This window comes from Erwinia sp. MYb375 (assembly GCF_037479175.1).
GTDB lineage: Bacteria > Pseudomonadota > Gammaproteobacteria > Enterobacterales > Enterobacteriaceae > Erwinia > Erwinia rhapontici.
On sequence record NZ_JBBGZS010000022.1, the window covers coordinates 1 to 56336 of the forward strand.

A 56336-nucleotide genomic window follows, 5' to 3' on the forward strand; every position below is an offset into this window, starting at 1 on the left:
CCCCCTACGTGTAGGGGGCGGGCACGCCCGACCCGATACTCAGAGCAAAGACGTTACGACGCTTCAGCCAGCTCACGCAGATACTGGAAGATCTGGCGGTAAGCTTTCGGCGGTTTGTTGGTCGCTTTCTCTTTCTGCGCGTTACGGATCATCGCACGCAGCTGCTGGCGGTCGGCATGAGGATAGAGGTTCAGCACCTCTGGCACCGCATCATCACCTTGCTCCACCAGACGGTCTCGCAGTACTTCCAGTTTATGGAACAGTGCGACCTGCTGGTTGTGGCGATTCTTCAGCTTATCCAGTGCAGTACGGATCGGCTCTTCATCACGTGAACGCAGCATTTTACCGATCAGCTGCATCTGGCGGCGGCGGCCTTCTTTCTTAATCTTATGTGCCAGTTCAATAGCGGCACGCAGATCTTCATCCAGTGGGATTTTGTCCAGGGAGTTTTTCCCCAGTTCCACCAGTTCAGCGCCAAGGCGTTTTAGCTCCTCGGCATCACGTTTAATCTCACTTTTACTGACCCAGATAATCTCATCATCTTCTTCTTCTTCGTTATCTGGTACATCATCGAGCCAGTCGTCGGGCTGCTTGGTCATTGGTACGGCTCCTGAAAAAGAGGCTAATGCTATCAGGTTACGAGGCTACTGCGAAATTGTTCTCTGAGTCTGTTAGACTCAAATGAAGCCTTATCACCCTGGTGTGGTTATGCCAGCGCGGTAAGCCACCGAAAAATCGCACTATTAATTATATGGCAGGTCGATGAAATTACTCTCCCAAGTTGCAGAACAGCGTAAAACCCTGGAACAGGCGATAGCGACAGCACTCGAACTGGCAAAGGCCAGCAGCGACGGAGCAGAAGTCGCGGTAACCAAAACCACCGGCATCAGCGTGAGTACGCGCTATGGCGAAGTGGAAAATGTTGAATTCAACAGCGATGGTGCCCTGGGCATCACTGTTTATCATCAGAACCGTAAAGGCAGCGCCTCTTCAACCGACCTCAGCCCGGACGCGATAAAGCGCACCGTGCAGGCCGCGCTGGACATTGCCCGCTACACCTCTCCCGATCCTTACGCGGGTGTGGCCGACCGTGAGTTACTGGCGTTTGATGCGCCGGATCTCGATCTGTTTCACCCTGCTGAGATCGATGCCGATCGCGCTATCGAACTGGCGGCTCGCGCCGAGCAGGCCTCACTGAAAGCGGATAAGCGTATTACCAACACCGAAGGCGGCAGCTTTAACAGCCACGTCGGGATTAAAGTGTTCGGTAACAGCCACGGGATGCTGCAAGGTTATTGCTCCAGCCGCCATTCGCTTTCCAGCTGTGTGATCGCGGAAGAAAACGGGGATATGGAGCGCGATTACGCTTACACCATTGGTCGTGCCATTGAAGACCTGAAGTCACCGGAAGCCGTGGGCGAAGAGTGTGCACGTCGCACCCTGTCACGCCTTTCTCCGCGCAAGCTGTCGACGATGAAAGCGCCGGTGATGTTTGCTGCCGAAGTTGCGACAGGCTTGTTCGGCCACCTGGTCGGTGCGATCAGCGGTGGCAGTGTGTACCGTAAATCGACATTCCTTCTGGATTCACTGGGCCAGCAAATCCTGCCGGAGTGGCTGACCATTGAAGAACATCCGCATCTGCTGAAAGGGCTGGCCTCCACGCCGTTCGATAGCGAAGGTATCCGTACCCAGCGCCGCGACATCATCAAAGAGGGCGTGTTGCAGAACTGGCTGCTGACCAGTTACTCCGCGCGCAAACTGGGGCTGCAAAGCACCGGACATGCCGGAGGTATTCATAACTGGCGCATCGCCGGACAGGGCCACAGCTTTGAGGCGATGTTAAAACAGCTTGGCACGGGGCTGCTGGTGACCGAGCTGATGGGGCAGGGCGTGAGTGGTATCACGGGCGATTACTCTCGTGGAGCATCGGGTTTCTGGGTGGAAAATGGCGTGATCCAGTATCCGGTCAGTGAAATTACCATTGCCAGTAACCTGAAAGACATGTGGCGCAATATGGTCAGCATCGGTAGCGACATTGAAACGCGTAGCAATATCCAGTGCGGATCCGTTCTGTTACCAGAAATGAAGATTGCCGGGCAGTAATTTACTGATTTACGCGTATGCTGAAAAGGCGACTGTGAAAACAGCCGCCTTTTTTAAGGCCCGAATGATACCCATTTATAAAAATAGGATCTGAGATGCGTAAGTTATTGATTGCAATGTTGAGTACGACCCTGATGTTAAGTGCCTCAGTGATGGCACAGGACCTGGAAGGCGATATGGATATCCTCAAAGGTGCTTATCGCACGGTGCAAAAGACCGACGATAAGGCGGAAATGGTCAGAGCATTAACCGATATGCGTGCTGCCGCTGAGAACGCGAAAACGCAGACGCCGGATAAGTTAAAAGGCCAGGCGGCCGACAGTGCCGGAATGAAAGATTATCACGCACAACTGGACACACTGATTGGCCAGATTGATAACAGTCTGAAACTGGCAAACGGCGGTGATCTGGCAGGCGCAAAGGAAGAGGCGAAGACATTCTCCGCTACCCGAGATGCCGGTCATAAGAAGTTTCGCTAATGACCCAATCCTGAGCAAAAACGTTTAGATTCAACCTGAGAGGCGATGAATAAAATCATCGCCTTTTTTCGTAAAATAGCTGAGTGAAAAGAGTGTGGTTAATGAGAATATCTCGCGGTTTTTTATTGTTCAGAATCTTTATCTGGCTTTTCCTGTCAGGGAGATAAACGCGAGAGTTTTCACCACAAAAAGTGATCTATAATATTTCCGATTATTAATACCCCTGATAATTGAGCTGCAAAAATTGGTCAGCCCGCTCCTCCTGGAAACATAACATTTATGTGACCGGAAGGAGTGGGTGCCTCTTTTTAATTCTCTGTCTGGCTTTTCGTCATAAGTTTTACTTCTGCATCTGTGATTGTTGGCATGCTTTTCCCCGCATATTTCCCTTGGCCTGCGCTTATTAAGCAAGTAACGCTGTTTTTTTGTGATTTATCTCTCGATTTAAAGGTGTTTGTGCACGCTTCAACGTTTTTGCGACATCAGTCCAGCGTCATCTGTTTATTTCCGTTTCGATGTGGAAAAAGTCGTTCTACACAGAAGGGTAGCGTAGAGGTAATTTATTCCCATCGTTAATTAAGAGGGGACGAACGTGAGTAATGGAATAGCACCAATGGGCGCGGTAACCGAACAGGATAATGAGATTCAGTCGCTGGCTGCACGGGTGATGACACAAATTACCGAACTGTTTGCCGCCCGAAATATTCAACCTAATCCTGTTCAGCAGCAGATGCTCACCTCCCATGTGCGTGCGATGGCGCTGCGTTCTCTGACCGGAGAAGCGCTGCCAGAAGTAGAAGAAGAGCTGTTTGAAGATATTTCGCCAGAGTCAATGACGCTGGCACAGCAGGTCGTTGACTTGTTCGGTAACCTGCCGAAAGAAGAGGCCTGGTTGCTCTCCGTTCATTTCGAAGTAGCCAAAGAAAACGAATAAACCTGGGTCGGGCATGCCCGACCCCTACGACAATCCGTAGGGGCGGGGCATGCCCCGCCCGTTGCAACCAATAAGGAACACAACATGTCTCAAATTATCGTCGTGATTGGCGACCGTTTAGGTAAAGGTCAGAAAGTCGCTGCCGGAATCGAAAAAGCCGGTGGCAAAGCGATTGTTGTTCCGGGCGTAGCGGCAGACATGAAACTGGGCGATGTCATGAAGGCGGAAAATGCCAACTTCGGTATTTCCTTCTGTGGCAGCGGCGGTGCAGGTGCCATCACTGCGCAGAATAAATATGGCTACAAAGCCAAACACGGAATGCGCTCCATTGACGAAGGTGTGACCGCCATCAACGAAGGTGCCACGGTACTCGGCTTCGGCTTTATGGATAAAGAAGAGTTGGGTGAGCGTCTGGTGCTGGCATGGCAGAAGAAGTACGGCTGATGAAAGAGCAATTCACCACCACAGTAAGCGTTAGCGGTAAAGGTGACAGCAAAGGCAAAGCCTTTGCCGATGCCCTGAGTCGGGTACAAAACACGGTACTGAAATCCACCAGCAAAATTCTTCTGCGTATTGAGCCGGTGGATGTGAAGGTGCTGCGGGCCGGAGTCCGCATTAAAACAGAAAAGTTTCTGTTCTTCTTCCTGGCGCGTGAACGGCGGCTCTACAGCGTCGACCTGGAAATCACCGTTAACGTGGTGGTGGTTGATACAGACACCGTGGATTTCATCGTTTCCCACTAAAAAACATCAGGGCGCATACCTCCACGTGTTCAGATGCGGTAGTCCATCTACCGCCTGAGGCGCAGGGGTTATAACAAAAGGAAAGACCGATGTTCCTCATTATCTTATTTAAATCATTGATTATCGGCGGCCTTGTCGGTGTTGGTGTGGGCGCAGGAGCGGCACGCATGTTTCATGCACCCACCACACAGGGCATGGGTGCTTTTCGTACATTGGGTGAACTGAACTCCTGTGAAGGCGATCCGGCCTCTCACTTCTCTTTCGGCCTGGGCTTCTTCTTTAACGCCTGGGCATCGTCTGTGGCGGCGGGTTCTTTTACCCAGGACGTTGACCACCGCATTATCCCTAACTGGGGTGCGGCGGCGCTGATGGTCAAAAACCGCAACGTGGCAGACACCCTGCACAACCCGAAGAAAATGGCGATCGCCTGCGGCATCATCGGCATGATCGTGGTGGCGTTCCTGAACTCAACGGCGTCAGCAGTACCGGCAGCCTTGCAGGTGACGGCAGTGAAAGTGCTGGTGCCTGCGGCCAACCTGCTGGTCAATACGGTCATGCCCGTGATCTTCTGGCTGGCCGCCATTGATGCCGGTAAAAAGTCCGGTTTCTGGGCCACCATTTTTGGCGGACTGGCGCAGCTGATCATGGGAAATGCGGTACCGGGCCTGGTACTGGGCATCCTGATTGGCAAAGGGGTTGAAGAGGCAGGCTGGAACCGTGTGACCAGGGTGATGATGATGGCCATCGTCCTGCTGTTCGTTCTTAGCGGCTTCTTCCGTGGCTTTGATATGAAGCTGCTGGAGTCCTTCCATCTGGGTGTACCTGGTTGGCTGGATATGATCCACAACTCCCTGAGCGGCAAATAAGAGGACGAGAGTAATGGAAAATACAAAAAGTGGTTTTTGGTATGCCGACTGGTCGTTTCCGATCTTTGTCGGGCTGCTCTCTTCCGGTGTGTTCGCCGGTACGCATATGTACTACGTCTACGGGTTGGGAGCTTTCAACGAAGTGGCCTTCGTCTCCATGCTGCGTGCGGGAATGGAAACGGGTGTTTACGGCGCGGTAGCGGCCTTCGGTGCCAGCTTCCTGTTTGCGCGGATTATTGAAGGATCGCTGGTGGGGATCCTCGATATTGGTGGGGCGATCCAGACCGGGATCGGCCTGGGCGTGCCTGCGCTGCTACTGGGGGCTGGGTTTATCTTCCCGGTAGCGAACTTCGCCGCCTCGCTGGTGACCGGCCTGGCGCTGGGCCTGGCGGTGGGATACCTGATTATTCTCGCGCGTAAATTCACCATCAATAACAGCGACTCGACCTACGGCGCCGACGTGATGATGGGGGCGGGGAACACCTCTGGCCGCTTCCTCGGTCCGTTAATTATCTTGTCTGCGATGGCCGCATCGATTCCGATCGGGCTGGGCGCGCTGGTGGGGTCGTTGCTGTTCTACCTGTGGAACAAACCGATTACCGGTGGCGCGATCCTGGGAGCGATGGCGCTGGGTGCGATCTTCCCGGTTGCGCTGTAACTAACCCGCGTGGCGGCCGGATGTCGCCACGCTGAGGAGTCTGCAATGTTTGATCTGATTATTCGGCGGGGCCGTCTCAGCGATGGCACCCTCAGCGATGTCGCCATCAACGACGGCAAAATTGCAGCAGTTGGCCTGGTCGCAGGTCCGGCAAAACGTGAGTGGGACCTGGCCGGGCGTTACTGGCTGAGTGCGGGCTGGATTGACTCGCACGTTCACTGCTACCCGAAATCGCCGATTTACCATGATGAAGCTGACCGCATTGGTGTGGACACGGGCGTCACGACGGTGGTGGATGCGGGCAGTACCGGTGCCGATGATATCGATGATTTTTATCAACTCACCCGTAGCGCCAGTACCCGCGTCTATGCGCTGCTCAACATCGCTCGTAGTGGCATTCTGACGCAGAATGAACTGGCGGATATGGCACAGATTGACGGGCCTGCGGTACGCTCAGCGGTACAGCGTCTGCCTGGCTTTATCCTGGGTTTGAAAGCCCGTATCAGCAGCAGTGTGGTGGAACAAAACGGTATCAAACCGTTGGAACGCGCTAAAGCAATGCAGCAGGAGAATGGCCAACTGCCGCTCATGGTGCATATCGGTAACAACCCGCCGAATCTTGATGATATTGCTGATTTGCTGACCTCCGGCGACATGATTACCCACTGCTACAACGGCAAACCGAATCGTATTCTCACGGCGGAAGGGCAGCTTCGCGCGTCGATTACCCGCGCGTTGCAGCGCGGTGTTCGGCTGGATGTTGGGCATGGCTCTGCCAGCTTCAGTTTTGAGGTGGCACAGGTCGCCATCGGTCTGGGGATTTTACCACACACCATCAGTTCGGATATTTACTGCCGCAACCGCCTCAATGGTCCGGTGTATACCCTGGCACATGTGATGTCCAAATTCTTAAACATCGGGATGACGCTGCCACAGGTGATTGATTGCGTCACCTGCCATGCTGCCGATGGGCTGCGGCTTGAGGGTAAAGGACGGCTGGTGCCGGGACAGGATGCCGATCTGACCATTTTTGACGTGAAACAGGAAACCTGCCTGTTCAGTGATTCTGACGGACAAACGCTGTCTGGCGAAACACACCTGATGCCGCTGGCTGCTGTGGTGGGCGGGCAGGCATTCGTGACTAACGAAGGGAAAAAACGTGATGACTTCAGTGTATGAAAAATATGGCTTAAAGCAGGTGATTAATGCCTCCGGCCGCATGACCATTCTCGGTGTGTCGACCCCGAGCGCGGATGTGGTGGAGACAGTAAATTATGGTCTGAATCACTACTTCGAAATGAAAGATCTGGTCAACAAAACCGGTGCTTACATTGCCGGCCTGCTGGGTTGTGAGGCCGCGGTCGTGGTCTCCTGTGCGTCAGCGGGTATCGCGCAATCTGTGGCGGCGGTGATCGTGAAAGATAACGACTGGCTGCTGGAAAACCTCCATGCCGCGCCGCTGACCGTGCCGCACGACATCGTGTTGCCAAAGGGCCACAACGTGAACTTCGGCGCGCCCGTGGGCACGATGGTCACACTGGGAGGCGGCCGCATTGTGGAAGCAGGCTACGCTAACGAATGTTCGCCTGAACAGCTCTCGGCGGCCATCACGCCGCAAACAGCCGCCATTCTCTACATCAAATCGCACCACAGCGTGCAGAAAAGCCATCTCAACGTCGAACAGGCGGCGGGGGTGGCACGCAAACATGGCGTTCCACTGATCGTGGATGCTGCCGCCGAAGAAGACTTACAAGCGTATTACGCACTGGGGGCTGACCTGGTGATCTACAGCGGCGCAAAAGCCATTGAAGGGCCTACCAGTGGGCTGGTAACCGGAAAAACGCAGTACGTCGAATGGGTAAAACGTCAGTCGCAGGGCATTGGTCGCGCGATGAAAGTCGGCAAAGAGGGCATCCTTGGGCTGACTCAGGCGATTGAAAATTTCCAGCGTCTGGAGAAGGTAACCGGGGCGCAGATGGTGGAAAAAATGACGCCATTTATCGACAACCTGAATCAGCTGTCCGGGATTCAGGCCCGCGTGGTGTGGGATGCGGCCGGGCGTGATATTGCCCGTGCGGAGATTCATTTTGACGAAGCGACTCTCGGGCGTACGACGGGGGAAGTGGTACAGGCACTTAAAACCGGCGATATCGCCATCTATTTCCGTGGCTACAAAGCCAACGAAGGGATTGTTGAAGTAGACGTGCGCAGCGTGTCTGCGGAGCAGCTGCACACTATTTTTGTCTGTATTCAGACGCTGTTAAACAAGGAGAAACGCGCATGACGCTGACACCAAAATTTTATCGTGACCGTGTATGCCTGAATGTACTGGCCGGCTCAAAACAGAACGCCCGTGATATCTGGCTGGCGGCCGAAGGCTACGTACTGGTAGGCGTGCTGTCGAAAAACTATCTCGATGTCGCGACCGCCGTGGCGGACATGCGTGAGTATGCCGCACTGATCGATAATGCGCTGTCCGTCGGGCTGGGCGCGGGCGATCCGAATCAGTCGCTGATGGTGAGTGCCATCTCCGCTGAGGTGCAGCCACAGCATGTTAATCAAGTCTTTACCGGCGTTGGCACTACCCGCGCGCTGCTGGGACAGTCGCAGACCGTGGTGAACGCTGTAGTGTCGCCAACCGGCCAACCCGGAAAAGTGAAAATCTCTACCGGACCACTGAGTTCACAGAGGGTAGACGGAATCATCCCGGTCGCCTCCGCGATTGCTATGCTGAAGGATATGGGCGGAAGCTCAGTGAAGTTTTTCCCGATGGGCGGACTGAAAGCTATCGACGAGTTTAAAGCAGTGGCAGAAGCCTGTGCAGACCAGGATTTCTGGCTGGAACCGACAGGCGGTATTGATCTGGACAACTATGAGACGATTTTGCGCGTCGCGCTGGATGCAGGCGTCAGCAAAATTATTCCGCATATCTACAGCTCCATTATTGATAGCACCTCCGGGCTGACCCGCCCGGAAGATGTGGCAACACTGCTGGCACTAACCAAAAAGTTAGTGGATTAATCTCGTCCTGACACCCCGGACTGTTCCGGGGTGTACTATTTTTTCGTCGAAAAATAAGTTAATTTTCCTTTTGGTGATCAGCTTAAAAGTGGTGCCCCCGTGAGATTCCCTAACCAACGACTGGCTCAGTTGTTTGATTTGCTGCAAAACGAAACGCTGCCGCAGGATGAGCTGGCGCGACGTTTCGCTGTCTCGACACGCACGGTGCGTACCGATATTCATGTCCTCAATGAACTGCTGGCCGATCACGGTGCCAGCCTGGTGCTGAATCGTGGTGCGGGTTATCGGCTGAAAATTGAGGATCTGCCGCGTTATACTGCGTTGCTAAAGCAGTCACCTTCCCATCTGCGCGTCCCACGCACGTCGTCGGAACGCGTGCACTACCTGCTTACCCGCTTTCTCACGTCGGCATTTTCCCTGAAACTGGAAGACCTGGCAGACGAGTGGTTTGTCAGCCGCACCACGTTGCAAAGTGATATGGCTGAAGTCAGGGAGTGGCTGGCGCGCTATCAGTTGGCGATTGAAACCAAGCCACGCTACGGCATGAAGCTGTTCGGGACAGAGGTAGCGATGCGCACCTGCCTCACGGACCTGCTGTATCAGATTGCACAGGAAGACATCGACAGCCCGCTGTTAAGGCTGGAGGCGTTGAACCGCGGTATGCTTGATACACTGCAACCGCTGCTGCAACAGTGCCTGTCGCGCTTTACGATCCGTCTGACCGATGAGGGGGAGTTTTATCTGCGCCTTTACTGTGCCGTGGCGGTGCGTCGCATTGGCGAAGGCTATCCGCTGACCGATTTCACGGCGGAGGATGTTGATGATGACGTGCGTGACGCGGCGCGCCATATCGTGAACCTGATGAGGCCGATGACGGGTAAAGCAATCTCTCCGGCGGAAGAGGCTTACCTGCGGGTAAATATCGCTGCCCGCCGGGTAGAGGACAGCGTGGCCAGCGTGATCAGCCCGGATGACGGCGACTCGCTGGTGGACTACATCCTCAGCTACATCAACACGCATTACAATTTTAACCTGCAAAACGATCCGCAGCTCCATGCCGACCTGCTGACGCACATTAAAACGATGATCACCCGCGTGCGTTACCAGATCCAGATCCCTAACCCGTTGCTATCAAATATCAAACAGCACTATCCGATGGCTTGGGATGTGACGCTGGCGGCGGTCTCCAGCTGGGGTAAATACTCGCCTTACACCATCAGTGAAAATGAGATCGGTTTCCTGGTGCTGCATATTGGTGTCGGGCTGGAGCGCCACTACAACGTGGGCTATCAGCGCCATCCGCAGATCCTGCTGGTGTGCGATACCGGCAACTCCACCGTGCGCATGATCGAAGCCATGCTGCTGCGTAAATATCCACAAATTGTTGTGAGTAACATCCTCTCTCTGCGTGAATACGAACTGAAAGAGAACGTGGAGGAAGACTTTGTGATCTCCACGGTGCGTCTCAGTGATAAAGATAAGCCGGTGGTAGTGATGTCACCGTTTCCTACCGATTATCAGCTTGAGCAGATCGGCAAGCTGGTGCTGCTCGATCGCACCCGGCCTTACATGCTGGAGCGTTTCTTTGATGCCAGCCACTTCCTGATTCTCGATCGCCCGATGGATCGTTCTGCACTGTTCCGCCAGCTATGCGATCGGCTGGAAGAAGAAGGGAGGGTAGATGAAGCGTTTTACCCTTCGGTGGAGGAACGTGAGGCGATTGTCAGCACCATGCTGGGTGAGGGGATTGCGTTGCCGCACTCGCTCGGATTGTTGGCGAAGAAAACCTGCGTCTACACGGTGCTTGCACCTGAGGGCATTGCCTGGGGTGATGAAACCGCCTATGTGATTTTCCTGCTGGCAATCAGCAAAACAGAGTATGAAGAGGCGATGGCCATTTACGACCTGTTTGTGACCTTTATGCGCGAGCGGGCGATGACGCGACTACGAGAGAGCAAAGACTTTGCCAGTTTTAAAGCGGTAGCGATGGACTGCTTAAGCAGGTTGTAATGCGGTGGTGGCGGGTCGGGCATGCCCGACCCCTACGAATATCAGCGCGGATGGTGCTGGTTTTGTGGCGACTATTGCGAATATCAACGCGGATTACTGTTTAGTAGGGGTCAGGCATGCCTGACCCTTTCCAGCATGCTTATTTCAGAATGGTAAACGCGGTGGTGACGTGGGTCACGCCGCTTACCCGGCTGGCAATATCTGCCGCCGCTTTCGCTTCCGAATCGGTCACCAGGCCCAGCAGGAACACTTCGCCATTCTCAGTGGTGACTTTCACGTTCGACGATTTCACCTGATCGCTACCCAGTAGCTGGGAGCGCACTTTGGTAGTGATCCAGGTATCTGAAGATGCCGTGCCGAAGCTCACTTTGCTCCCGGTGCGGATCTCGTTATACACCTCGGTTGCACCATCAACACCGACGGCGATCTGTTTCGCGCGTGATGCGAGGTCGCTGCTCGGTGCCTGACCCGTCAGCAGCACTTTGCCCTGATAGGCGGTGGCAACGATGTGGGTGTTTTGTTTAATCTGTTCGTCTTTGGATAACGCGTTTGTTACACGAAGTTCTAAGGTCCCATCATCCACCTGAGTTCCTACGGAACGGGGATCGGTGGCACCTTTCGTGGCGACCGCCGCTGTGCCGACAACTGCGGCCACACAACCCTGTAACATCAATGCGGTAAGGATAACTGCACATGCAGATAATGCCTTCATTTAAGCTCCTTTAAACATCCTGGTGGGGAAACAAAGTGTTATCTATTAAATCGCACAGACAATTCACGGTTAACATATGCATTTCCTGAATTCTCGCGCTGCGATGCGAGGGGATACGAATCTCCACATCCTGTGGTCCCAGCAGGCCGGCGAGTTCACCGCCGTCGTAGCCGGTCAGCGCAATAATCGTCATATCACGTGTGACCGCTGCCTCTACGGCTTTGACAATATCACGGCTGTTGCCGCGGGTTGATATGGCCAACAAAATATCACCAGCGTGGCCCAATGCGCGCACCTGCTTCGCATAAATTTCTTCGTGCAGGCGATCATTACCAATCGCCGTCAGCAGCACATTGTCAGCGCTAAGGGCGATGGCAGGCAGGCTCGGACGCTCGGTTTCAAAACGGTTGATCATGCTGGCAGCAAAATGCTGGGCATTGGCGCTGGAGGTTCCGTTGCCACAGCTCAGGATTTTGTTGCCATTCAGCAGCGACTGCACCATGGTCATCGCCGCACGTGCTATGGCATCCGGCAGCGCTTCTGCCGCTGCGATTTGCGTTTGAATACTTTCGGTAAAACAGACTTTAATTCTTTCCAGCACGTCATTCACCTGGTTAGTTTAGCCTTTTAAAACAGGCTCTTATTCTGCTGTAAATGCATCAGGTAACCATTCTACCTGTTCGCCGGTGATCGCGACCACATCAAAACGACAGTCCGTCGTGTCGAAGCTCTGTCCACGACTGTTGAGCCACAGTGACGCGGCGCGCAACAGCTTTTGCTGCTTACTGCGCGTAATACTGGCTGCTGCGCCACCAAAGCGGTCATTGCGCCGGTAGCGCACCTCAACAAAAACCCATACCTGCTTATCGCGCATAATCAGGTCGATTTCGCCTGCACGGTAACGCACATTTGCAGCGACAAAACGCAAACCTGATGTTTGCAGCAGGTGGCGGGCCTGACGTTCACAGGCTGCCCCCTGCTGTTGTCGACTCAGTTGGCCGGGACGATCTGGCCCTGACGATACTGGCTCCACACTAACTTCCTGTTAATGACGCAGTCCTGATTTGCACTCAGATTGCCAGTATCACCTTTAATCTGGAAACCTGGCAGTGAGCGCATCTCATTGAAATGATTCGCCAACGTCCAGGCATCAATGCCCATCGCATACAGACGAACCAGTGAATAATCATTATTAAACGACTTCGCCGCCTGCTGCATCAGTGCTGGATTCGCACCAGACAGAAGCGGGATATCGCTAAACTGTAAACCGTCCAGCTCCAGACGATAGTCCGGGCCTGCACCTGCCTGATAGCTGCGCGAACTGGCATACAGGCCCACATTATCACGGCTGCTCACACGCATGGAGATCATCGGCTTAATCAGCGTCAGCTCGTCCTGAGTGGCGACAATATACACTGAATCCACACTGCCGTTGCTGCTGCTGACCTGGGCATCGGTCATCGGTGCCGGGATGTTCAGGCCGCCAATGGTTACACCCGTTGCTGCCGCAGGCTGTACGGTGATCGGTGTGCCGCTCAAGCGGATACCTGCGCCACTGTTAATACCCTGTTTCAGTTCTGTTTTTGAACCAAACTGCTGTTGCAATACCGTGCCACCGCCCAGTTTCTGCCACTCGGCAGCAAAGGATTTGTTCACGCGGTCCCCTAACGAGCTGCGTGGTACCAGCAGCAGCGGGGTACGTTTGCCCTGGTCCCACATATGATGCGCGGCATCACGGGCTTCGTCTTCAGGAGAAAGCGCAAAATAGCAAAGATTCGGACGGTTCTGGACGGACTCTGGCTCATTCAGGGCCAGAACGTTAAGCGATGTCTGGCTGTTAGCCAGCTGTTCGACGTGATTTTTCAGCAGCGGGCCGACCACCAGCGTTGCGCCATCATTCTTCGCCTGGGTGAGGACCTGTTCGATGGGCTGGGTGCTGGTGTCATACACCTGAATCTGAGTGCCGCTTGACGGTGCGGCTGTTTCTACGCTGTTGGCCGGGGCCGATTGCGGCTGAACGTCAGCAGGCTGGGCCGCGGTTGCGTCGGCAGACGGGCTGACCACCGCATCCGGTGTGGCCTGTACTGCTTCAGGAGCCTGCACCGGCGTGGCAGCTGCCGGGGCACTGCCCTGAGCCAGCACGCCATTTTTCGCGTCGTTAAACCCTTTCTGAATGGCGTTAGCAAACACTTGTGCCTGGCCACTTAGCGGCAGAAGCAGGGCGATTTTACCGGTGGACGCTGGCTGGAAGTTCTGTACCTGCATCAGCGCCGTTGGCAGCATTTTGGCCGCAGGATTATAAGGATAACGCGTTTGCCAGTCACTGATACCTGCTTTCAGCATATCCGGGTCGCTGGCGTTTGCACGGTACACACCGAGCAGATCTAGCCATCCCTGCAACACGTTTTCATTGGCGTTGATGGCCAGACTGTTCATCTGATCCGGCGTCATTTGCGTCAGCGTTTGCCAGGTGGCATCGATATTTTTCTGCTTGTCTGCTGGATTTGTCAGAAGCGGTTCCTGAGCAATCCAGGCGCGCAGCACATCCAGCGAAGGGCGACCCTGACTGGTGGCAATCTGCAACTGGAAGTAACGCACCTGCTGATCCTGCGACAGGGCACTGGTATCAATCTGCTTCAGTTTCTCAGTCGCATCCGGCAGGTTTTGCTGTGCCACACTCAGCTGTGCCTGAAGCAGCAATAGCTCCTGACGCTGGGTCGCGTTCAGATTCTGAGGGATTTGCGTCAGCTGATCGTTGGCCTGAGGAACCTTCCCTTCGTTCAACAACGCTCTGATTGCAAGTAATTGCCAGTCAACCTTGTTATCATCTGAGCTTTGCTGCACCTGCTGCAGATAATAGTCAGAGGTGCCCGTGGCGGTCCCCTGTACATTCGCCTGAGGCGTTTGCGGAGCCTGGCCGGTACAACCGGCAAAAATCAGGGCAGCCAGCAGCAGTGGCATGGTGCGTACTGCTTTGCAGTGAACTACTTTCGAAGGAAGCATACTGTATCCAGTGATGTTTTTTTCAAGATGCTCAATATTAAATCGGCAATTCGGATCAAACAATGAAACAACACGATCGGGCAGATATTTCTGCCAGCACGCTCTATATCGTTCCAACACCCATCGGTAATCTGGGCGATATCACCCAGCGGGCACTAAAGGTGCTTGCGAGCGTCGATCTGATCGCTGCGGAAGATACACGTCATACCGGGCTGTTGCTACAACATTTCGCCATCAATGCGCGGCTCTTCGCATTGCATGATCATAATGAACAGCAGAAGGCCGAGGTGTTGCTGGAGAAGCTGCGCGAAGGTCAAAGCATAGCGTTAGTTTCCGATGCTGGCACGCCGTTAATTAATGATCCCGGCTATCACCTGGTGCGTTTGTGCCGTGAGTCGGGCATACGCGTGGTGCCGTTACCCGGTGCCTGTGCAGCGATCACCGCATTAAGCGCTGCGGGATTACCGTCTGACCGTTTTTGCTACGAAGGGTTTCTGCCAGCGAAAAGTAAAGGGCGCTGTGACACGTTACGTGCGCTCGAGCAGGAACCACGTACCATTATTTTCTACGAGTCCACGCATCGCCTGTTGGACAGCCTGCAAGATATGGTCACCGTGCTGGGCCCGGATCGCTATGTGGTGCTGGCCCGTGAAATTACCAAAACCTGGGAGTCGATCTTTGGCGCGCCAGTGGGTGAACTGCTGGCGTGGGTGCTGGAAGACGAAAACCGCCGTAAAGGTGAGATGGTGCTGATTGTTGAAGGTTATCACGCGGTTGAAGAGGCATTGCCAGTGGAAGCGCTGCGTACCCTGGCGCTGCTCCAGGCCGAATTACCGCTGAAGAAAGCCGCTGCGCTTACCGCCGAAATCCACGGTGTGAAGAAAAATGCACTTTATAAGCATGCGCTGGAGCAGCAGGGTGAGTGACAAGCCGTAGAAAACCCTATACACTGCGCGCCGAAGCTGACCAGACAGTCGCCGCTTTGTTGCCGTCCTCCTTCGGGGGAGACAGACAGAGGGGAGGAAAGTCCGGGCTCCATAGGGCAGGGTGCCAGGTAACGCCTGGGGGGCGCAAGCCCACGACCAGTGCAACAGAGAGCAAACCGCCGATGGCCCACGCAAGTGGGATCAGGTAAGGGTGAAAGGGTGCGGTAAGAGCGCACCGCGCGGCTGGCAACAGTTCGTGGCACGGTAAACTCCACCCGGAGCAAGGCCAAATAGGGGTTCACCAGGTACGGCCCGTACTGAACCCGGGTAGGCTGCTTGAGCCAGTGAGCGATTGCTGGCCTAGATGAATGACTGTCCACGACAGAACCCGGCTTACCGGTCAGCTTCGAACCATTCAGGAAAAACCCCGCTTAGGCGGGGTTTTTGCTTTTAGAGAGCTCAACGGCGAGATGAATGACTGTCCACGACACTCTCTATGACAGGAAAGCGGCTTACCGGTCAGCGTCGAGCCCTTCAGGAAAAACCCCGCTTAGGCGGGGTTTTTGCTTTTAGAGAGCTCAACGGCGAGATGAATGACTGTCCACGACACTCTCTATGACAGGAAAGCGGCTTACCGGTCAGCGTCGAGCCCTTCAGGAAAAACCCCGCTTAGGCGGGGTTTTTGCTTTTAGAGAGCTCAACGGCGAGATGAATGACTGTCCACGACACTCTCTATGACAGGAAAGCGGCTTACCGGTCAGCGTCGAGCCCTTCAGGAAAAACCCCGCTTAGGCGGGGTTTTTGCTTTTAGAGAGCTCAACGGCGAGATGAATGACTGTCCACGACACTCTCTATGACAGGAAAGCGGCTTACCGGTCAGCGTCGAGCCCTTCAGGAAAAACCCCGCTTAGGCGGGGTTTTTGCTTTTAGAGCGCTCAACGGCGAGATGAATGACTGTCCACGACACTCTCTATGACAGGAAAGCGGCTTACCGGTCAGCTTCGAACCAGTCAGGAAAACCCCGCTTCGGCGGGGTTTTTGCTTTTACGCCCCCTGTGATGTCACGCCCGGAGCCTATTACTCTGCCGGCCCTTGACGCATGACAAGGCAGCCTGACTGTCTGCCTCTTTATAATCAGTGCCGTTTTGTCTCTCACTGGTGTGACCTATGGCTTATCAGCTCAATCTTAACTGGCCCGAGTTTTTAGAGAAATACTGGCAAAAACAGCCTGTTGTTTTAAAAAATGCGTTCCCACACTTTGTCGATCCGATTACGCCAGATGAACTGGCCGGCCTGGCGATGGAGGCGGAAGTCGACAGCCGCCTTGTCAGTTATACCGATGGTCAGTGGCAGGCCAGCAATGGGCCTTTTGAACACTTTGATGACTTGGGTGAAAGCGGGTGGTCGCTGCTGGCGCAGGCGGTTAACCACTGGCACGCACCGGCAGCCGAGTTGGTGCGTCCGTTCCGCGTATTGCCGGACTGGCGTTTAGACGATCTGATGATCTCTTATTCTGTACCGGGGGGCGGTGTCGGGCCACATATCGATCAGTACGATGTCTTTATCATCCAGGGAATGGGCCGCCGCCGCTGGCGTGTTGGGGATAAACTGCCGCTGAAGCAGTTCTGCCCACACCCTGCGCTGTTACATGTGGAGCCTTTCACGCCCATCATCGATCACGAGCTGGCACCAGGTGACATTCTGTATATCCCACCGGGCTTCCCACACGACGGTTTCACCTTCGAAACCGCACTGAATTATTCTGTCGGTTTCCGCGGGCCTAATGGCCGCGATCTCATCAGCAGCTTTGCGGACTATGTGCTTGAAAACGATCTCGGTGGTGAGCATTACAGCGATGCTGATTTAACCTGCCGCGAACATCCTGGGCGGGTAGAAGAGTATGAGCTGGATCGTTTGCGCGCGATGATGATCGAGGTGATCAATCAGCCCGCAGACTTTAAGCAGTGGTTTGGCCGTTTCGCCACCACGCCGCGTCACGAGCTGGATATCGCGCCCGCCGAGCCCGCTTATGAACCGGATGAAATTGCTGAGGCTCTGCTAAGCGGTGATGTGCTGACCCGCCTGAGTGGGTTAAGGGTGCTGCAAGTGGGTGAGCATTTCTTTATTAATAGCGAACGGCTGGAGACGGCCGATGCGCAAGCCGCTGATGTTCTGTGCCGCCACACCGTGCTCGGTAAAAACGAGCTGGGTGAAGCGCTGCACAATCCGGCTTTTGTCGCTGAGCTCACCGCGCTGGTGAATCAGGGCTACTGGTTCTTTGATTGCTGACACGCTCTCACAGTACATCTGAGGTACAGGGACGAACCTCAGATGTGGCAAGGTTTTTGTCACGTTTCAGATAATAATAATCTGCATTAAGAATGATTTTTTATTACGTTTCCAGGTTTACTCTTGCGCGGAATTAAAAAATAAACCCGCATCTAATGTATCTCCATATTCATTATTTTGATTTATTGTCACAAGGTTTTATAGGGAGTGCTCAGGGTTAATTAATCCTGATGTTATTTTTATATAAAGGAATGATGGCAATGAAAACGAATGAAGATAGCTACAGTGTAGCAGTGGTGCAGGCATCTCCGGTATATATGAATGTAGATGCATCGGTCGATAAAGCATTAGGCCTGATAGCTGATGCAGCGCGTCAGGGGGCAAGGCTGATTGCATTCCCGGAACTTTATTTTCCCGGTTATCCCTGGTTCCTCTGGATAGGTGATATTCCCTACATGGCGCCGTTTATTACGGCTTATCATCGGCAGTCAATATCGACAGACTCTCCCCAGTTTCAACGCTTACAGCAGGCGGCACGAGAACATAATATCTACCTTTCCTTTAGTTTTAGTGAGAAAGAGAGTGCAACGCTCTATATTTCTCAGGCGTTAATTGATGATCAGGGTAATACCATTGAGGTCAGACGAAAACTTAAACCGACTTCGGTTGAGCGCTTACTATTTGGTGAAGGCGATGGTAGCGACCTGAAAGTTCACCGCACTGCACTTGGCAATATCGGTGAGCTTTGCTGCGGAGAACATCTTCAGCCACTTAGCTGTTATGCTCTTCATGCACAAAATGAACAAATTCATATCGCGGCCTGGCCTGCTTTCTCGATTAACGGGTTCTATTCGCTAAGTGGGGAGGTGAATACGGCTGTCTCCCAGGGTTATGCTGCGGAAGGGCAATGCTACCTGTTATTCGCCTGTGCGGTGGTATCTGTGCAAGAAGTGGAACACTACTGCGTCAATGACAATATGCGCAAGGTACTGCTACCAGGAGGCGGCTATGCCAGAATTTACGGGCCAGACGGCCGGCTGCTGACGTCACCGCTGGCAAAAGATGAGGAAGGTTTGCTGTTTGCCCACGTTGAACTCTCATCCATAACCATGTGTAAATTCCTTTATGACCCGGCAGGTCACTACTCCAGACCCGATGCGACACGTTTGCTGCTCGACCCTGACTGCCGACGGGCAGTGGTCACGCTGTCAGAGCACCAGGAGGGCGCCGAACCAGCAGAGTGTAGCGATCGGGACGAGATTATACCGGTAGATCGATAACCAGCGCCCGCAATGGCGTTTTTGCCGTCAGCGTCACGCTCTGTTCTTCGTGCAGGAACGCACCGTCACCGCAGGTCAGCGCCTCCTGCTGCTGTGAATGCGCCATAGCCTCAAGGGATCCGTGAATCGATTGCAGGTAGGCGCGGGTGCCGTTCAGCGGCAGGCTATAGCTCTCCCCTGGTTCCAGCACCACCTGATGGATCCACACCTGCTGGCGCAGTTGCAGGCTGCCTGCGCTGCCATCCGGTGAGGCCAGCAGCGTATAACGCTGATGTTCAGACACCGGCATCCGTTGCACTGACGCGTTTTCCCGCTGTGGGCAGGCATCCAGCCACAGTTGCATACGCGTCAGGCTGTGCTCTTTACTGAGATTATGTTCTGAATAGCTCACACCGGGCTGCGTGGCCAGCAATAAGGCTTCCCCGGCCTGCGCCTGCACGTGATTTCCCTCGCTGTCACGATACTCTGCTGCACCCTGCAAAATCAGGTTCAGCACATCGACCTTCGGATAGGTTCTGGGTTGGAATGAAGCCCCTGGTGCCAGCACTTCCTGGTTGAGTACGCGCAATGAAGCGTAGCCAAGCAGTTTGGGATCAAAATAGTGACCAAAGGAGAAGGTATAGCGCGCCTGCAGCCAGCCGTAATCGGCTTTGCCACACTGTTGAGCGGTTCGACTGGTTATCATAGCGTTCTCCTTATCGGCCGGAGAGATCCCGGCCGTGTTTTATACTGTTATTGTAATTTTCTGGACGCCGGATTGTTAGCCAGTTAATCTGCTGGCAATATTCAAATTTCCTGACAGAGAATCACTATGGCTAAAGATCGCGCTCTGACGCTGGAAGCACTGCGGGTAATGGATGCTATCGATCGTCGTGGTAGCTTTGCTGCTGCAGCGGATGAGTTGGGCCGTGTGCCCTCCGCTCTGAGCTACACCATGCAGAAGCTGGAAGAAGAACTGGATGTTGTGCTGTTTGACCGTTCTGGCCACCGCACCAAATTTACCAATGTCGGACGAATGCTGCTGGAGCGGGGTCGTGTGCTACTCGAGGCAGCCGACAAGCTGACGACGGATGCGGAAGCGCTGGCGCGTGGCTGGGAAACCCACCTGACGATTGCCACCGAAGCGCTGGTCTCCACTGAGTTGTTGTTTCCGCTGGTCGGGAAGCTGGCCGATAAAGCCAACACTCAGGTGTCGCTGATGACCGAAGTGCTTGCCGGGGCATGGGAGCGTCTGGAACAGGGGCGAGCCGATATTGTGATTGCCCCTGATATGCATTTCCGCGCCTCGTCCGAGATCAACACCCGCAAACTCTACACGCTGATGAGCGTCTATGTGGCCAGCCCGGAACACCCGATCCATCTGGAACCCGAACCGCTTTCGGAAACCACGCGCGTAAAATATCGCGGCATTGCGGTGGCGGATACCGCCCGTGAGCGTCCGGTATTAACGGTGACCCTGCTCGACAAACAGCAGCGCCTGACGGTCAGCACCATTGAAGATAAGCACCGCGCGTTGTTGGCGGGCTTAGGTATCGGCACCATGCCGTATCCGATGGTGGAAAAAGACATCGCGGAAGGACGGCTGCGCGTGGTCAGCCCGGAATATACTCGTGAAGTGGATATCATTATGGCCTGGCGGCGCGACAGCATGGGCGAAGCAAAGGCCTGGTGCCTGCGGGAGATCCCAAAACTTCTGGCGAAACGCCAGGGATAAACCACCCGCAGAACCGATAGCAGACTACTGGGCGGCATTCATTTCCTGAGAATGCTCAATGCTGCTGAAAGTTGAGAAAGTCTGATAATAAAAATGACCGACAAAGGCCACGTAGCAGAGCATAACAACGGCAAGGCAGATTGCGACAGATTTGATCATGGCTCCATCCCCGTATTGATTTCGTTTTAGGTGTTTACGTCAGTAAAGATACGTAAGCCCTCAACGCGGGAATTTGTGCCAGATCAATAAAGGGTGCGGAACTTCCAGGGCGAGTGAAAATCCGCCCTGGATGCTAAAGATCAGCCTAAATGTCGGTCACGGCCATGAGGCTGATCCCAGTCGAATGCAGGACCCAGCGAGATCACGCCGCTGGGATTGATGGTCTTGTGGCTGCAGTAGTAATGATGGCGAATATGCTCGAGGTTGACTGTCTCAGCCAGACCGGGTGTCTGCCAGAGGTCGCGCAGAAAACCGTTCAGGTTCAGGTAATCACTGATGCGATGGCGATCGCACTTGAAGTGGGTGACATACACCGGATCAAAACGCACCAGCGTGGTCCACAGGCGGATATCAGCTTCGGTGAGTCGTTCACCACTCAGGTAGCGATGCTTGGCCAGCAGTGTCTCAAGACGGTCGAGCGAGGAGAACAGCGCGGTGACCGCTTCATCATAGGCTGCCTGACTGGTGGCAAACCCTGACTTATACACGCCGTTGTTCACCGTGTCATAGATCCAGCCGTTCAACGCATTAATCTCTTCATGCAGATCCTGCGGATAATAATCCCCGGCGCGTGCGCCCACACCGTCAAACGCACTGTTCAGCATCCGCATAATATCGGCCGATTCGTTACTGACAATAGTGTGCTGATGCTTATCCCACAGCACCGGAACGGTCACGCGGCCGCTGTACTGCGGATCGGCATGCAGATAGAGTTGATAAAGATATTCGTTCTGATACAGGCTGTCGCCGGTAGCAGCAGGGAAATCTTCATCAAAGGTCCAGCCGTTTTCCAGCATGAGTGGATGGACGACTGAAACGGAAATCAGATCGGTTAGCCCTTTCAACTCGCGCATAATCAGCGTGCGGTGCGCCCAGGGACAGGCGAGAGAAACATACAGATGGTAGCGGCCCGCCTCAGCGCGAAAACCTGCTTTGCCGCTCGGGCCGGCTTCACCGTCGGCGGTGACCCAGTTGCGAAAAGCCGATTCGGAGCGTTTAAAACGGCCACCTGTGGCTTTGGTGTCATACCACTGATCGTGCCAGACTCCCTCAATCAGTTGTCCCATGTTTTTGTCTCCTGTCCTTAAAATGAAAAAGGGGCGAGGATATGATCCTCACCCCCCGATAAATCAGTATAGCTAACTTACCACTTCTTACCCAGCAGGCGGTCAATGCTCAGTGCGCCCGGGCCGGTGATAGCCAGCAGCAGGAAACCACCCGCAATGCTGATGTTTTTCAGGAACATGGTTGAACCATCTACGGCAAAGTTACTGTGCGCCAGGATTGCGGTCAGCACGGTAAAGATGGCGGTAATCAGCGCGGTGGTACGGGTGAAGAAACCAAACATAATCGCCAGACCGCCGCCGAACTCAAGCAGAACGGTCAACGGGACGAAGAGGGCCGGAATACCCATTGAGGCCATAAACTGCTGGGTACCTTCGTAGTTGGTCAGTTTACCCCAGCCTGCGACAACGAACAGCGCGGCCATCATAATGCGAGCAATAACAACACCGGTATCTTCTAATTTTTTCATGATTAACCCCAAACAAGAATGTGTGGTCGTGCATCTGGCCCGACCGTATTTTACTCAGGCCTGACGCGTCTTAAGCGCTCAGTGCCGTTCGTTGCTGGAGATAATAGTCGGGGAAGGAAAACATTGTAAGCGAGATAATCTGTCGAAGATGTTCAAGAAATCTGGGGTTTGTTTTAGCCGCAGTGGTATGCGGCTTTATTGTGCAGAAGATTAACGGCGAGGCAGATAATTACGCACCATGCGCCAGGTGCTCCAGGCGCCTAATCCGCGTCTGGCCCAGCGGCCCATAAAGCGTGGATTACGCACGGACCAGATAGCCATGACACCGCTGCCAACGGTCAACCAGCGTTTGGCGCTGAGAAGCGCCAGAAAACCGTGATCATAGCGTGCAGTTGTGTCCAGCCAGGCTTTACGCCCGGCACTGAGATCCAGCCGTTGTTGCTGGATTTCGCGTAACAGTTCCGCTTTGCGTAAATCGCGCTTACGGCTCATTTAGTCATCCTCCAGCAGCTTGCGGTCTTCCGACAGCTCCCGGCGGGTGGCGCTCAGTAGCGTAGAGCGGCGCGATTTCGCCAGTGTCCACAGGCCAAAAATCAGCGCCAGCGCGAACAATACACCGGTGGTAATCGCAATCGCCATCAAACGATACTGTGCATCGACTGCCCAGATAATCAGCACCATCAGGCTCATCAGTCCGAAGGCAGTGAACAGCATCGTCAGGCCAACCATCAACAGCATTTGAATCAGGTTGGCTTTTTCAGCTTCCAGCTCCACCACTGCCAGCCGGACACGCGTTTCCACCATCCCGACCAGGGTCGTGACAATGCGTTGCCCGATATTAATGACCCCTTTGCCGGGGCCGTGGCTTTGCTGATGCTCTGCCATATTAACGACGGGTCAGCAGTACGCCCAGTACCACGCCAACGGCGGCGCCAATACCGACGCTGGTCCACGGATTGTCGCGCACATAGACGTCGGCACGATCGGCCGCTTCACGGGTGGTTTGGGCAATGCGGTCACCGGAATCACCCAGGCGTGCACGGGTATCTTTCAGTGCGCTTTGCGCTTTGCTGCGCAGTTTATCCAGCTCGGTTTTCGATTTCTCACCGGAGGTGGTTAACACTTCTTCCAGGGTATCAGCCAGGTTTTTCAGCTCGGCGCGCAGATGTTCTGATGTGGTGTCTTTAGACATTGAAAACTCCTTAAATTTAGTTTTAATGACGTTGGCAGAGATGAGCCTTAATACGGCGCAGCCTGCACTTCCTTCAGCTCATGTTGGGCTTCAGCCAATTTCTTTTCGCGTTTTGCAATTTTGTCGCGGTCGTCGCCTTCCGCTTTTTCCTGCTTCAGTTCCTGTTCCCGCTCGGTCACTTTTTTCTCGTGCTCTTTAATCTTTTCCTGATGCGCTTCTTTCAATCCTGCATCGCTGCAGTTGGCACGCGTCTCGGTTAACGCCCGTTCCAGGCCGTTCACCCGACGTTGATTGTCATGCTTCTGTGCAATATCGATTTCGTGCTGAATAGCGCGTTCTTTCTGCTGGCAGAGTGTATCGGCCTGAGCGAAAGTGGCCAGGCTAAGCAGACTGATGCCGAAAATAATCTGATGTTTCATGGTGGTCGTGACCTTCCTTTGCGTGGATATCAGGTTAGAGATATCGTAATCCTGGAACGGGTGTCATGCTTTTTACTGCTTATGAAGCATAGACAGAAAACAGAGAAATCTCAAAAACAGAGAGTATTCTTAGAGATAGCCCCACCTTGAGGAGGGGCTGAGCACATCACCGTTAGCCAACAGACTGCGGGCTGAGGCTGATGCGGTTTATCCAGTTTGACGCGCCGTGGTTCTCCTGGCGCGCAATATCAAAACCATGAGGGAGCAGTTTGCGCAGCACTTTTTCGGCCGCATCACTTTGCTCTAATGAGTCAAATTTTATCACCAGAGAATTCTGCTCTGGCGTAATGCTTTTAATATGAATGCCCTGAGCACTCAGCGTCTGGTAGACGTAAAACCCATCGGGCAGGCTGATCCCCTGGCGAGAAGCGCGGATTTGTAAGGCGCTTTCACTGCGGAACAGAGCGGGCATAAACGCCAGCGCCAGCAGCGCGAGGGTGGCCAGTGCCACCAGCGGAATAAGCCGCAGCGTGCGCGTGGATAACTTCATAAATCCAGGCATCATGAGTTTCCTTTCTCATTCGTCGACTGTTTTTTACGCCACAGAACATACAGCGAGCCAAACAGGCCGAACACCAATAACACCAGCGGCAGTAGCATCAGACAGAACATCATCTGATCTTCGTATTTGAGGAAAATAGGCGTTTTTCCCAGTGCGTAACCGATGACGGTTAAAATCAGCACCCAAAGCAGTGCACTCATCCAGTTAAAGAACTGGAAACGGGCATTGCTCAGGCCGGAAAGCCCGGCAATCGTCGGCAGCAGCGTGCGGACAAAGGCGATAAAGCGGCCAACCAGTAGTGCGGAAAGTCCGTGGCGGTGAAACATCTGGTGGGCGCGCTGGTGATACTGCGCGGGTAAATGCGACAGCCATTTTTGCACGGTGGCCGTATTCCCCAGCCATCGACCCTGAATGTAGCTGACCCAGCAGCCGAGGCTGGCGGCAGTGGTCAGTACGCAAACGGTCAGCGCGAAATTCATTGTCCCTTTAGCAATCAGTACGCCGACCAGAATCAGCAAACTGTCGCCGGGCAGAAAGGCGGCGGGAAGCAGGCCGTTTTCCAGGAACAAAATCATAAACAAGATGAAATAGATGGCCCATACCAGCGTGGGATCCGCCAGGGTGGCGTAATCCTGCTGCCAGAGGGCGTGCACCAGGGATTTGAAAATATCCATTAGTCGTCCTGAACGTCATAGTTGGCTCGTTTCACGGTTTATCGCACACTTAATTGATCGTTTTATCGGTGCGTTTTAGCCAGTTAACAAGCGGCTGAACAGCTTCGTGGGTAAATATCACAGCTTGTTGTTACCCACGCAGGAAGGATAAAAATAAGCAAATAATTGTAACAAAATTACGTTAGCCTGGACAGGAAGAAACGCAAGTCCAACGATGTTTTACCGTTGGAACAGGCTGTCTGAAAGGAGTTTTACACAGGCTGACACTATTGACCGTATTTTGACTCAATGAGTTCCATCAGCCTGAATGAAGAGTGCTATTTTTCGTCGTTCGAGACGGTATCTGGCATCACGACAGGATTTTCCGCAAACATATAGCGGTCAACGTTGAATTCAAAGTCATCGGTTGTCGCGTGGAACAACATCTGCTTGGTGTTTTCAAGATGCTGCCACATGGCCAGTTTGCTGGCGGCCGGATCTTTACGCATCAGGGCTTTAAGAATGGTGTCGTGATCTTCACACCAACTCTCAATCGATTTATCGTCGATATGTTCATGCAGTTTGAGCCAGTAAGGATTATGCAGGCGGTGTAACCACATTTTTTCCACAATCGCCGCCAGTGCGCTGTTCTGCGTCGACAGTGCAATCTGTACGTGGAATTTCATGTCCCACTCGGAATCGCGGAAGCGGTCTTCTTTGCGCGCCTGCGTCTGGATTTCCATTAATTGCAGGATATCCTGGCGTGTCACCTGGGTGGCGGCGAACTCGGCAACATTGCTTTCAATTAACTGGCGGGCCTGCAACAGTTCAAACGGACCAAAATTGGCGAATTCTAACTGGCTGCTGGTGGTAACGCGGTTCTGCTGGCGCTGAGAGATAACGTGAATGCCGGAACCTTTACGCACTTCGACGTACCCTTCCACCTCCAGCATGATGATGGCTTCACGCACCACGGTGCGGCTGACGCCCATCTCTTCGGCGATAAAGCGTTCCGCGGGCAGCTTATCACCCACCTGATAAATATCCTGCTCAAGGCGGCGCTTCAGCTCGGCAGCAAGTTGTTGATAAAGGCGGCGCGATTCTGTTAATTCCATGCTCCAGACTCCCGTTGAGCACACTCTGAGAATGGAATTTGTTATACCACTTTTACCTGTAACGGGTCGACTGAAAAGAAAGTCGAGTCCGTGCGCTATTCGGTGCCTGGCCGGGCGGCCCCTCTTTTACGGTCCGCCCGTCCTGTCACAGGTAGCATTACCCCTAATGCTGCGTCACCACCCCCATCATTTTTTCCTTTTTCTCCTGCTCAAGCTCAGAAATCGGTTTGTTTTTCAGCAGGGTCCAGATAGCCACCGCGCCTAACAAATCAAACACCGCCAGTGCGGCAAACAGTGGGCTGAAGCCCATGGTATCGGCCAGCGCCCCAACCACCAGTGCAAACATAGTACTGGCTGTCCAGGCCGCCATCCCGGTCAGGCCGTTGGCGGTCGCCACTTCATTACGGCCGAAAACGTCAGAAGAGAGGGTGATCAGAGAGCCGGACAGTGCCTGATGGGCAAACCCGCCCACGCACAGCAGAGCGATGGCCGCATACGGGCTGGTAAACAGGCCGATGGTGCCGGGGCCAATCATCAGTACGGCACCCATGGTCACCACCAGCTTGCGGGAGACAATCAGGTTAACGCCAAACACGCGCTGGAAGAACGGAGGCAGATAACCGCCGACAATACAGCCGAGATCGGCAAACAGCATCGGCATCCAGGCGAACATCGCAATCTCTTTCAGATTGAAGCCGTAAGCTTTAAACATAAACAGCGGGATCCAGGCGTTAAACGTGCCCCAGGCGGGCTCCGCCAGAAAGCGCGGCAGGGCGATACCCCAGAACTGGCGGTTACGGACGATCTGCCAGGCGGACATTTTCTTGCCATTATTCGTCTGGTGTTGAGCTTCCTGCCCGGAAAGAATGTATTCGCGTTCTTCAGGATCGAGTTTTTTCTGATCCTTAGGATGTTTGTAGAACACCAGCCAGCACAGCGCCCAGATCATGCTCAGGATGCCGGTGATAATAAAAGCCATCTGCCAGCTGTGTGCGACAATCGCCCACACCACCAACGGTGGCGCCAGCATGGCCCCGATCGAGGACCCCACATTGAAATACCCTACGGCTATCGAGCGTTCTTTGGCCGGGAACCACTCGCTACTGGCCTTGAGTCCTGCCGGGATCATTGCTGCTTCAGCGGCACCCACTGCACCACGAGCAATCGCCAGCCCGCCCCAGCTTCCTGCCAGCGCGGTAGCGGCACAGAATATCGCCCAGAGAATGGCGAACATGGCGTAGCCGATTTTGGTGCCCAGCACATCCAGAATGTAGCCTGCTACGGGCTGCATAATGGTGTAACAGGCCGAATAGGCCGCCACGATGTAGGAATATTGCTGCGTGGTGATATGCAGCTCTGTTTCCAGCGTGGGGGCGGCAACTGCAATAGCATTACGCGTCAGGTAACCCAGTATGGTACCAACGGTCACCAGACCGATCATGTACCAGCGTAACCCTTTAATTTTACGCATTTAAAACCTCTTCCCGTCATTATTATTGATGCCTCGTCACGGACGGGCACCTTGTCTCGGCGGAACGGCTTGATAGTGACTCACCCGCCCTGTCTTCAAACGATAACCTTGCCTGCTTAATCTCAACCGCCGCCACGATAACTTGTCATACAGATTTAAAAGTTGAGAGCCATCACAAAAACCATTTTTACAATGGGGGATAATAAAAGGGCTTTAAAGACAGGTGGATAGCGCTTAATAGCGTGAGCGGAAGGATAATTCACGCATAAATAGTGATGTTTTTGTGATCGGCTTCTCACTATTATTTCAGCGTTAATCATAATTGGTATGATAACTTTATGGGCATTGAGACGATGCAGGAGAGACCGTATGTCACGCTTTATGAGTGAAGACTTTTTACTGGACAGTGAGTTCGCCCGCCGGCTTTACCATGATTACGCTGCCGACCAGCCCATCTTCGATTACCACTGCCATCTGCCTCCGCAGCAGATCGCCGAAAACTACCGCTTCAACAATCTGTATGACATCTGGCTGAAGGGGGACCACTACAAGTGGCGGGCGATGCGTGCTAACGGCGTGCCGGAAGCGCTTTGTACCGGCGATGCCAGCGATCGTGCAAAGTTTGATGCCTGGGCGCGGACGGTGCCGGATACCATCGGTAACCCGCTCTACCACTGGACGCACCTTGAACTGCGCCGTCCGTTTGGCATCACCGATACGCTGCTGTCACCCGCCACGGCCGACACGATCTGGCACCAGTGCAACGAGATGCTGGCACAGGATGCGTTTAGCGCCCGCGGCATCATGCAGCAGATGAACGTCAAAATGGTCGGCACCACGGACGATCCGGTGGACGACCTGCGTCATCATCGTGCACTGGCGGTGGAGGGCAGCTTCACAACAAAAGTGTTGCCAAGCTGGCGGCCGGATAAAGCCTTCAATATTGAAGCGGAAGGGTTTGTCGATTATCTGCAAACGCTCTCTGCGGTGGCGAATGTCGATATCACCCGCTTTGATGATCTGCGGCGTGCGCTGAAAGTACGGCTTGATCACTTTGCGGCCCACGGCTGCAAGGTCTCGGATCATGCGCTGGACGTGGTGCTGTACGGCGAAGCGGATGACGCCACGCTGGACGGTATCCTGGCACGTCGCCTGACGGGAAGCCTGCCGCAGGAGAGCGAGGTGGCGCAGTTTAAAACCGCCGTGCTGGTGTGGCTGGGCGCGGAATATGCGGAACGTGGCTGGGTGCAGCAGTATCACATTGGCGCATTGCGTAATAACAACCGCCGTCAGTTACACCTGCTGGGGCCGGACGTGGGGTTTGATTCGATTAACGATCGTCCGCTGGCTGAACCGCTGTCGCGTCTGCTGGATGCGCAGAACCGGGACAACGCGCTACCAAAAACCATCCTCTACTGCCTGAATCCACGCGACAACGAAGTGCTGGCGACGATGGCCGGGAATTTCCAGGGGGAAGGGCAACCCGGCAAGATGCAGTTTGGTTCAGCGTGGTGGTTTAACGATCAAAAAGATGGCATGGAGCGCCAGATGACCCAGCTGGCACAGATGGGGTTGTTAAGCCGCTTCGTCGGCATGCTGACCGACAGCCGCAGCTTCCTCTCCTATACCCGCCATGAATACTTCCGCCGTCTGCTGTGCCAGATGATCGGGCGCTGGGTGGAAAAAGGCGAAGCGCCGGGCGATATCGCGCTGCTGGGCGACATGGTGCAGAACATCTGCTTTAACAATGCCCGCGACTACTTCGCGATTGAGCTGTAAGAGGATCTACGATGCGCAAGCTGAACCGAAACGACTTTCCGGGGCCACAATATCCTGAGCGAATCATCCAGTTTGGTGAAGGTAACTTTCTGCGTGCCTTTATCGACTGGCAAATCGATCAGTTGAACCAACATACCCGTCTGGACGCTGGCGTCGTGGTGGTGCGGCCGCTCAGCAGCGGCAGTCCACGCAGCCTTAACAGCCAGGATGGGCTGTATACCACGGTGATCCGCGGGCTCAATACGCAGGGGGAGGTGGTGAGCGAGCCGCGACTGATCCGCTCGGTCAATCGCGAAATCCAGCCCGTGCAGGATTTTGCCGCGTTTATGGCGCTGGCGACGGACCCGCAGCTGCGGTTTGTGTTCTCCAACACCACGGAAGCGGGGATCTATTTTGATCCGGCAGATACGCTGGAATCCGCGCCTCCGGCCAGCTTCCCGGCCAAACTGACCCGTCTGTTGCTGGCCCGCTGGCAGCATTTTGACGGCGCGCCTGATAAAGGCTGGCTGATGCTGCCCTGTGAGTTGATCGATAACAACGGTGACGCCCTGCGCGCCCTTGTACTGCAAACGGCGCAGGCCTGGCAGTTGCCTGCCGCGTTTGTGAGGTGGGTGGAGCAGCACAATACCTTTTGTTCGACGCTGGTGGACCGCATTGTTACGGGCTACCCCGACGATGCCAGCGAGCTGGAAGAGCAGCTCGGTTATCGTGACGAGTATTTGGTGGCGGGGGAGGTTTATTACCAATTGGTGATCCAGGGGCCGTCCTCTGTGGCGCAAGCGCTGTGCCTTGACCAGCTGGCGCTGAATATCCTGCTGGTCGATGACATCAAACCTTATAAAGAGCGCAAGGTGGCGATCCTCAATGGCGCACACACTGCGATGGTGCCGGTGGCGTTTCTGGCCGGGCTGGAGTCGGTGGGTGACGCGATGGCTGATGCAGACGTAGCGGCGTTTGTTGACGACACGCTGCGTACGGAAATTATCCCGACCCTGACGCAGCCGCAGGCAGCGCTGAATGCGTTTGCGGACGAGGTACTTAACCGTTTTCGCAACCCGTTTATCCGCCATCAACTGAGTGCGATCGCCCTCAATGGCATGACGAAGTTCCGCACCCGTCTGCTGCCCGCGCTGCTGTGGCAGCATGCAGAGAACGGGGCACCATCGCCGCGCCTGAGCTTTGCACTGGCGGCGCTGCTGGCGTACTACCGGGGTGAACGCAACGGCCAGCGTTATCCGTTGCAGGACGATGCGCACTGGTTAGCGCGTTTTGCCACGCTGTGGCCGCAGGTTGACTGCCATGATATTTCCCTCCGCCAGCTGGTGGATGACGTGCTGAGTGATGCCTTGCACTGGGGGCAGGACCTCACGCAGTTGGCCGGGCTGAGTGCGAGCGTCACGGCACAGCTGCAACAGATCCTCCAGCGTGGCATGCGTGTGGCACTGGCGCAGGTAAACGAAGGGGCGAATCATGCAAAGCATCATTAAAATTCACAGCCTGGATAACGTGGCGGTGGCGTTGCGTGATCTGGAGGAGGGGGAGCGCGTTAGCGTTGCCGGACACGCTCTGGTGCTGAAACAGCCGGTGGGGCGTGGGCATAAATTTGCTCTGCACCCGCTGGCAGTGAATGCATTGGTGATGAAATACGGCCTGCCGATCGGCCATGCCACGCAGCCGGTGAGCGCCGGGGAAATCATTCATTCGAACAATGCACGCACTAATCTCAGCGATCTGGATGAGTACCAGTATCAGCCGGACTTTGCCACGCTCCCTGAGCAGGCTGCTGACCGTGAAGTACAGATTTATCGCCGCCGCAGTGGTGAAGTCGGCATCCGCAATGAACTGTGGATCCTGCCGACCGTGGGCTGCGTCAATGGCATTGCCCGTCAGATCCTGCAACGTTTTCTGAAAGAGACGGCAGAGGCGGCTGATATCGACGGCGTGCATCTGTTCAGCCACCCGTTCGGCTGTTCGCAGCTTGGGCAGGATCACGAAAACACCCGCACCATGCTGCAAAATATGGTGCGTCATCCCAATGCCGGGGCGGTGCTGGTGATCGGTCTTGGTTGTGAAAACAATCAGGTCGATGTTTTCCGTGAGACCCTGGGTGAAACAGATGAGCAGCGGGTGAAGTTTATGATTTGCCAGCAGCAGGATGATGAGGTGGAAGCCGGGCTGGCACTGCTGCATGAGTTGTACGAGGCGATGCGCCATGACCAGCGTCAGCCAGGGCGCCTTAGCGAACTGAAGTTCGGGCTGGAGTGCGGCGGATCGGACGGTTTGTCTGGCATTACCGCCAATCCGTTGCTCGGGCGTTTCTCCGACCAGATGATCGCTAACGGTGGCACGACGGTGCTGACGGAGGTGCCGGAGATGTTCGGGGCAGAACGTATTCTGATGAGCCGCTGCCGCGATGAAGCCACCTTCAGCAAAACCGTGAAGATGGTGAACGATTTCAAAGCCTATTTTATTGCCCACAACCAGCCGATTTATGAAAATCCGTCACCGGGCAACAAAGCGGGGGGGATCACCACACTGGAAGAGAAGTCGCTGGGCTGCACGCAGAAGGCCGGGCAAAGCCAGGTGGTCGATGTTCTCAACTACGGGCAGCGGCTGACACAGCCAGGGCTTAATCTGCTCAGTGCACCGGGGAACGATGCAGTAGCCACCAGCGCACTGGCCGGAGCCGGTTGCCATATGGTGCTGTTCAGCACCGGACGCGGCACGCCTTACGGGGGTTTTGTCCCCACGGTGAAGTTAGCCACCAACAGCGAACTGGCGGCGAAGAAGCCACACTGGATTGATTTCGATGCCGGGCAGCTGATCCACGGCGTGGAGATGCCCGCACTGCTGGCGCAGTTTGTCGACACCATCGTAGAGATTGCCAACGGGCGACAGACGCGTAACGAAGTGAATGATTTCCGGGAACTGGCGATTTTTAAAAGCGGGGTAACGTTGTAATTCCGGGAGAGGAGTACGGCGAATGGGGTAGGGGCGGATATGCCTTGCGCTGGGTCGGGCATGCCCGACCCCTACATCTGAACGGCGTAGGGGCGAGGCACGCCTTGCGGGGGGGCGGCCCCCCCCCACCACTACATCTGAACGGCGTAGGGGAGAGGCACGCCTTGCGCTGGGTCGGGCACGCCCGACCACTACATCTGAACGGCGCAGGGGCGAGGCACGCCTTGCGCTGGGTCGGGCATGCCGACCCCTACATCTGAACGGCGCAGGGGCAAAGCACGCCTTGCGCTGAGTCGGGCATGCCAGCCCCTACACCTGAACAGCGTAGGGGCGAGGCACGCCTCGCCCTGGGTTAATTTACGCGTTCTGCTCAACCCGGCGATCTTCCGCCATACAGGCCGCAGCCGTAAACAGAATGTCCGCCGAGGAGTTCAGCGCGGTTTCAGCTGAATCCTGCAATACGCCGATAATAAAGCCCACAGCCACCACCTGCATCGCCACTTCATTCGGAATACCGAACATGTTACAGGCGACCGGGATCAGCAGCAGCGAACCGCCGGCCACACCTGAAGCCCCGCAGGCACAAATCGACGCCACCAGGCTTAACAGAATGGCGGTGCCGACATCGACATGGATCCCGAGCGTATTCACCGCTGCCAGCGTTAGCACAGTAATGGTGATCGATGCGCCCGCCATACTGATGTTGGCACCAATCGGAATGGACACCGAGTAAGTGTCTTCATCCAGACCCAGCTTTTTCGCCAGCGCCATATTCACCGGAATATTGGCGGCCGAGCTGCGCGTGAAGAAGGCGGTTACGCCGCTTTCACGCAGGCAGGTAAACACCAGCGGATACGGATTACGGCGGATCTGCCACCACACCAGCAGTGGGTTAAACACCAGCGCCATCAGCAGCATACAACCCAGCAGCAGGATCAGCAGGCTGGCATATTCCCACAGCGCATCAAAGCCGGTCGAGGCGAGAATCGATCCCACCAGGCCGAAAATCCCGATGGGCGCAAAGCGGATCACAATACGCACCAGACGCGTTACGGCATCGGAGGCATCATTGAGAAATGCACGGGTGGTATCGCTGCTGTGGCGGAATGCAAAGCCCAGACCGATAGCCCACACCAGGATGCCGATATAGTTGGCTTTCATCAGCGCTTCAATCGGGTTGGTGACCATGCTCATCAGCAGGCCACGCAGCACTTCAAGAATCCCGGACGGCGGCACAATCTCGGTGCTGGCGGCTTGTAATGTCAGCGTCTGCGGCAGCAGATGGCTGGCGACCACCGCCACAATGGCGGCACAGAAGGTACTGAGCAGATAGAGCATCACAATCGGGCGAATATTGGTTTTTTGCCCCTGCTGATGGTTAGCAATTGAGGCGATCACCAGTACCAGGACCAGTAAGGGGGCCACGGCTTTCAGTGCGCTGACAAACAGCTCACCCAGCAGGCCGACGGCCAGCGCATTGCTTTTTGAGAACCAGGCCAGGGCAATGCCGGCCACCAGCCCAATCATAATTTGTGTTACCAGGCTGCCCTGGAGCAGGCGCTGAACCAGCCCACGGTCACTGTTTTCTGTACGCATATTTTAAAATCGCTATCGTTATCGATGTTTCTGGGGTGTTTGCGCAGGGGAGTATAAGGAAATCATCTGACAGGGAAAGGGAAAAGTGCGTGTTTTTATGCCATCCACAACAAAAAGGGCCGATCGAAAAAGACGATCGGCCCCTGGATGTTTGCCGCTATCGATCAGGATGTCTTCTGATCGTTCCGATAGTTGACCACGGCATTAATGATCAGCGTCAGCGCCAGAATACCGCCCACAATGCCGAGTGAAATGGCGATGGGAATATGGAAGAAGTCGACAATCAACATCTTCACCCCGATAAACACCAGAATCACCGACAGACCGTATTTCAGCATTGTGAACCGCTCTGCCACGTTTGCCAGCAGGAAGTACATGGCACGCAGGCCGAGGATCGCAAACAGGTTAGACGTCAGCACGATAAACGGATCGGTGGTCACCGCGAAAATAGCCGGAATACTGTCGACGGCGAAGATGACGTCGCTCAGCTCAACCATAATCAGCACCAGCAGCAGCGGCGTGGCAAACAGCACGCCATTCTTACGCACAAAGAAGCGTTCACCTTCGATTTTGTCCGTCATGCGCATACGACTACGCAGCCAGCGCACCAGCGGCTTATCGCCAATCGCGCTGTCATCTTCCTTCGCCAGCGCCATTTTGATCCCGGTAAACAGCAGGAATGCGCCGAAGATATAGAGCAGCCAGCTAAACTGGGTCACCAGCCAGCTTCCGGCAAAGATCATAATGGTACGCAGCACAATCGCGCCCAGCACGCCGTAGATCAGCACCCGGCGCTGCAACGCGGCCGGAACGGCAAAATAGCTGAACAGCATCAGCCAGACAAATACGTTGTCGACGGCCAGCGCTTTTTCAATCAGATAACCGGTGAGGAAGGCCAGCGCTTGCGCATCCGCGACTTCGCGCCCGGCGGTGCCGGTGAGATACCACCAGAAGGCAGCGTTAAATAACAGTGAGAGGGTGACCCAGACCAGCGACCAGGCGGCCGCCTGCTTCATGGTCATGGTGTGTGCGCCGCGACGGCCCTGCAACAACAGGTCAATCGCCAGCATAATCACGACAACGACAGCGAAGCTGCCCCAGAGTAACGGCGTGCCGACAGTATTCATTTTTTGCCCCAATAACAAAAATGGCCAACTACCCGTCATCTTTCATGCCGCAGATGCGTTGGCTGCCTTCACGAACTCCAGTCACTTACTGATGTAAGCTCATGGAGATTCACTCAGTTGCCGCCTTTCTGCGACCTGAAATCTATAGGGTATATCGGAAGGGATTAGCCACAATATTATTGATGCTGTAAGCAAACCTCGCCTTCCGGCAAGGTCTCACTTACAACCAGGATTTGGTTGCTCAGTAACCGGACATCATGTGGATGTCGTATTGACGATTAACTGACGAAGAAGTTACTCCCCTTTGCTGTTGCAAAAGATAGGCGGGCAGCCGCCGAAGGTCAATCTTCTTCAGTCATATTTAGAAATATTTACACAGTGGCATCGGCCGGGAAGACTACGCCGGTCTGGCGGCGGATCTCCGTCAGCAGCTTCGCGGTGATGCGTGACGTTTCCAGCCCAGGATGATCCACCTGCTTGTTCTCCACCAGGCGGGCGAACACCTCCGCTTCATACAGCATGGTGTTGATATGCTGCGGCTGCGAGAGATCCTGCGCTTTACCACCGCGCGGGATAAAGCTGACGCGCTGGCACTCAGACACCTGCTCAATCACCAGCGATCCCTCTTCACCCTGAATTTCGCTTGGCAGCGTAGACTGGCTGATTTTTGAGTGCTGTAAGGTCACGTCGAAATCGCCGTAGTTGAGAATTACCGTACCGTGTCCATCAACGCCGCTCTCCAGCAGGCTGGCGCTGGCCATCACGTTGGCAGGTTCCCCCCACAGACTCACCGCCGTGCCGAGGCAGTAATAGCCGATATCCATAATCGAACCGTTAGACCACGCCGGATTAAAGGTGTTGGGGTTCTCGCCATCCAGATAGCGCTGATAGCGCGAAGAGTACTGGCAGTAATTGATCAAGGCTTTGCGCAGCGTGCCCACTTTCGGCAGCGCCTGTTGCAGCGTGAGGAAGTTCGGCACGCTGGCGGTTTTAAAGGCTTCAAACAGCACCACCTGATGTTCAGCGGCGCAGGCGATCATGGCTTCAACCTCGCGCAGGTTCGAGGCCAGCGGCTTTTCGCAGATAACGTGCTTACGGTGGCGCAGGAAAAGCAGTGACTGCGGGCAGTGCAGGGCGTTGGGGCTGGCGATGTAGACGGCATCAATAGCATCGGATTCGGCCATCTCCTCCAGCGAATCAAACAGCTTTTCCACCGGATAATCACTGGCAAAGGTCTTTGCCTGCTCCAGCGAGCGTGAATAAACGGCGGTCAGCTTCATTTTTCCGGTTTCATGGGCAGCATCGACAAACTGACGGGTGATCCAGTTGGTTCCAACGACGGCAAAGCGAATCATAGTGTTCCTGTGCGGCTGAGTGAACGAAAAAGCAGATTACCATCTGTGTGCAGCCTGGCAATGACTAAAAGGAGTGATTTGATTTTTCAGCTCACCTCTCGCACCATACAGAAAATCATCCCGAGGGAACCCGATGAGCGTTCGCAGCCCGCAGAGTAAACATGCACTTAACTGGACCAGTATTCTGGTGGCGATCCCGGTCGGGCTGGTGGCCTCCCTGGTGACGCTGGGCTTTCGTGAAGCGATAAACCTGATTGATGGCCTGGTGTTTAATGGACAAACCGATATTACCCAGGCGATGCGTGTTTACCCCTGGTACTGCTGGCCGCTGATTGTCGGTGCGGGGGGGCTGATTGCCGGTTTCCTGCTGCGTTATGCCACCGCCATTGAGCAAAAGCAGACGGTGCGAACCGATTATCTGGAGGTGATTAACGCCCAGCTGGATGCAGTGCCCACGCGCACCTCGCTGTTTCGCGGGCTGTCATCGCTGGCGAGTATCAGCAGCGGCGCGTCTATCGGGCGTGAAGGGCCGATGGTGCAGCTGTCGGCGCTGGCAGGCAGCCTGATGGGGCGCTGGTGGTTCAAATCGCTGCCGCTGAAAAACAGTGACGTGGTGGCGATGGCTGCTGCCGCCGGGCTGGCCTCGGTGTACCATGCGCCGCTGGCGTCGGCGATTTTTGTCGCGGAAATCGCTTTCGGTATCTCTGCCATGCAGCGTCTGATCCCCCTGATTATTGCGTCCGGCGTGGCGGTGCTGACCATGTGGTCCCTCGGGCACCGTTCGGCAATGTACCCGTTTTCCCACAGCCAGTTTGATCTGACGCCCGGCAGCATTGCGCTAACCGTGGTCATCGGGTTGCTGGCGGGTTTGCTGGGCTGGGGCATGCTGTGGTTGATTGGTCAGAGTAAGCGCTGCTTCGCACCCATTCGCAGCCTGCCGCTGCGCCTCGGCCTTGGCGGGCTGCTGGTGGGCGTGTTGGCGATTGGCAGCACCCAGATCCTCGGCAACGGCTATGAAGTGATTGTGCGCATTATGGCGGGTGATTTCCTGCTGCCGATGCTGCTGGCGCTGCTGCTGCTGAAGATGCTGGCCACGGCGATCTCCGTCGGTTCCAATGCTGTGGGCGGTCTGTTTACTCCGGCGCTGTTGATTGGTGCGCTGATGGGGGAAATGGTGGCGCTGCTGGCCGCCGCCGCCGGATTACCGGTCGGCAATGCCGAAGTGTTTGCCGCCGTGGGGATGGGTGCGGTGCTGGCGTCCGTCAGTCAGGCGCCGCTGATGGCGATGCTGATGGTGCTGGAGATGACGCTCAACAGCAGCCTGCTGTTCCCGGCAATGATCGCCAGCGTACTGGCTTCCATGACCGTCTACCGTCTGCACTCCAGCAGCACCTACTCGGTAATGACCCGCCACTTCAGCCGCTCTGACGCCAAGTTTGATTTTGATAACGGCATTATTTCGCAGTTTATCGTCTCCGGCGCGGCGCTGACGCCACAGGATTCTGTCGGTAAAGCGCTGGCGGTCAGCTCACTCAAGCGTGAACGCTTTGTCTATGTGATTGGCGAGCAAGGGGAGTTTATCGGCGCGGTATCAATCCACGATATCTCGCATAAGGTTCTGGATAAAGAGATCACCCTGACCTCCCCGGTCAGCTGTGTGGTCGACACCCAATTCCCCACGGTTTACGAGAACCAGACCATCAAAGAAGGCTGGGAAGCGTTCGCGCGCGTCACGCTGGAACGCCTGCCAGTGCTGAATAATCCGCTGGAACGGAAATATCTGGGTGCGTTGACCAAAACCAGTTTGATCCAGCAGGCGAAAGATTTTATATAAGTAAAACAGCGCTATCGGGCGGTGCCTGTATAATGCTCACCTTGCCCCTTTCTTTATTTTAAGGACGAAATCATGTCATTCCCTGCACGTTTTCGCTGGCTGCTGTTGCTGCCTGTGATGTTCTGGCTTTCCGGCTGCGATTATAACCAAATCCAGCAGCGCGACGAAGCCGTCTCCACTGAATGGTCAGAAGTCTTGAACCAGTATCAACGCCGTGCCGACCTGATCCCGAATCTGGTGGCCACGGCAAAAGCCAGCGCCAGCCATGAAGCAGATGTGTTTAAAAGCATCGCGGATGCCCGCGCGAAAATCGGCAGCCTGACTCAGGTACAAAATGCCCCGGAAGATGCGCAGACCATGCAGGCTTTTCAGCAGTCGCAATCAGAGCTGAGCAGCGCGATGTCGCGCCTGCTGGTGATCAGCGAACGCTATCCTGATTTGAAAGCGGATCGGATGTTTAACAATCTGATGGTGCAGCTGGAAGGCACGGAAAACCGTATTGCCGTGGCGCGCCAGCGCTATGTCCGTGCGGTGCAGGATTATAACCTGCTGATCCGTCAGTTCCCGGGGTCGCTGACCGCCAAAGCGATGGGCTACCAGCGTAAAGAAAATTTCCAGCCGGAAAACGTGGCGCAGATTTCCACCGCCCCTCAAGTGGATTTCTCACAGCCTGCCAGCGCGAAATAAGGGATCACCATGCGATTTTTCACCCTGATCCTGCTAGCGGTGCTGCCCCTGACCAGTCTGGCCGCGACAGTGGCCGTACCGACATTACAGCAGCGCGTGACGGATGACGCGGGCGTACTGAGCGCCACGGATGTCCAGCAGATCACGACTCAGATAGTGGCGCTGGAGAAAAAAACCGGCCACCAGCTTGCGGTGCTGACCGTCGATACTACCGGGGATGACAGCATTGAGCAGTTTGCCACGCGGGTATTCGACGCCTGGAAACTCGGTGACAAACAGCGCGATGACGGCCTGCTGCTGGTGATGGCGAAAACCGACCGCACGGTGCGCATTGAGGTCGGCTACGGGCTGGAAGGGGATTTCACCGATGTGCAGGCCGCACAGGTGATCAACGGCAGCATCATTCCTCACTTTAAACAGGGGGAAATGGGCCCCGGATTAGTCGCCGGTGTGCAGAGTATTTCACGCCAGTTGGGCGTCCCGGTCGAGGGCGATGCCCCGGCAACGCCACCGCGTCCGCTGGCTGAACCTGCTCCGACAGTATCTAATGACGCCATTACCCTGTCCGGCGGCAGCGTCGGTCTCTGGCTACTGGGCATGATAGTACTGCCGTTCTTCTTCCTGCGCCGCAATCCGCTGCTGAGGGCGCTTTTTGTCAGCGGGATTGTCACCGGTATTTCGTTGATCAGCACGCTGCTGTCATCAGGTATCGAGGCTGTAAACGGTGATAATGTCGGCCTGCTGTTTGGCGGCAGCCTGATGGTACAGATGCTGATCTCATCGCTGATTGGCACCCTGCTGGGCGGTGGCGGCAGCCGCGACCGTTCTGACGACAGTTCTGACTCCCGCTCCAGTCACAGCCGGGATTCCGACAGCAGTGATGGCGGCTTCAGCGGTGGCGGCGGTCGCAGCGGGGGGGGCGGCGCATCGGGGAAATGGTAACGCTGTAGCGCGTGAGGGGTTACCCCTCACGTCCTTCCAGCGCCTGTGCGGTCAGCCACAGGCGCGTATCGAACTCCAGCTGGTGATACTGCGGCTCCATATGGCAGCAGAGCTGGTAAAACGCCTTGTTGTGGTCTTTTTCTTTAATATGCGCCAGCTCATGGACCACGATCATGCGCAGAAATGCTTCCGGGGCCTGTTTAAAAATCGTCGCCACGCGGATCTCCGCTTTGGCTTTCAGCTTACCGCCCTGCACGCGCGATATCGCCGTATGTAACCCCAGCGCATGTTTCATGACCTTAATCTTACTGTCATAAATCACCTTGTTAAGCGGCGGCGCATTGCGCAGCGACTGGTTCTTTAAATCCAGTGCGTAGTCATAGAGTGCTTTGTCGCTGGTGATGCTGTGCGTAGAGGGATAACGCTGGTTCAGCACCTCTGACAGGCGCTGTTGCTCAATCAGTGTGCGGACCTGTGACAGCAGCGATTCAGGGTAACCTTGAATATAAATAAGCGACGACATGCGGACTCCGGTGAAGAAAAACGTTTACTGTGCGCCCGTTTTAGGGGATAAAACGCGGGAATTTTACCACTAAGGTGATCCCATGAGCCAACTCGAACTAAGCAACCGCATGCTGACGCTGCATCGTTTTCCCCAAATGCGCGAAGAAAGCCCGTTGCAGGCCTGGGATGCGGCCGACGAATATGTGTTGCAGCATCTGGGCGATGCCCCGGTCAGCGGTCCAACGCTGATCTTCAATGATACCTTTGGCGCGCTGGCCTGTGCGCTGGCGGGTGAGGGTGTTTACAGCATCAGCGACTCCTGGCTGAACCAGCAGGCGACACGCCAGAATCTGGCGCTGAATCACCTCGATGAAGCCGATGTACAGCTGCTCGACAGTTTGAGCCCGCTTCCTGCGGCACCGGCACGTGTCCTGATTAAAGTCCCGAAAACCCTCGCCCTGCTGGAATACCAGCTGCGTGCGTTGCGTGATGTCGTGACCCCGGAAACCCAGATTATTGCCGCCGGTAAAGCGAAAGATATCCATACCTCGACGTTGCAGCTGTTTGAAAAAGTGCTGGGCCCCACCACCACCTCGCTGGCACGCAAAAAAGCACGCCTGATCTTCGGTACTTTTAGCGCGCCGGAGCTGAAAGAAAGTGATGTGATTACCACCTGGCCGCTGGACGGTACGCCATACCAGATCCACAACCATGCCAACGTCTTTTCCCGTGGCGGGCTGGATGTGGGGGCGCGCTTCTTCTTACAGCATCTGCCCTCCGATCTGGAAGGTGAGATTGCCGACCTGGGCTGTGGCAATGGTGTCATTGGCCTGATGGCGTTACAACAGAACCCGCTGGCGCAGGTCCATTTCATTGATGAATCCTATATGGCGGTCGCTTCCAGCCGGATGAACATTGAAGTGAACTCTCCACAGGATCGGGATCGCACGACGTTCCACGTTAACAATTCGCTGGCGGGCTACCCGTCAGACCGCCTGCATGCGGTGCTGTGCAACCCGCCGTTCCACCAGCAGAGTGCGGTCACCGACCATATTGCCTGGCAGATGCTGCGTGATGCACGCCGTTGCCTGCAAGATGGCGGCGAACTGCGTATTGTCGGTAACCGTCATCTCGACAATTATCACAAAATGAAAAAGCTGTTTGGTAACTGCACCACCGTGGCAAGCAACCAGAAATTTGTAGTGTTACGTTCGGTGAAAATGCCTTAACCCGTCGGCCTGCGGGTCGGGCATGCCCGACCCCTACGCACACCGTATTCCGTAAACTGTACTCCGTAGGAGCGAGGCACGCCTCGCCCGCGCCCTCATCGTCTGGCAATCCACGAAAATCGCTGCTGATAGCCCTGCTGAACATGGCTGTTGCGGCGATAGCTGGCCTGCTCTTCCGCCATGCAGTAGGTACAAATCTGCGACAGCTCAATCTGTTCTTCCGGCACACCCGCACGCAACGCAATACGTTTTGCCAGCAACGGCAGGTCAAACCACACGCCTGCGGTGGTTCCCTGCGCCTGTGGACGTACCGATGCCGGATTAGGCCAGGGAGTGGCAGACCAGGACATCAGTGCGGCCAGATGGTGCGGATCATCTTGTTCTGCCCGGGCTATCACATCCTGTCCCAGCTCATAACAGCAGGGACCAATCGCCGGGCCGATGGCAATAAACAGGCTGTTCGGCGTTGCTCCGCGTTCACACAGATGCGTTATTGCGTTAATCAGTACCCCGCCCAGAATCCCTTTTAAACCACCGTGTACCGCTGCAACCTGTTGCTGACGGCTATCGGCTAACAGGATCGGCAGGCAGTCAGCGGTGTAAATCGCCACGGCATCCTGACCCGTCCCAATCAGTCCATCCGCCTCCTGGCTTTTTACCGGCAGGGCATCAACATCGAGGATGACCCGGGCGCTGTGGCGCTGCTGATTGTAACGCGTGCCTGCCGCAGGGCGTTCGCCTGCAGCCATAAAGGCGTGATCAAGCCAGTCAAAGCGCGAGAGTAGCGGAGAGAAATAGGGGGATGACATCAAGAGCTCCTGGTCAGTCAGTGTGGCGTCATTGATGCTAGCGCGAAAACGGTATTGAGACCATGGATGTCATCCTGGGGGCGGACCGCTTTTCTGGTCCGCCCGGCAGCGTCGTTTAAATCGCCAGCCCCAGCGCCGTCCCCTGAGCAATCGCCCGGCGTGCATCCAGCTCGCGGGCGACATCCGCACCGCCAATAATATGCGGCACTTTCCCCCGCGCTGACAGCGCATCAGCCAGCGAACGGTCCGGCTCTTGCCCGGCGCAAATCACCACGTTATCCACGGCCAGCAGGTGCGCTTCACCATTGACCCGCAGGTGCAGGCCTTCATCATCAATCCGCTGATACTCAACGCCTCCCCACATCTGCACGCCGTGCATTTGCAGGTTGGCGCGATGGATCCATCCGGTGGTTTTTGCCAGCCCGGCGCCCGGTTTGCCCGGTGTGCGCTGTAACAGCCAGACCTGGCGCTCGCTCACCGGACGCTCTGGCGGCACCAGCCCCCCCGGTTGGGTGAGGGTGCGATCAATGCCCCATTCCCGACAGAATGCAGTGAGATCCTGCCCGTGAGCGACCAGATATTCGGCGGTATCAAACCCGATGCCGCCTGCACCGATAATCGCCACGCGCTTGCCGACGGGTTTCTTATCGCGGATCACCTCCAGATAGCTCAGTACAGACGGGTGGTCGATGCCTGGAATCGGCGGAGTGCGCGGTAAAATGCCCGTTGCCAGCACCACTTCATCAAACGCGGTGAGATCGTCTGCGCTGGCGCGATGATCCAGCCGCAGCGTGACGTGATGCAGCTCAAGCTGGCGTCTGAAGTAGCGCAGCGTTTCACTGAACTCCTCTTTACCGGGGATCTGGCGGGCAATATTGAACTGTCCGCCTACCTCAGGCCGCGCATCAAACAGCGTCACCCGGTGACCGCGTTGAGCGGCGTTGACTGCAAAGGCCAGCCCGGCAGGGCCGGCACCGACCACCGCCAGCGTCTTCGCCTGTGCGGCGGGCGTCAGCGTCATTTCGGTTTCATGGCAGGCGCGCGGATTGACCAGGCAGGAAGTCAGCTTGCCCGCGAAAATTTGATCGAGGCAGGCCTGATTGCAGCCGATGCAGGTATTGATTTCATCGCAGCGATCCTGCTGCGCTTTCAGCACAAACTCGGCATCGGCGAGGAACGGGCGGGCCATTGACACCATATCGGCGCAGCCTTCATCCAGTACGCGCTGGGCCACATCCGGATGGTTAATCCGGTTGGTGGCAATCAGCGGAATGCTGACGTGTTTTTTGAGTGCCTGGGTGACCCAGGCAAAAGCAGCGCGTGGCACCGCCGTTGCGATGGTGGGGATGCGCGCTTCATGCCAGCCGATGCCAGTATTGATCAGCGTGGCACCAGCCTGTTCGACCGCCTGCGCCAGACGAATGGTCTGCTCAAGCGTGCTGCCCTGTTCCACCAGGTCGAGCATCGACAGGCGGAAAATAATAATAAACTCGCGGCCCACCGCCTCACGCACTGCCCGCAGAATGGCAAGGGCAAAGCGCTGGCGATGCGCCTCACTGCCGCCCCACTCATCGCTGCGCTGGTTGGTGTGCGCCACCAGGAACTGATTAATCAGATAGCCTTCAGAGGCCATAATCTCAACGCCATCGTAGCCCGCCTGCTGTGCCAGACGGGCGCAGTGCGCGTAGTCAGCAATCAGTTGCAGGATCTCGTCATGCGACAGCTCACGGGGGCAGAAGGGATTGATCGGCGCCTGAATGGCCGAGGGCGCGACCAGCGCGGGCTGGTAGCTGTAGCGGCCCGCGTGCAGGATCTGCATGGCAATTTTTCCACCCGCCTGGTGGACGGCATCCGTCACCTGACGATGATGCGCCAGCTGTGACGCATCATTCAGCACCGAGGCCCCCTGGCTCACCACGCCTTCCGGTGAAGGGGCAATGCCGCCGGTGACAATCAGCGCCACCCCGGCGCGTGCCCGCTCGGCATAAAACGCCGCCAGCCGGGCCGCGCCATCCGGATGCTCTTCCAGCCCGGTATGCATGGAACCCATCAGAAAACGATTTTTAAGTTGGGTAAAACCCAGGTCCAGCGGGGTGAACAGTGACAGGCTCATCGCAAGCGATCTCTGAAGTGGTCGGATGAGTAACTGTAGCGATCAAATGACCGTGATGAAAGTGCAGTTAATCGGTTTGTGATGAATGCCACTGAATACGTCGGGGAGAAAGGGCAACGTGGTTCACGTTATGCGTAACATTGATTTAGTAACATGAATTTTGGTGATCTGATTCACAGTTTTGCATGTTAAACATCGATTTGATAGGCGCCATGAACTGACACGTACTGGAGAACACCATGAGCACCACCACACAGTCCTGCATGATTAACGGCAAAGAGCAGGTTGAAGTCATCAGCCAGCAGGTCAATTACCAGGGCGAAGGCACGCTGGTGCGCATTACGCGCGGCGGTATCTGCGGTTCGGATCTGCACTACTATCAGCACGGTAAAGTGGGCAGCTTTGCGGTAAAAATGCCGATGATCCTCGGTCATGAAGTGATCGGTCATGTGGTGAAAAGCGACAACCCCGCGCTAAAAGAGAACCAGAAGGTGGCAGTTAACCCGTCAAAACCCTGTGGCCACTGCAAATACTGCCTGGCGGATGAAGAGAACCAGTGCACCACCATGCGTTTCTTCGGCAGCGCGATGTATTACCCGCATGTGGACGGCGGTTTCACCCAGTACAAAGTGGTGGACAGCAGCCAGTGCATTCCTTACGACAATGCCGCTGACGACAAAGTGATGGTCTTTGCGGAACCGCTAGCGGTCTGCATTCATGCGGCTAATCAGGGCGGCGATTTGCAGGGCAAAAAAGTCTTCATCTCTGGCGTGGGTCCTATCGGCTGCCTGATTGCGGCGGCGGCAATAGCCAAAGGCGCGTCAGAAGTGGTTTGTGCCGATGTCAGTGAGCGTTCGCTGGCGATGGCAACCGCGATGGGCGCCACCCACACGATCCACGCGGCCAACGGTGATTTCACGCCGTATCTGGCCGACAAAGGTTACTTCGACGTGGCGTTTGAAGCCTCCGGTCATCCGTCTTCACTGACCCGCTGCCTGGAAGTGACGCGTGCAAAAGGCACGCTGGTGCAGGTGGGCATGGGCGGCGATGTTCCGGGTTTCCCGATCATGATGCTGATTGCTAAAGAGATCAAACTGGTCGGATCGTTCCGCTTCACCTTCGAGTTCAACACCGCCGTGGAGTGGCTGGGCAACGGCACCGTCAACCCGCTGCCGCTGTTCAGTGGGGAATACGACTATCAGAACATTGACGCTGCGCTGCAATTTGCCGGTGACAAAACCCAGGCCGCCAAAGTGCAACTGACTTTTTAAGGGATGACCATGACGACGCTTTTCTCGCTCGATAACAAACGTGTACTGATCACCGGCTCTGGCCGCGGCATTGGTTTCCTGATGGCGAAAGGGCTGGCACAGGCCGGAGCCGAAGTGATCATCAACGCCACCACCCAGGAAGGGGCTGATAAAGCCGCCGCAGACCTGCAACAGCAGGGGTTTAAGGCCCATGCCGTGGCCTTTAACGTCACGCAGTCAGCGGAGGTGAATGCCGCCGTTGAGAAGATTGAACGCGAAATCGGCCCTATCGATGTGCTGGTCAATAACGCCGGTATTCAGCGTCGCCGCCCGTTCCTGGAGTTCCCGGAGCAGGACTGGAACGATGTGATCGCCGTCAATCAGACAGCGGTGTTCCTCGTCTCTCAGGCGGTGGCCCGCCAGATGGTGACGCGCCAGAAAGGCAAAATCATCAATATCGGTTCGATGCAGAGCGAGCTGGGGCGTGACACCATTACTCCTTACGCCGCCTCAAAAGGCGCAGTGACGATGCTGACGCGCGGCATGTGTGTGGAGCTGGCTCGCCATAATATTCAGGTCAACGGCATTGCGCCGGGCTATTTCAAAACCGAAATGACCCAGGCACTGGCCGATGATGAAGCCTTCACCTCCTGGTTATGCAAGCGTACGCCTGCGGCGCGCTGGGGTAACCCGGAGGAGCTGATTGGGGCGGCGGTGTTCCTGGCCTCTAAAGCCTCTGATTTTGTGAACGGGCACTTACTTTTTGTAGATGGTGGGATGCGCGTCGCGGTCTAAACAGCTATACCCTTAGTCATTAACAACACCTGTACCTCTACTTTTTAAAGGAAGTGCTTTATGCCCATTACAATAATAGCTATTGGCGTAATCCTGCTGCTGGTGCTGATGATCGTCTTCAAGGTCAACGGCTTCATCGCATTAGTCTTTGTTTCTGCCGTGGTCGGGGTTGCCGAAGGGATGACGCCGCTGGCGGTTATCGCATCGATTCAGAAAGGCGTGGGCGGCACGCTCGGCAGCCTGGCGCTGATCCTGGGCTTCGGGGCGATGCTCGGGAAGCTGGTTTCTGACACCGGGGCGGCACAGCGCGTGGCAACCACGTTGATTGCCTCCTTTGGTAAACAGCGCGTGCAGTGGGCGCTGATGGTCACCGGACTGATCGTTGGTCTGGCGATGTTCTACGAGATTGGCTTCGTGCTGCTGCTGCCGCTGGTGTTTACCGTGGTGGCTGCTTCAGGGATGCCGATGCTGTATGTCGGTCTGCCGATGGTGGCCGCACTGTCGGTTACCCACTGCTTCCTGCCGCCGCATCCGGGACCGACCGCCATTGCGACGATCTTTGGTGCAAACCTCGGGACTACGCTGCTGTACGGCATGATCATCACCATTCCAACGGTGATTATCGCCGGTCCGATTTTCTCGAAATTCCTGAAAGGTTTTGAAAAATCGCCACCGGAAGGGCTGTATAACCCGAAAATCTTTGAAGATCATGAAATGCCAGGCTTCTGGACCAGTATCTTCGCGGCGGTTATCCCGGTGATCCTGATGGCAGTCGCGGCGGTGTTTGAGCTGACCACGCCAAAAGAGAATGTGCTGCGCCAGTTCTTCGAATTTGTCGGTAACCCGGCGGTCGCGCTGTTTATCTCTGTGGTGATCGCCGTGTTCACGCTGGGCCTGCGCAACGGGCGTAAAATGGAAGAAGTGATGGAGATGTGCAGCTCCTCCATTGCGGCTATCGCCATGATCGTCTTTATCATTGCCGGTGGCGGTGCCTTCAAGCAGGTGCTGGTGGACAGCGGCGTGGGTGACTACATCGCTAACATGATGAAAGGCTCATCGCTTTCTCCGTTGCTGATGTGCTGGACCGTGGCGGCTATGCTGCGTATCGCGCTCGGCTCTGCTACCGTCGCGGCGATTACCACTGCCGGTATCGTTACGCCAATCATCGCCATTACCCACGCCGATCCGGCGCTGATGGTGCTGGCGGTAGGTTCCGGCAGCGTGATCGCTTCCCACGTCAATGACCCAGGCTTCTGGCTGTTTAAAGGTTACTTCAACCTGAGCGTGATTGAGACGCTGAAAACCTGGACGGTGATGGAAACGCTGATCTCCTTCCTCGGCCTGGCTGGTGTGTTGATCCTGAACGCCATAATTCATTAATATCAGGCCGGGTATATCCGGCCACTCCGTTACCCTTATCAGGGGCCAGGCTTGCCTGGCCCTTTTCACGTTTAAATGGAACCCCCAATGCGCGCGCACCGTATCTCGCTCCAGGACATCGCCACGCTGGCTGGCGTCACGAAAATGACGGTCAGCCGCTACCTGCGTACACCCGATCGCGTGTCGCCGGAAACCGGGGCGAAAATCGCGCAAATTATCGAAGAGATTAACTACATTCCCAATCGTGCGCCGGAGATGCTCCTCAGTTCGAAGAGTTACACCCTGGGCGTACTGATCCCCTCGTTTAAAAACCAGATCTTTGCCGATCTCCTCAGCGGGATAGAGGCGGCCACCAAAGAAGGGCGCTACCAGACACTGATCGCCAACTACAACTACGACAAACAGGCCGAAGAGGAGCAGATCATCAATCTGCTCTCGTACAACATTGATGGCATTATCCTCAGTGAAAAGGACCATACCCTGCGTGCGGTGAAGTACCTGCGGGCGGCACAGATTCCGATTGTCGAAGTGATGGATACCCAGGGCAGTTGCCTGGATATGCAGGTGGGGTTTAACAACTTCAGTGCAGGCTACGATATGACGCGCACGCTGCTCGATCAGGGGCGTAAACGGGTGATTTACTTCGGTTCCCAGGACGATCGGCGTGATGAGTTTCGCTATCGCGGCTACTGTCAGGCGATGGAGGAGCGCGGTGGCAGTGGGAATCGGGTCAACCCGAAGGCTATCTCATCGCAGAAACTGGGCGCGGCGATGCTGGCCAGCGCGCTGGAGCAGTTCCCTGACCTCGATGCGATTTTCTGTACTAACGACGACCTTTCACTCGGTGCATTACTGCACTGCCAGCGCCACGGCATCGCCGTTCCGGGCCGCATTGCGATTGCCGGATTCCACGGGCTGGATATCAGCCGCGAAATGTACCCGACAATGGCCAGTGTGATTACCCCGCGTTACGCCATTGGGTATACCGCGGCCGAGCTGTTGTTGAAAAAGATTGGCGACAGCCGTTTTTCGGCCGACTCGGTGGACCTGAGTTACCAGATATTTATGGGTGAAACGATCTGAAGTGTAAATCTGATTAAATAAAATCAACTTTGCTGACAGTAATTGATAAATCACGTCACTAATTAATAAATAGAGTTGAAGCAGGGAGATAAGTATTCCTTCTTCCCCTCTTCTGAGTTAGCGTTGCTTTTATTAGTTACATAAAGAGATTTACGTTTTTAAAATAGACATGTGTTTCCTGGTTTATTTTATTTCGCTCCTTTATTGTTCGTGTTATCTATATGATAAATGGCTATATTTTTTTGTTTATTATCAATGATTTCATTCATCAATAAGTTTGTCTTATTTTATTTCCATGCCTGTTTAACTCAATTTAATAAAGCACATTTAATTAACATTACATTTCGGTTATTTATTATCACTTAAGATTAATCTTAATCACTTCCGGTTAACTAAGATGTTAGAACTTATTTCACATTTTCCCCGGAAGAGAGATTCTATTTTGACGACCCTCAAACCCCTGTTAGCTAAAAACCGCAGTTGGGCTTTACAGCGACGCCAACGTGATCCGCACTATTTCCGGCAAAATGTGGACGGGCAGCAGCCTCACTCTTTGTGGATCGGCTGCTCTGACAGCCGTGTACCGGCGGAGGTGCTGACCGGCGCCCACCCGGGCGAGCTGTTCGTCCATCGCAACATTGCCAATATGGTGGTCAGCAATGACGACAACTTTATGAGCGTATTGCAGTATGCGATTGAATATCTGAAGGTTTCACACATTGTTCTCTGTGGTCACTACGGCTGCGGCGGCGTGCAGGCGGCGCTGACGCTGCCGGATATTCCGCTGGGGGATGAAAACTCAGCGCTGGCGCGGCGCATCACTCAGCTGCGCCACGGCATCGCCTCCGAACTTGCGCCACTGAGTGCAGAAGAACTGCCGGGGGATCATCTGAACCGGCTGGTGGAAGCCAATGTTCTGACACAGTTCAGCCACTTAGTAAAAACCGCCCCGGTGCTGAAAGCCTGGCGTGATGGCGTGGCGCTGGATGTGTTCGGCTGTGTGTACGATCTGCACAGCGGGCATTTGAAAGAGTTAATCCAGCAGGCAGAAGAGGGCAGCGTATGAATCTGAATACCTTACGTCAGGATATTCCAGCGGGGCTGGTGGTTTTCCTCGTGGCGCTACCGCTGTGCCTCGGGATTGCTCAGGCCAGCGGATTGCCACCCTTTGTCGGGCTGCTGACGGGTGTTATCGGTGGTCTGGTGGTCACCACCTTCAGCCCGTCGAAATTTGCGGTCAGTGGCCCTGCGGCGGGCCTGGTGACCATTGTGACGGGGGCTATCGAGACCCTGGGATCGTTCTCCGCGCTGCTGCTGGCATTGATGATCGCTGGCGTATTGCAGTTTTTGCTGGGCGCATTGCGTGCCGGGCGTTTTATCTCGCTGGTGCCGGGAAGCGTGATCAAAGGGATGCTGGCCGCAATTGGTATCCTGCTGATTATTCAGCAAATTCCGGTTGCGCTGGGTGCGGCGGGTGAAGAGGGCTGGTCATCACTGCTGCATGAGGGGGCGATCAATGTGTCACTTCCTGCGGTAGCGGTATCATTTGCCGGACTACTGGTGCTCGGGCTGTGGACCACGCCTGCTATCAAGCGGAATCGCTGGCTGGGATGGATGCCTGGCCCGCTGGTAGCGGTGCTGCTCGGCTGTCTGGCGACGGTGCTTGGAGGGCGTTTTTTCCCGGATATCGCCAGCCATCTGCCTCGCATCTCGCTGCCCGCCTTTGACAGTTTTGCCACGTTAACCGGGGAGCTGGAGCGGCCGGACTGGCTGGCGTGGCAGAACCCGGCGGTCTATATCGTTGCCGCCACGTTGGCGATTGTCGCCAGCCTGGAAACCCTGCTTAGTCAGGAAGCGCTGAAGAAACTGCGTACGCAAACCCCGGCCCCCTCTCCCGATAAGGAGATGCGTGCTCAGGGTATCGGTAACCTGCTGTCCGGTTTTATGGGGGGGCTGCCGATCACTGCCGTTATCGTGCGCAGTTCGGTCAACGTCAGCGCGGGCGCTCGCAGTAAACTGTCCATATTGATTCACGGTGTGCTGCTGCTGGTGTGCGGCTTGTGGTTCAGCGGATTGCTGAATGCGATCCCGCTGGCAAGCCTTGCGGCGGTGCTGCTGTATACCGGCTATAAGCTGGCTACGCCGGGGCTGTTTGTGTCACAAATCCGCCAGGGAGCGCCGCAGTGGGTGCCGTTTATGGCGACCATCGGGGGTATTCTGATTTTCGGGATGCTGGCGGGGATTGGCATTGGTCTGGCGACGCAGATCCTGTTCAGCATCTATAAAAGCCATCGTAATGCGATGTTGCTGACGCGCTATGACGATCATTATGTGCTGCGTTTTCAGCAGAACCTGACCTTTATGCATAATCCGCGCCTCAAAGGCCTGCTGGCGCAGATCCCGGAGAACAGCGTGGTGATTGTGGACCACGATAATGCCGAATACATCGATCCTGATGTGAAAGCGATATTACAGGACTTCGGCGAGGGGGCGAAAAAACGGGGGATCCAGCTGAATCAGTGGCCGGTGAAACTGGCGTAATCCGCATCACTTAGCTGACAAGGCCACAGGAGGTGGCCTTTTTTGCGGCTGGCCTGCTTACACCGGCATGCAGGCAATCACGATGCGGGCCAGCGGGACCAGCTCATTCAGGGCGCATTCAAACTGCTGCTGACCGTTAGCAACGCGCACGCGTCCAGGAGGAATACGCGTCAGGCTGCGAATACTCACCTGGCCTTCCAGCGACACCAGCCAGTCACCATCCAGGATCTCACTGAATGCCTGCTCAGCAATAAACTGCTGGTTGCCTTCAACAATCACCAGCGGCTGTTCAATGGCGCAGGGCCAGGCCTCAAAGAACGCCGCGTCGACGACGATGCTGGTGAGCGTTGTCAGCTTTCCGGCGTCCAGGCGTTGACGGGCAAGCGTGTGGGTATTTCCGTTTTGCGAGGGCGGCGTGCGGTTTTCTGCCGGGCCTGGCTGCTCACCCTCTCCGGTTGCCAGCCACTGCAGTGAGGCCTGCGTATCGGCCATGCAACGGATGACAATATCTGAGGGGAAATAACCGCGCGAATAGCGATTCGCCAGGCTGCTGCTGGCAATCCCTAAATGCTCAGCCAGCGCCAGTTTCGTGGTAAAGCCGTAGGCCTGGAGCACGCGATCCAGCACCTCTTTTGCACCGCTTTGAAAATCGATTTTTAGGCTCACGCTCAAACTCCTGGTTTATTTCATTTTTTGGGGAGTGTGCAATTTGAATTGTAGCTTTATGGGCACATCAGGACGGCGAGCACATCAATTATCAAAGATTTTGCCCGATGATGGGTGTTTTTACAACCTGTAAACCCGCTGTCTTTGTCAGTACGGCTCTCACATTCATCTTTAGTGAATAGGCGAGTTCATCCGAAGATCAGCAGCCCGTTCGCGCGCGTATAACGTGAGCAACGCTAATTTATTTCGCCCATATGAACCTCATTTTTATACGCTGAAACCCCCATGGCGGGCGTGCAGACCAGAAATAAACACGGCAAGCGATGGCAGGTTTCTTCTTTAGAGCAATAGTAATAATGTGATAATTATCATGATGATAAAGATTATCTGCGGTTCAAGCAAAAAACTTTTCTTATTGTTAAGCGCTATGATACTGTATGTATGTACAGTTATATGGAGGGGGAGTTGTGGATAAAGAATTAGCTGAACGCGTCATTCTGGAACGCGTAGAACTGATAGCAAGATTAACCTCTGAAGGCACCTGCCGGGAGCGTGACCGCGAGATAGCACTGCATTTGATTGCCGATATTGCCGGTGGCGTCGAGCTCAAAAACACGCAGTTTTCGGTCGTTTTTTCTCCGCCGCCAGAGTGCTAACGCCTTCCTGACAGCCTGGCGGGTACACGTTGTTCCCCGCGGGTGCAGGCCCTCGCGTACCCGGAACAGATCCCACCCCCTCTGCGCGATGTTCTGCTGATGCCCCCGTTTGGGGGTTTTTTTTGCCTTTTTTTCGCCGCTCAGAGGCGACTCACCACATCTGCCTGATGCCCTTGCGTTGTCACACCCTCCCTACAACAGCCCCGGATTGAGCCGCGATCGTCGAAAACGCACACTGATTGTGCTTACCCGGCAGAGTGAGATTGCGGTGAGGTGACCGTTCCCACGCTTTGCCGTTTCTATTATCGCAATACCCGTTACGGGGGAGTGAAACATGAAAATTTATGCCCTGCAGGACGACAGCGTTGATGAGATCTGTTTTCGCCACTATGGCCGTACGCGGCAGGTCGTGGAACAGGTTTACGCTGCCAACCCCGGGCTGGCTGAACGGGGGGCACGGTTGCCTCATGGCTATCCGGTAGAACTTCCAACGCTTTCACTGTCAGCCACGCATGAAACGCTGAATCTGTGGAGCTGACTGATGGAAAAAAACAGCTCCCTGATTGGGTACCTGGTCAGCGCGATCATGATGTGGTCAGGGCGCCACACGGTGCAGGACATCGCTTTTATGGTGGGGGCGCTGGTGGCGGTCTTCACGCTGGGCATCAACATCGCGAATTTCTTTATCAACTGGCATTACCGCCGTAAGGCCTGGCGGCTGATGCAACAGCGGCAAACGGGCAGGAATGTGGATGAATTCAACAGCTAAGAAGTGTGCGGTGCTGGTGGTGATGGCACTGGCGATCTCACTGCCCTCCTTTTCCACGCTGACCATCTCCAGCGAAGGATTACTGCTGCTGGCCAACGCCGAAGGTTGCCGTACCTCGCCGTATCAGTGCAGCGCAGGCGTCTGGACTAACGGGATTGGACATACCCGGGGCGTTATACCGACCACGGAGGTGAATGAACGGCAGATCGCGATAAATCTGATTGATGACGTACAGCGAGTGGAAAGCGGTATTGCACGCTGTATGCCCGTTGCCATGCCGCAGGGGGTGTATGACGCCACGGTCTCTTTCGCGTTTAACGTCGGTGTGGGCGCCGTTTGCCGCTCGACTTACGCCCGGCTGATCAATCAACAACAGTGGGCGGCGGCCTGCGATCAACTGATGCGCTGGGTCTATGTGAAGGGGGTACGCAATAAGGGTATTGAGACGCGGCGAACGGCAGAGCGCGCCCTGTGCCTGAAGGGGGCGCAATGAATCGGCTGTGGATGACTTTGCTCCTGCTACTGATGGGGATGCTGGGCGGCGCAGCCCTTTATATGGGGCACCTGCACAGCGAGCAGATTGCGCTGCAACGGACGAATGCGCAGCTCACCACCGGAATGATCCAACGCGATGAGGTGATCACACAGCTACAGGGCGAGATCGCCCGCCAGGCCGAGGCAGAACGCACGCTGCGTCAGTCACTCCTGAGCGCACGCGATCTCACAATGAAACAACAACTTAACGATCAGAGGATCATACGCAGCAATGAAGCACTTCAACGCTGGAGCGATGCTGCTTTGCCTGACGGCATTATCCGGTTGCAGCAGCATCCCGCTTTCGCCACCCCCAACGATTATCTGGCGTGGTTGTCCGATCGTCAGCAGCTGTTCGATCCCGGCCAGTCAGCCGGCAACACAGGGGGATCTGTTGAACACGATCCGCCAGCTGGAGCAGGCACTGCTGACGTGCGGCCTGCAAGTCGAAACCCTTAAACAGTGTCAGGAGCAACATGATGTTAAAGCCCAACCAGCTACGCGAGGCGTTACTGGCCCGCGTACCGCAACTCAAGGATCACCCTGAACGGCTGACAATCGCGCTGGAACAGGGCGTGGTGGCCTGCACGCCCGCCGCCTCACTGAGTTTTGAATATCAGTACCCGTTACGCATCACCCTCAGCGAGTCCGGTGGTGACATCGACCCTCTGGTGGTAGCCCTGCTGCTGTGGCTGCGGGAGAACCAGCCTGACCTGATGACCACCCCTGCGAGGCGCGAGAACGGCATGGTGTTCAGCAGCACTACCAACGGCGATTTCACCGTGGTGATCCTGCTGACCGAGCGGGTGCTGGTCAGCGAAGACGACGGGGCGCTGCACGTCACGCACGTCCCGGAACCGCTGCCGCCGGAAGCCGTTTCCCGCCCCTGGAAACTTTATATCAACCAACAACTGGTCAGTGAATGGCCCGCTATCTGAGATGACGGAGGAGAGCGTTATGAATGAATTTGTCAGTGAAACCCGGCGCCAGCTGCACAACCTGCTGCGCATTGGCACCGTCAGCGAGGTGGATACCGTCCGGGCACGCTGTCGGGTGCAAAGTGAAGGCAACCTCACCGCCTGGCTGCCCTGGTTAAGCGGGAGTGCTGGGCAGGTCCGCAGTTGGCATGCCCCCTCTCCCGGGGAGCAGGTACTTCTGCTCGCTCTGGGGGGAGAGCTGAACACCGCCTTTGTGCTGGCGGGCATTTTTTCGGATGCCTTTCCAGCCCCTTCGGCCTCACAGAATGCGGTGCACTGGACGTTTCCCGATGGCGCGCAACTGGCCTATGAACCGGAAAGCGGGACACTGACGGCCAGTGGCATTCAGTCTGCGCGTATCACGGCGGCGGTCAGCATCACCCTCGATGCGCCGCTGGTGGAGTGCACGCAGCAGCTGAAAGCTGCGACGTTTGAACTGACCGGGGGAGGCACCCTGAAGGGCAATATCAGCCACAGCGGGGGCAGCCTGTCGTCTAACGGCATTGTCGTTCACAGTCACGTCCACGCGGGTGTGGAAAGTGGCGGCAGCAAAACAGCGGGGCCGCAATGAGTACAGAAAACTATCTCGGTATGCAACGTGACAGCGGTCTGGCCCTGACGGATCGGGATCATATCCGTCAGTCGGTACGCGACATTTTGCTCACGCCTCAGGGCAGCAGGGTGATGCGCCGCAACTATGGATCGTTGTTGTCGATGTTGATCGACCAGCCACAAAACGAGGCACTGCGCCTGCAAATTATGTCGGCCTGCTATGTGGCGTTATTGCAGTGGGAGCCACGCATTGCGCTGGACAGCATCAGCTACCAGCCCGGATTCGACGGCAGC

At 55.6% G+C, this 56336-nt stretch carries 60 protein-coding genes and 1 other RNA gene (1 of these 61 running past the window's edge); 37 read left to right on the top strand and 24 right to left on the bottom strand.

What is annotated here, in order from left to right:
• Positions 1-53: 53 nt before the first annotated feature.
• The gene (yjgA, locus tag WH279_RS11975) at positions 54-599 is read right to left on the bottom strand and encodes a ribosome biogenesis factor YjgA (RefSeq protein ID WP_339456776.1); all 546 of its coding nucleotides are present in this window, start codon (positions 597-599) and stop codon (positions 54-56) included.
• A gap of 163 nt (positions 600-762) precedes the next feature.
• Here yjgA and pmbA point away from each other — a divergent pair, with 163 nt between their 5' ends.
• The 11 genes from pmbA (at position 763) to WH279_RS12030 (ending at position 10814) form a co-directional block, all read left to right on the top strand.
• Complete coding sequence (gene pmbA, locus WH279_RS11980) at positions 763-2103, top strand: metalloprotease PmbA (RefSeq protein WP_339456778.1); 1341 nt, start codon at positions 763-765, stop codon at positions 2101-2103.
• Between the two features lie 95 nt (positions 2104-2198).
• On the top strand, positions 2199-2582 hold the full coding sequence (gene cybC, locus WH279_RS11985; RefSeq protein WP_339456780.1) for a cytochrome b562: 384 nt from the start codon (positions 2199-2201) through the stop codon (positions 2580-2582).
• A gap of 613 nt (positions 2583-3195) precedes the next feature.
• The gene (locus WH279_RS11990) at positions 3196-3516 is read left to right on the top strand and encodes a glycine dehydrogenase (RefSeq protein ID WP_200641915.1); all 321 of its coding nucleotides are present in this window, start codon (positions 3196-3198) and stop codon (positions 3514-3516) included.
• Between the two features lie 84 nt (positions 3517-3600).
• Positions 3601-3960 carry an SFCGS family glycine-rich protein gene (locus tag WH279_RS11995; protein WP_200641831.1) on the top strand — a complete coding sequence of 120 codons (360 nt, stop codon included), beginning with the start codon at positions 3601-3603 and terminating at the stop codon, positions 3958-3960.
• A complete protein-coding gene (locus WH279_RS12000) occupies positions 3960-4259 on the top strand; it encodes a DUF4312 family protein (protein WP_339457074.1) in 300 nt (99 codons plus the stop codon). Before WH279_RS11995 ends, WH279_RS12000 begins: the two co-directional genes overlap by 1 nt.
• Before the next feature lie 89 nt (positions 4260-4348).
• Positions 4349-5125: a DUF4311 domain-containing protein gene (locus WH279_RS12005; RefSeq protein WP_200641830.1), complete on the top strand. Its 777-nt coding sequence runs from the start codon at positions 4349-4351 to the stop codon at positions 5123-5125.
• A 13-nt stretch (positions 5126-5138) separates the two neighbouring features.
• Positions 5139-5783 (top strand): DUF4310 family protein, encoded by a 645-nt coding sequence (locus WH279_RS12010; protein WP_166653707.1) that lies wholly within the window; start codon positions 5139-5141, stop codon positions 5781-5783.
• A gap of 45 nt (positions 5784-5828) precedes the next feature.
• Positions 5829-6962 carry an amidohydrolase/deacetylase family metallohydrolase gene (locus WH279_RS12015; protein ID WP_339456788.1) on the top strand — a complete coding sequence of 378 codons (1134 nt, stop codon included), beginning with the start codon at positions 5829-5831 and terminating at the stop codon, positions 6960-6962.
• Positions 6946-8067 (top strand): DgaE family pyridoxal phosphate-dependent ammonia lyase, encoded by a 1122-nt coding sequence (locus tag WH279_RS12020; protein WP_339456790.1) that lies wholly within the window; start codon positions 6946-6948, stop codon positions 8065-8067. Before WH279_RS12015 ends, WH279_RS12020 begins: the two co-directional genes overlap by 17 nt.
• Positions 8064-8804, top strand: a complete 741-nt coding sequence (gene dagF, locus WH279_RS12025; RefSeq protein WP_200641828.1) for a 2-dehydro-3-deoxy-phosphogluconate aldolase — start codon at positions 8064-8066, stop codon at positions 8802-8804. Before WH279_RS12020 ends, dagF begins: the two co-directional genes overlap by 4 nt.
• A 99-nt stretch (positions 8805-8903) precedes the next feature.
• On the top strand, positions 8904-10814 hold the full coding sequence (locus tag WH279_RS12030; protein WP_339456792.1) for a BglG family transcription antiterminator: 1911 nt from the start codon (positions 8904-8906) through the stop codon (positions 10812-10814).
• A 139-nt stretch (positions 10815-10953) separates the two neighbouring features.
• Here WH279_RS12030 and dolP read toward each other — a convergent pair whose 3' ends face one another.
• The 4 genes from dolP to WH279_RS12050 are packed head-to-tail and all read right to left on the bottom strand — an operon-like array spanning position 10954 to position 14529.
• A complete protein-coding gene (gene dolP / locus WH279_RS12035; protein ID WP_133842512.1) occupies positions 10954-11526 on the bottom strand; it encodes a division/outer membrane stress-associated lipid-binding lipoprotein in 573 nt (190 codons plus the stop codon).
• A 10-nt stretch (positions 11527-11536) separates the two neighbouring features.
• Entirely contained in the window at positions 11537-12127 is a 591-nt protein-coding gene (diaA, locus tag WH279_RS12040) for a DnaA initiator-associating protein DiaA (protein ID WP_133842511.1), read from the bottom strand.
• A gap of 39 nt (positions 12128-12166) precedes the next feature.
• Positions 12167-12559 carry a YraN family protein gene (locus tag WH279_RS12045; RefSeq protein ID WP_200641826.1) on the bottom strand — a complete coding sequence of 131 codons (393 nt, stop codon included), beginning with the start codon at positions 12557-12559 and terminating at the stop codon, positions 12167-12169.
• Positions 12517-14529, bottom strand: a complete 2013-nt coding sequence (locus WH279_RS12050) for a penicillin-binding protein activator (RefSeq protein WP_339456798.1) — start codon at positions 14527-14529, stop codon at positions 12517-12519. The genes WH279_RS12045 and WH279_RS12050 overlap by 43 nt, the downstream gene beginning before the upstream one ends.
• 62 nt (positions 14530-14591) lie before the next feature.
• On the opposite strand from WH279_RS12050, the gene rsmI reads away from it, so the two are divergent.
• From rsmI to WH279_RS12070, 4 genes are all read left to right on the top strand, one after another.
• Positions 14592-15455 carry a 16S rRNA (cytidine(1402)-2'-O)-methyltransferase gene (gene rsmI / locus WH279_RS12055; protein ID WP_227535167.1) on the top strand — a complete coding sequence of 288 codons (864 nt, stop codon included), beginning with the start codon at positions 14592-14594 and terminating at the stop codon, positions 15453-15455.
• A gap of 32 nt (positions 15456-15487) precedes the next feature.
• An RNA gene (gene rnpB / locus WH279_RS12060) (RNase P RNA component class A) lies at positions 15488-15867 on the top strand.
• Positions 15868-16622: 755 nt separating this feature from the next.
• Complete coding sequence (locus WH279_RS12065) at positions 16623-17744, top strand: ribosomal protein uL16 3-hydroxylase (protein ID WP_339456804.1); 1122 nt, start codon at positions 16623-16625, stop codon at positions 17742-17744.
• A gap of 260 nt (positions 17745-18004) precedes the next feature.
• Positions 18005-19024 (top strand): carbon-nitrogen hydrolase family protein, encoded by a 1020-nt coding sequence (locus tag WH279_RS12070; protein ID WP_339456806.1) that lies wholly within the window; start codon positions 18005-18007, stop codon positions 19022-19024.
• On the opposite strand, the gene WH279_RS12075 is transcribed toward WH279_RS12070, so the two are convergent.
• Entirely contained in the window at positions 19005-19709 is a 705-nt protein-coding gene (locus WH279_RS12075) for a pirin family protein (protein ID WP_339456808.1), read from the bottom strand. The two genes, WH279_RS12070 and WH279_RS12075, sit on opposite strands and share 20 nt — an antisense overlap.
• 126 nt (positions 19710-19835) lie before the next feature.
• Between WH279_RS12075 and WH279_RS12080 the strand changes: the two genes are divergently transcribed.
• Positions 19836-20738 carry a LysR family transcriptional regulator gene (locus WH279_RS12080; RefSeq protein ID WP_339456810.1) on the top strand — a complete coding sequence of 301 codons (903 nt, stop codon included), beginning with the start codon at positions 19836-19838 and terminating at the stop codon, positions 20736-20738.
• Between the two features lie 24 nt (positions 20739-20762).
• Here WH279_RS12080 and WH279_RS12085 read toward each other — a convergent pair whose 3' ends face one another.
• The 11 genes from WH279_RS12085 to WH279_RS12135 all read right to left on the bottom strand — a co-directional run bounded on the left by WH279_RS12085 (position 20763) and on the right by WH279_RS12135 (position 27903).
• Positions 20763-20897, bottom strand: coding sequence for a hypothetical protein (locus WH279_RS12085; protein WP_265105975.1), 135 nt, complete (start codon positions 20895-20897; stop codon positions 20763-20765).
• Between the two features lie 140 nt (positions 20898-21037).
• Entirely contained in the window at positions 21038-22024 is a 987-nt protein-coding gene (locus WH279_RS12090; RefSeq protein WP_339456814.1) for a glutathione S-transferase family protein, read from the bottom strand.
• Between the two features lie 77 nt (positions 22025-22101).
• Positions 22102-22491: a DoxX family protein gene (locus WH279_RS12095; RefSeq protein WP_200641818.1), complete on the bottom strand. Its 390-nt coding sequence runs from the start codon at positions 22489-22491 to the stop codon at positions 22102-22104.
• Positions 22492-22701: 210 nt separating this feature from the next.
• A complete protein-coding gene (locus WH279_RS12100; protein WP_200641817.1) occupies positions 22702-22983 on the bottom strand; it encodes a YqjK-like family protein in 282 nt (93 codons plus the stop codon).
• Positions 22984-23376 carry a phage holin family protein gene (locus WH279_RS12105; protein ID WP_339456817.1) on the bottom strand — a complete coding sequence of 131 codons (393 nt, stop codon included), beginning with the start codon at positions 23374-23376 and terminating at the stop codon, positions 22984-22986. It abuts the gene before it with no gap.
• Between the two features lies 1 nt (position 23377).
• Entirely contained in the window at positions 23378-23683 is a 306-nt protein-coding gene (locus WH279_RS12110; RefSeq protein WP_133842500.1) for a DUF883 family protein, read from the bottom strand.
• 47 nt (positions 23684-23730) lie between these two features.
• Complete coding sequence (locus WH279_RS12115) at positions 23731-24102, bottom strand: DUF1090 domain-containing protein (protein WP_339456820.1); 372 nt, start codon at positions 24100-24102, stop codon at positions 23731-23733.
• Between the two features lie 172 nt (positions 24103-24274).
• On the bottom strand, positions 24275-24664 hold the full coding sequence (gene mzrA / locus WH279_RS12120) for an EnvZ/OmpR regulon moderator MzrA (protein WP_133842740.1): 390 nt from the start codon (positions 24662-24664) through the stop codon (positions 24275-24277).
• The gene (locus WH279_RS12125) at positions 24664-25338 is read right to left on the bottom strand and encodes a DedA family protein (protein ID WP_200641814.1); all 675 of its coding nucleotides are present in this window, start codon (positions 25336-25338) and stop codon (positions 24664-24666) included. The genes mzrA and WH279_RS12125 overlap by 1 nt, the downstream gene beginning before the upstream one ends.
• A 317-nt stretch (positions 25339-25655) precedes the next feature.
• Positions 25656-26432, bottom strand: coding sequence for a transcriptional regulator ExuR (exuR, locus tag WH279_RS12130; protein ID WP_133842497.1), 777 nt, complete (start codon positions 26430-26432; stop codon positions 25656-25658).
• Positions 26433-26595: 163 nt separating this feature from the next.
• A complete protein-coding gene (locus WH279_RS12135; RefSeq protein ID WP_133842496.1) occupies positions 26596-27903 on the bottom strand; it encodes an MFS transporter in 1308 nt (435 codons plus the stop codon).
• A 369-nt stretch (positions 27904-28272) separates the two neighbouring features.
• Here WH279_RS12135 and uxaC point away from each other — a divergent pair, with 369 nt between their 5' ends.
• Genes uxaC through WH279_RS12150 form a run of 3 tightly spaced genes read left to right on the top strand, consistent with a single transcriptional unit; the run spans position 28273 to position 32643 of the window.
• A complete protein-coding gene (gene uxaC, locus WH279_RS12140; RefSeq protein ID WP_339456824.1) occupies positions 28273-29682 on the top strand; it encodes a glucuronate isomerase in 1410 nt (469 codons plus the stop codon).
• An 11-nt stretch (positions 29683-29693) separates the two neighbouring features.
• The gene (locus tag WH279_RS12145; RefSeq protein ID WP_339456826.1) at positions 29694-31169 is read left to right on the top strand and encodes a tagaturonate reductase; all 1476 of its coding nucleotides are present in this window, start codon (positions 29694-29696) and stop codon (positions 31167-31169) included.
• Complete coding sequence (locus WH279_RS12150) at positions 31153-32643, top strand: UxaA family hydrolase (RefSeq protein WP_339456828.1); 1491 nt, start codon at positions 31153-31155, stop codon at positions 32641-32643. The genes WH279_RS12145 and WH279_RS12150 overlap by 17 nt, the downstream gene beginning before the upstream one ends.
• Positions 32644-33000: 357 nt before the next feature.
• On the opposite strand, the gene sstT is transcribed toward WH279_RS12150, so the two are convergent.
• From sstT to WH279_RS12165, 3 genes are all read right to left on the bottom strand, one after another.
• Positions 33001-34239 (bottom strand): serine/threonine transporter SstT, encoded by a 1239-nt coding sequence (gene sstT, locus WH279_RS12155; RefSeq protein ID WP_133842492.1) that lies wholly within the window; start codon positions 34237-34239, stop codon positions 33001-33003.
• A gap of 164 nt (positions 34240-34403) precedes the next feature.
• On the bottom strand, positions 34404-35366 hold the full coding sequence (locus WH279_RS12160; RefSeq protein WP_133842491.1) for a TerC family protein: 963 nt from the start codon (positions 35364-35366) through the stop codon (positions 34404-34406).
• A 371-nt stretch (positions 35367-35737) separates the two neighbouring features.
• Entirely contained in the window at positions 35738-36721 is a 984-nt protein-coding gene (locus WH279_RS12165) for a Gfo/Idh/MocA family protein (protein ID WP_339456830.1), read from the bottom strand.
• 133 nt (positions 36722-36854) lie between these two features.
• On the opposite strand from WH279_RS12165, the gene WH279_RS12170 reads away from it, so the two are divergent.
• The 3 genes from WH279_RS12170 to WH279_RS12180 all read left to right on the top strand — a co-directional run bounded on the left by WH279_RS12170 (position 36855) and on the right by WH279_RS12180 (position 40184).
• The gene (locus WH279_RS12170) at positions 36855-38555 is read left to right on the top strand and encodes a chloride channel protein (protein ID WP_339456832.1); all 1701 of its coding nucleotides are present in this window, start codon (positions 36855-36857) and stop codon (positions 38553-38555) included.
• Between the two features lie 72 nt (positions 38556-38627).
• A complete protein-coding gene (locus WH279_RS12175; RefSeq protein WP_339456834.1) occupies positions 38628-39242 on the top strand; it encodes a LemA family protein in 615 nt (204 codons plus the stop codon).
• Positions 39243-39251: 9 nt separating this feature from the next.
• Entirely contained in the window at positions 39252-40184 is a 933-nt protein-coding gene (locus WH279_RS12180; protein ID WP_159336819.1) for a TPM domain-containing protein, read from the top strand.
• Between the two features lie 19 nt (positions 40185-40203).
• On the opposite strand, the gene WH279_RS12185 is transcribed toward WH279_RS12180, so the two are convergent.
• Positions 40204-40707: a M48 metallopeptidase family protein gene (locus WH279_RS12185; protein ID WP_339456838.1), complete on the bottom strand. Its 504-nt coding sequence runs from the start codon at positions 40705-40707 to the stop codon at positions 40204-40206.
• Between the two features lie 82 nt (positions 40708-40789).
• Here WH279_RS12185 and rlmG point away from each other — a divergent pair, with 82 nt between their 5' ends.
• Positions 40790-41917, top strand: a complete 1128-nt coding sequence (gene rlmG / locus WH279_RS12190) for a 23S rRNA (guanine(1835)-N(2))-methyltransferase RlmG (RefSeq protein WP_167864342.1) — start codon at positions 40790-40792, stop codon at positions 41915-41917.
• Positions 41918-42012: 95 nt separating this feature from the next.
• Here rlmG and WH279_RS12195 read toward each other — a convergent pair whose 3' ends face one another.
• Positions 42013-42726, bottom strand: a complete 714-nt coding sequence (locus tag WH279_RS12195) for a polyphenol oxidase family protein (RefSeq protein WP_339456841.1) — start codon at positions 42724-42726, stop codon at positions 42013-42015.
• Between the two features lie 115 nt (positions 42727-42841).
• Positions 42842-44839, bottom strand: a complete 1998-nt coding sequence (locus WH279_RS12200) for an NADPH-dependent 2,4-dienoyl-CoA reductase (protein ID WP_339456843.1) — start codon at positions 44837-44839, stop codon at positions 42842-42844.
• Between the two features lie 239 nt (positions 44840-45078).
• Between WH279_RS12200 and idnD the strand changes: the two genes are divergently transcribed.
• The 6 genes from idnD (at position 45079) to WH279_RS12230 (ending at position 51888) form a co-directional block, all read left to right on the top strand.
• The gene (gene idnD, locus WH279_RS12205; protein WP_339456845.1) at positions 45079-46110 is read left to right on the top strand and encodes an L-idonate 5-dehydrogenase; all 1032 of its coding nucleotides are present in this window, start codon (positions 45079-45081) and stop codon (positions 46108-46110) included.
• Between the two features lie 9 nt (positions 46111-46119).
• A complete protein-coding gene (gene idnO, locus WH279_RS12210; RefSeq protein WP_339456847.1) occupies positions 46120-46884 on the top strand; it encodes a gluconate 5-dehydrogenase in 765 nt (254 codons plus the stop codon).
• Between the two features lie 60 nt (positions 46885-46944).
• Positions 46945-48264 carry a gluconate:H+ symporter gene (locus WH279_RS12215; RefSeq protein WP_167863312.1) on the top strand — a complete coding sequence of 440 codons (1320 nt, stop codon included), beginning with the start codon at positions 46945-46947 and terminating at the stop codon, positions 48262-48264.
• A gap of 87 nt (positions 48265-48351) precedes the next feature.
• Positions 48352-49347, top strand: coding sequence for a DNA-binding transcriptional regulator IdnR (gene idnR / locus WH279_RS12220; RefSeq protein ID WP_200641801.1), 996 nt, complete (start codon positions 48352-48354; stop codon positions 49345-49347).
• A 397-nt stretch (positions 49348-49744) separates the two neighbouring features.
• Entirely contained in the window at positions 49745-50413 is a 669-nt protein-coding gene (locus WH279_RS12225) for a carbonic anhydrase (RefSeq protein ID WP_339456850.1), read from the top strand.
• Positions 50410-51888: a SulP family inorganic anion transporter gene (locus tag WH279_RS12230; RefSeq protein WP_339456852.1), complete on the top strand. Its 1479-nt coding sequence runs from the start codon at positions 50410-50412 to the stop codon at positions 51886-51888. The genes WH279_RS12225 and WH279_RS12230 overlap by 4 nt, the downstream gene beginning before the upstream one ends.
• Positions 51889-51945: 57 nt before the next feature.
• Here WH279_RS12230 and WH279_RS12235 read toward each other — a convergent pair whose 3' ends face one another.
• Entirely contained in the window at positions 51946-52554 is a 609-nt protein-coding gene (locus WH279_RS12235) for a phage repressor protein CI (protein WP_339456854.1), read from the bottom strand.
• A gap of 467 nt (positions 52555-53021) precedes the next feature.
• Between WH279_RS12235 and WH279_RS12240 the strand changes: the two genes are divergently transcribed.
• The 8 genes from WH279_RS12240 to WH279_RS12275 form a co-directional block, all read left to right on the top strand.
• A complete protein-coding gene (locus WH279_RS12240; protein ID WP_339456856.1) occupies positions 53022-53210 on the top strand; it encodes a hypothetical protein in 189 nt (62 codons plus the stop codon).
• A gap of 334 nt (positions 53211-53544) precedes the next feature.
• Positions 53545-53748, top strand: a complete 204-nt coding sequence (locus tag WH279_RS12245; RefSeq protein WP_339456858.1) for a tail protein X — start codon at positions 53545-53547, stop codon at positions 53746-53748.
• Between the two features lie 3 nt (positions 53749-53751).
• Entirely contained in the window at positions 53752-53979 is a 228-nt protein-coding gene (locus tag WH279_RS12250; protein WP_200641797.1) for a hypothetical protein, read from the top strand.
• On the top strand, positions 53963-54472 hold the full coding sequence (locus WH279_RS12255; protein WP_200641796.1) for a lysozyme: 510 nt from the start codon (positions 53963-53965) through the stop codon (positions 54470-54472). Before WH279_RS12250 ends, WH279_RS12255 begins: the two co-directional genes overlap by 17 nt.
• Before the next feature lie 273 nt (positions 54473-54745).
• Entirely contained in the window at positions 54746-55060 is a 315-nt protein-coding gene (gene lysC / locus WH279_RS12260; RefSeq protein WP_339456861.1) for an Rz1-like lysis system protein LysC, read from the top strand.
• The gene (locus tag WH279_RS12265) at positions 54993-55451 is read left to right on the top strand and encodes a phage tail protein (RefSeq protein WP_212814533.1); all 459 of its coding nucleotides are present in this window, start codon (positions 54993-54995) and stop codon (positions 55449-55451) included. The genes lysC and WH279_RS12265 overlap by 68 nt, the downstream gene beginning before the upstream one ends.
• 19 nt (positions 55452-55470) lie before the next feature.
• Positions 55471-56061 carry a phage baseplate assembly protein V gene (locus tag WH279_RS12270; protein ID WP_339456863.1) on the top strand — a complete coding sequence of 197 codons (591 nt, stop codon included), beginning with the start codon at positions 55471-55473 and terminating at the stop codon, positions 56059-56061.
• A protein-coding gene (locus WH279_RS12275) for a GPW/gp25 family protein (protein WP_133842469.1) crosses the window boundary here: on the top strand, positions 56058-56336 show its 5' portion. Its footprint extends 69 nt past the window's final position; the window shows 279 of its 348 coding nt (coding positions 1-279); it begins with the start codon at positions 56058-56060; its stop codon lies beyond the right edge, outside the window. The genes WH279_RS12270 and WH279_RS12275 overlap by 4 nt, the downstream gene beginning before the upstream one ends.

Bases quoted from the DNA above. Each gene is read 5' to 3' on its own strand.
- WH279_RS12160 (WP_133842491.1), bottom strand. From the start codon at position 35,366: ATGAATACTGTCGGCACGCCGTTACTCTGGGGCAGCTTCGCTGTCGTT.
- WH279_RS12110 (WP_133842500.1), bottom strand. From the start codon at position 23,683: ATGTCTAAAGACACCACATCAGAACATCTGCGCGCCGAGCTGAAAAAC.
- WH279_RS12185 (WP_339456838.1), bottom strand. From the start codon at position 40,707: ATGTCGTCGCTTATTTATATTCAAGGTTACCCTGAATCGCTGCTGTCA.
- WH279_RS12150 (WP_339456828.1), top strand. From the start codon at position 31,153: ATGCAAAGCATCATTAAAATTCACAGCCTGGATAACGTGGCGGTGGCG.
- WH279_RS12215 (WP_167863312.1), top strand. From the start codon at position 46,945: ATGCCCATTACAATAATAGCTATTGGCGTAATCCTGCTGCTGGTGCTG.
- WH279_RS12080 (WP_339456810.1), top strand. From the start codon at position 19,836: ATGGCTAAAGATCGCGCTCTGACGCTGGAAGCACTGCGGGTAATGGAT.
- WH279_RS12230 (WP_339456852.1), top strand. From the start codon at position 50,410: ATGAATCTGAATACCTTACGTCAGGATATTCCAGCGGGGCTGGTGGTT.
- WH279_RS12065 (WP_339456804.1), top strand. From the start codon at position 16,623: ATGGCTTATCAGCTCAATCTTAACTGGCCCGAGTTTTTAGAGAAATAC.
- WH279_RS12250 (WP_200641797.1), top strand. From the start codon at position 53,752: ATGGAAAAAAACAGCTCCCTGATTGGGTACCTGGTCAGCGCGATCATG.
- dagF (WP_200641828.1), top strand. From the start codon at position 8,064: ATGACGCTGACACCAAAATTTTATCGTGACCGTGTATGCCTGAATGTA.
- WH279_RS12085 (WP_265105975.1), bottom strand. From the start codon at position 20,897: ATGATCAAATCTGTCGCAATCTGCCTTGCCGTTGTTATGCTCTGCTAC.
- pmbA (WP_339456778.1), top strand. From the start codon at position 763: ATGAAATTACTCTCCCAAGTTGCAGAACAGCGTAAAACCCTGGAACAG.
- WH279_RS12115 (WP_339456820.1), bottom strand. From the start codon at position 24,102: ATGAAACATCAGATTATTTTCGGCATCAGTCTGCTTAGCCTGGCCACT.
- WH279_RS12050 (WP_339456798.1), bottom strand. From the start codon at position 14,529: ATGCTTCCTTCGAAAGTAGTTCACTGCAAAGCAGTACGCACCATGCCA.
- WH279_RS12090 (WP_339456814.1), bottom strand. From the start codon at position 22,024: ATGGGACAACTGATTGAGGGAGTCTGGCACGATCAGTGGTATGACACC.
- WH279_RS11990 (WP_200641915.1), top strand. From the start codon at position 3,196: ATGGGCGCGGTAACCGAACAGGATAATGAGATTCAGTCGCTGGCTGCA.
- WH279_RS12000 (WP_339457074.1), top strand. From the start codon at position 3,960: ATGAAAGAGCAATTCACCACCACAGTAAGCGTTAGCGGTAAAGGTGAC.
- WH279_RS12270 (WP_339456863.1), top strand. From the start codon at position 55,471: ATGAATGAATTTGTCAGTGAAACCCGGCGCCAGCTGCACAACCTGCTG.
- WH279_RS12195 (WP_339456841.1), bottom strand. From the start codon at position 42,726: ATGTCATCCCCCTATTTCTCTCCGCTACTCTCGCGCTTTGACTGGCTT.
- WH279_RS12175 (WP_339456834.1), top strand. From the start codon at position 38,628: ATGTCATTCCCTGCACGTTTTCGCTGGCTGCTGTTGCTGCCTGTGATG.
- uxaC (WP_339456824.1), top strand. From the start codon at position 28,273: ATGTCACGCTTTATGAGTGAAGACTTTTTACTGGACAGTGAGTTCGCC.
- mzrA (WP_133842740.1), bottom strand. From the start codon at position 24,664: ATGCCTGGATTTATGAAGTTATCCACGCGCACGCTGCGGCTTATTCCG.
- WH279_RS12145 (WP_339456826.1), top strand. From the start codon at position 29,694: ATGCGCAAGCTGAACCGAAACGACTTTCCGGGGCCACAATATCCTGAG.
- WH279_RS12245 (WP_339456858.1), top strand. From the start codon at position 53,545: ATGAAAATTTATGCCCTGCAGGACGACAGCGTTGATGAGATCTGTTTT.
- WH279_RS12005 (WP_200641830.1), top strand. From the start codon at position 4,349: ATGTTCCTCATTATCTTATTTAAATCATTGATTATCGGCGGCCTTGTC.
- yjgA (WP_339456776.1), bottom strand. From the start codon at position 599: ATGACCAAGCAGCCCGACGACTGGCTCGATGATGTACCAGATAACGAA.
- WH279_RS12070 (WP_339456806.1), top strand. From the start codon at position 18,005: ATGAAAACGAATGAAGATAGCTACAGTGTAGCAGTGGTGCAGGCATCT.
- WH279_RS12180 (WP_159336819.1), top strand. From the start codon at position 39,252: ATGCGATTTTTCACCCTGATCCTGCTAGCGGTGCTGCCCCTGACCAGT.
- WH279_RS12095 (WP_200641818.1), bottom strand. From the start codon at position 22,491: ATGAAAAAATTAGAAGATACCGGTGTTGTTATTGCTCGCATTATGATG.
- sstT (WP_133842492.1), bottom strand. From the start codon at position 34,239: ATGCGTACAGAAAACAGTGACCGTGGGCTGGTTCAGCGCCTGCTCCAG.
- WH279_RS12075 (WP_339456808.1), bottom strand. From the start codon at position 19,709: ATGATAACCAGTCGAACCGCTCAACAGTGTGGCAAAGCCGATTACGGC.
- WH279_RS12105 (WP_339456817.1), bottom strand. From the start codon at position 23,376: ATGGCAGAGCATCAGCAAAGCCACGGCCCCGGCAAAGGGGTCATTAAT.
- WH279_RS11995 (WP_200641831.1), top strand. From the start codon at position 3,601: ATGTCTCAAATTATCGTCGTGATTGGCGACCGTTTAGGTAAAGGTCAG.
- WH279_RS12135 (WP_133842496.1), bottom strand. From the start codon at position 27,903: ATGCGTAAAATTAAAGGGTTACGCTGGTACATGATCGGTCTGGTGACC.
- WH279_RS12015 (WP_339456788.1), top strand. From the start codon at position 5,829: ATGTTTGATCTGATTATTCGGCGGGGCCGTCTCAGCGATGGCACCCTC.
- WH279_RS12020 (WP_339456790.1), top strand. From the start codon at position 6,946: ATGACTTCAGTGTATGAAAAATATGGCTTAAAGCAGGTGATTAATGCC.
- cybC (WP_339456780.1), top strand. From the start codon at position 2,199: ATGCGTAAGTTATTGATTGCAATGTTGAGTACGACCCTGATGTTAAGT.
- lysC (WP_339456861.1), top strand. From the start codon at position 54,746: ATGAAGCACTTCAACGCTGGAGCGATGCTGCTTTGCCTGACGGCATTA.
- WH279_RS12255 (WP_200641796.1), top strand. From the start codon at position 53,963: ATGAATTCAACAGCTAAGAAGTGTGCGGTGCTGGTGGTGATGGCACTG.
- WH279_RS12225 (WP_339456850.1), top strand. From the start codon at position 49,745: ATGTTAGAACTTATTTCACATTTTCCCCGGAAGAGAGATTCTATTTTG.
- idnR (WP_200641801.1), top strand. From the start codon at position 48,352: ATGCGCGCGCACCGTATCTCGCTCCAGGACATCGCCACGCTGGCTGGC.
- dolP (WP_133842512.1), bottom strand. From the start codon at position 11,526: ATGAAGGCATTATCTGCATGTGCAGTTATCCTTACCGCATTGATGTTA.
- idnO (WP_339456847.1), top strand. From the start codon at position 46,120: ATGACGACGCTTTTCTCGCTCGATAACAAACGTGTACTGATCACCGGC.
- rlmG (WP_167864342.1), top strand. From the start codon at position 40,790: ATGAGCCAACTCGAACTAAGCAACCGCATGCTGACGCTGCATCGTTTT.
- WH279_RS12125 (WP_200641814.1), bottom strand. From the start codon at position 25,338: ATGGATATTTTCAAATCCCTGGTGCACGCCCTCTGGCAGCAGGATTAC.
- exuR (WP_133842497.1), bottom strand. From the start codon at position 26,432: ATGGAATTAACAGAATCGCGCCGCCTTTATCAACAACTTGCTGCCGAG.
- WH279_RS12165 (WP_339456830.1), bottom strand. From the start codon at position 36,721: ATGATTCGCTTTGCCGTCGTTGGAACCAACTGGATCACCCGTCAGTTT.
- WH279_RS12170 (WP_339456832.1), top strand. From the start codon at position 36,855: ATGAGCGTTCGCAGCCCGCAGAGTAAACATGCACTTAACTGGACCAGT.
- WH279_RS12010 (WP_166653707.1), top strand. From the start codon at position 5,139: ATGGAAAATACAAAAAGTGGTTTTTGGTATGCCGACTGGTCGTTTCCG.
- WH279_RS12200 (WP_339456843.1), bottom strand. From the start codon at position 44,839: ATGAGCCTGTCACTGTTCACCCCGCTGGACCTGGGTTTTACCCAACTT.
- WH279_RS12100 (WP_200641817.1), bottom strand. From the start codon at position 22,983: ATGAGCCGTAAGCGCGATTTACGCAAAGCGGAACTGTTACGCGAAATC.
- WH279_RS12265 (WP_212814533.1), top strand. From the start codon at position 54,993: ATGTTAAAGCCCAACCAGCTACGCGAGGCGTTACTGGCCCGCGTACCG.
- rsmI (WP_227535167.1), top strand. From the start codon at position 14,592: ATGAAACAACACGATCGGGCAGATATTTCTGCCAGCACGCTCTATATC.
- idnD (WP_339456845.1), top strand. From the start codon at position 45,079: ATGAGCACCACCACACAGTCCTGCATGATTAACGGCAAAGAGCAGGTT.